59 protein-coding genes and 1 riboswitch (1 of these 60 cut by a window edge) are annotated in these 57,296 nt (G+C 45.2%); of the genes, 15 read left to right on the forward strand and 44 right to left on the reverse strand.

Going from position 1 to position 57,296, the window contains the following annotated elements; translation table 11 throughout:
• Together gyrA and UCH003_RS12105 are read right to left on the reverse strand one after the other, a co-directional pair.
• Positions 1-312: the start of a DNA gyrase subunit A gene (gene gyrA / locus UCH003_RS12100; protein WP_060826700.1), read on the reverse strand. 2,223 nt of this gene lie to the left of the window's left edge; 312 of the gene's 2,535 nt are visible here — the first part of the coding sequence; its start codon is at positions 310-312; its stop codon lies beyond the left edge, outside the window.
• 78 nt (positions 313-390) lie between these two features.
• Positions 391-1,149, reverse strand: a complete 759-nt coding sequence (locus UCH003_RS12105) for a transposase (protein ID WP_060826701.1) — start codon at positions 1,147-1,149, stop codon at positions 391-393.
• A gap of 83 nt (positions 1,150-1,232) precedes the next feature.
• Here UCH003_RS12105 and UCH003_RS12110 point away from each other — a divergent pair, with 83 nt between their 5' ends.
• Complete coding sequence (locus UCH003_RS12110) at positions 1,233-1,718, forward strand: hypothetical protein (RefSeq protein WP_060826702.1); 486 nt, start codon at positions 1,233-1,235, stop codon at positions 1,716-1,718.
• A 414-nt stretch (positions 1,719-2,132) separates the two neighbouring features.
• Here the strand turns inward: UCH003_RS12110 and UCH003_RS12120 are convergent, their stop codons facing one another.
• Genes UCH003_RS12120 through UCH003_RS12130 form a run of 3 tightly spaced genes read right to left on the reverse strand, consistent with a single transcriptional unit; the run spans position 2,133 to position 5,440 of the window.
• Positions 2,133-2,705 (reverse strand): ComF family protein, encoded by a 573-nt coding sequence (locus tag UCH003_RS12120; RefSeq protein ID WP_060826704.1) that lies wholly within the window; start codon positions 2,703-2,705, stop codon positions 2,133-2,135.
• A gap of 12 nt (positions 2,706-2,717) precedes the next feature.
• Positions 2,718-4,511 carry a translation elongation factor 4 gene (gene lepA / locus UCH003_RS12125; RefSeq protein ID WP_060826705.1) on the reverse strand — a complete coding sequence of 598 codons (1,794 nt, stop codon included), beginning with the start codon at positions 4,509-4,511 and terminating at the stop codon, positions 2,718-2,720.
• Complete coding sequence (locus tag UCH003_RS12130; RefSeq protein ID WP_060826706.1) at positions 4,511-5,440, reverse strand: ribose-phosphate pyrophosphokinase; 930 nt, start codon at positions 5,438-5,440, stop codon at positions 4,511-4,513. The genes lepA and UCH003_RS12130 overlap by 1 nt, the downstream gene beginning before the upstream one ends.
• 168 nt (positions 5,441-5,608) lie before the next feature.
• On the opposite strand from UCH003_RS12130, the gene UCH003_RS12135 reads away from it, so the two are divergent.
• Positions 5,609-6,436: a DUF4405 domain-containing protein gene (locus UCH003_RS12135; RefSeq protein WP_060826707.1), complete on the forward strand. Its 828-nt coding sequence runs from the start codon at positions 5,609-5,611 to the stop codon at positions 6,434-6,436.
• A complete protein-coding gene (locus UCH003_RS12140; protein ID WP_060826708.1) occupies positions 6,433-6,729 on the forward strand; it encodes an EF-hand domain-containing protein in 297 nt (98 codons plus the stop codon). Before UCH003_RS12135 ends, UCH003_RS12140 begins: the two co-directional genes overlap by 4 nt.
• A 27-nt stretch (positions 6,730-6,756) precedes the next feature.
• Here the strand turns inward: UCH003_RS12140 and UCH003_RS12145 are convergent, their stop codons facing one another.
• The 15 genes from UCH003_RS12145 to aroQ are packed head-to-tail and all read right to left on the reverse strand — an operon-like array spanning position 6,757 to position 19,449.
• Positions 6,757-7,119, reverse strand: coding sequence for an EamA family transporter (locus tag UCH003_RS12145; RefSeq protein WP_041962986.1), 363 nt, complete (start codon positions 7,117-7,119; stop codon positions 6,757-6,759).
• The gene (rffA, locus tag UCH003_RS12150; RefSeq protein WP_060826709.1) at positions 7,119-8,252 is read right to left on the reverse strand and encodes a dTDP-4-amino-4,6-dideoxygalactose transaminase; all 1,134 of its coding nucleotides are present in this window, start codon (positions 8,250-8,252) and stop codon (positions 7,119-7,121) included. Before rffA ends, UCH003_RS12145 begins: the two co-directional genes overlap by 1 nt.
• A complete protein-coding gene (locus UCH003_RS12155) occupies positions 8,249-8,941 on the reverse strand; it encodes a WbqC family protein (protein ID WP_060826710.1) in 693 nt (230 codons plus the stop codon). Before UCH003_RS12155 ends, rffA begins: the two co-directional genes overlap by 4 nt.
• Positions 8,938-9,867, reverse strand: coding sequence for a glycosyltransferase family 2 protein (locus tag UCH003_RS12160; protein ID WP_060826711.1), 930 nt, complete (start codon positions 9,865-9,867; stop codon positions 8,938-8,940). Before UCH003_RS12160 ends, UCH003_RS12155 begins: the two co-directional genes overlap by 4 nt.
• Before the next feature lie 21 nt (positions 9,868-9,888).
• Positions 9,889-11,580 carry a hypothetical protein gene (locus UCH003_RS12165; protein WP_060826712.1) on the reverse strand — a complete coding sequence of 564 codons (1,692 nt, stop codon included), beginning with the start codon at positions 11,578-11,580 and terminating at the stop codon, positions 9,889-9,891.
• A 2-nt stretch (positions 11,581-11,582) separates the two neighbouring features.
• Positions 11,583-12,320 (reverse strand): TIGR00730 family Rossman fold protein, encoded by a 738-nt coding sequence (locus UCH003_RS12170; protein ID WP_231964780.1) that lies wholly within the window; start codon positions 12,318-12,320, stop codon positions 11,583-11,585.
• Between the two features lie 7 nt (positions 12,321-12,327).
• Positions 12,328-13,200 (reverse strand): flagellar motor switch protein FliY, encoded by an 873-nt coding sequence (gene fliY, locus UCH003_RS12175; RefSeq protein ID WP_060826713.1) that lies wholly within the window; start codon positions 13,198-13,200, stop codon positions 12,328-12,330.
• A gap of 15 nt (positions 13,201-13,215) precedes the next feature.
• Positions 13,216-14,271, reverse strand: a complete 1,056-nt coding sequence (fliM, locus tag UCH003_RS12180; protein ID WP_039672056.1) for a flagellar motor switch protein FliM — start codon at positions 14,269-14,271, stop codon at positions 13,216-13,218.
• Positions 14,264-14,977, reverse strand: a complete 714-nt coding sequence (locus UCH003_RS12185; protein ID WP_060826714.1) for an RNA polymerase sigma factor FliA — start codon at positions 14,975-14,977, stop codon at positions 14,264-14,266. The genes fliM and UCH003_RS12185 overlap by 8 nt, the downstream gene beginning before the upstream one ends.
• Complete coding sequence (locus tag UCH003_RS12190; protein ID WP_039672054.1) at positions 14,949-15,317, reverse strand: hypothetical protein; 369 nt, start codon at positions 15,315-15,317, stop codon at positions 14,949-14,951. Before UCH003_RS12190 ends, UCH003_RS12185 begins: the two co-directional genes overlap by 29 nt.
• Before the next feature lie 22 nt (positions 15,318-15,339).
• Positions 15,340-16,215, reverse strand: a complete 876-nt coding sequence (locus tag UCH003_RS12195; protein WP_041963572.1) for a MinD/ParA family protein — start codon at positions 16,213-16,215, stop codon at positions 15,340-15,342.
• Positions 16,196-17,473 (reverse strand): flagellar biosynthesis protein FlhF, encoded by a 1,278-nt coding sequence (gene flhF, locus UCH003_RS12200; RefSeq protein WP_060826715.1) that lies wholly within the window; start codon positions 17,471-17,473, stop codon positions 16,196-16,198. Before flhF ends, UCH003_RS12195 begins: the two co-directional genes overlap by 20 nt.
• Positions 17,474-17,476: 3 nt before the next feature.
• Positions 17,477-17,944, reverse strand: a complete 468-nt coding sequence (folK, locus tag UCH003_RS12205; protein WP_144441015.1) for a 2-amino-4-hydroxy-6-hydroxymethyldihydropteridine diphosphokinase — start codon at positions 17,942-17,944, stop codon at positions 17,477-17,479.
• The gene (locus UCH003_RS12210) at positions 17,941-18,966 is read right to left on the reverse strand and encodes an aminopeptidase P family protein (protein ID WP_060826716.1); all 1,026 of its coding nucleotides are present in this window, start codon (positions 18,964-18,966) and stop codon (positions 17,941-17,943) included. The genes folK and UCH003_RS12210 overlap by 4 nt, the downstream gene beginning before the upstream one ends.
• Entirely contained in the window at positions 18,967-19,449 is a 483-nt protein-coding gene (gene aroQ / locus UCH003_RS12215) for a type II 3-dehydroquinate dehydratase (protein WP_060826717.1), read from the reverse strand.
• A gap of 250 nt (positions 19,450-19,699) precedes the next feature.
• On the opposite strand from aroQ, the gene mqnF reads away from it, so the two are divergent.
• From mqnF to UCH003_RS12230, 3 genes are read left to right on the forward strand one after another with little or no spacing between them, the layout of a single operon-like run.
• Positions 19,700-20,926 (forward strand): aminofutalosine deaminase family hydrolase, encoded by a 1,227-nt coding sequence (gene mqnF, locus UCH003_RS12220; RefSeq protein WP_060826718.1) that lies wholly within the window; start codon positions 19,700-19,702, stop codon positions 20,924-20,926.
• Positions 20,920-21,780, forward strand: coding sequence for a signal peptide peptidase SppA (gene sppA / locus UCH003_RS12225; RefSeq protein ID WP_039672047.1), 861 nt, complete (start codon positions 20,920-20,922; stop codon positions 21,778-21,780). The genes mqnF and sppA overlap by 7 nt, the downstream gene beginning before the upstream one ends.
• Complete coding sequence (locus UCH003_RS12230; RefSeq protein WP_060826719.1) at positions 21,777-22,628, forward strand: YitT family protein; 852 nt, start codon at positions 21,777-21,779, stop codon at positions 22,626-22,628. The genes sppA and UCH003_RS12230 overlap by 4 nt, the downstream gene beginning before the upstream one ends.
• 4 nt (positions 22,629-22,632) lie before the next feature.
• Here the strand turns inward: UCH003_RS12230 and UCH003_RS12235 are convergent, their stop codons facing one another.
• Positions 22,633-23,658 (reverse strand): YeiH family protein, encoded by a 1,026-nt coding sequence (locus UCH003_RS12235; RefSeq protein ID WP_060826720.1) that lies wholly within the window; start codon positions 23,656-23,658, stop codon positions 22,633-22,635.
• A gap of 196 nt (positions 23,659-23,854) precedes the next feature.
• On the opposite strand from UCH003_RS12235, the gene UCH003_RS12240 reads away from it, so the two are divergent.
• Positions 23,855-24,736: a LysR family transcriptional regulator gene (locus tag UCH003_RS12240; protein WP_060826721.1), complete on the forward strand. Its 882-nt coding sequence runs from the start codon at positions 23,855-23,857 to the stop codon at positions 24,734-24,736.
• A gap of 1 nt (position 24,737) precedes the next feature.
• Here UCH003_RS12240 and ribB read toward each other — a convergent pair whose 3' ends face one another.
• Together ribB and UCH003_RS12250 are read right to left on the reverse strand one after the other, a co-directional pair.
• Entirely contained in the window at positions 24,738-25,373 is a 636-nt protein-coding gene (ribB, locus tag UCH003_RS12245) for a 3,4-dihydroxy-2-butanone-4-phosphate synthase (protein WP_060826722.1), read from the reverse strand.
• A gap of 95 nt (positions 25,374-25,468) precedes the next feature.
• A riboswitch (FMN riboswitch) is annotated at positions 25,469-25,622 on the reverse strand.
• A gap of 32 nt (positions 25,623-25,654) precedes the next feature.
• Positions 25,655-26,539 carry a DMT family transporter gene (locus UCH003_RS12250; protein ID WP_060826723.1) on the reverse strand — a complete coding sequence of 295 codons (885 nt, stop codon included), beginning with the start codon at positions 26,537-26,539 and terminating at the stop codon, positions 25,655-25,657.
• Between the two features lie 73 nt (positions 26,540-26,612).
• On the opposite strand from UCH003_RS12250, the gene UCH003_RS12255 reads away from it, so the two are divergent.
• Both UCH003_RS12255 and UCH003_RS12260 read left to right on the forward strand, forming a co-directional pair.
• Entirely contained in the window at positions 26,613-27,605 is a 993-nt protein-coding gene (locus UCH003_RS12255; RefSeq protein ID WP_060826724.1) for an adenosine deaminase, read from the forward strand.
• 46 nt (positions 27,606-27,651) lie between these two features.
• Positions 27,652-27,840 (forward strand): CCE_0567 family metalloprotein, encoded by a 189-nt coding sequence (locus tag UCH003_RS12260; protein ID WP_060826725.1) that lies wholly within the window; start codon positions 27,652-27,654, stop codon positions 27,838-27,840.
• A gap of 4 nt (positions 27,841-27,844) precedes the next feature.
• Here UCH003_RS12260 and UCH003_RS12265 read toward each other — a convergent pair whose 3' ends face one another.
• The 9 genes from UCH003_RS12265 to UCH003_RS12305 all read right to left on the reverse strand — a co-directional run bounded on the left by UCH003_RS12265 (position 27,845) and on the right by UCH003_RS12305 (position 35,806).
• Positions 27,845-28,597, reverse strand: coding sequence for an alpha/beta hydrolase (locus UCH003_RS12265; protein ID WP_060826726.1), 753 nt, complete (start codon positions 28,595-28,597; stop codon positions 27,845-27,847).
• A 66-nt stretch (positions 28,598-28,663) separates the two neighbouring features.
• The gene (locus UCH003_RS12270) at positions 28,664-29,491 is read right to left on the reverse strand and encodes a hypothetical protein (RefSeq protein WP_060826727.1); all 828 of its coding nucleotides are present in this window, start codon (positions 29,489-29,491) and stop codon (positions 28,664-28,666) included.
• A gap of 3 nt (positions 29,492-29,494) precedes the next feature.
• The gene (locus UCH003_RS12275) at positions 29,495-30,112 is read right to left on the reverse strand and encodes a penicillin-binding protein activator LpoB (protein WP_039672037.1); all 618 of its coding nucleotides are present in this window, start codon (positions 30,110-30,112) and stop codon (positions 29,495-29,497) included.
• Between the two features lie 11 nt (positions 30,113-30,123).
• A complete protein-coding gene (locus tag UCH003_RS12280) occupies positions 30,124-30,531 on the reverse strand; it encodes a DUF1425 domain-containing protein (RefSeq protein ID WP_039672036.1) in 408 nt (135 codons plus the stop codon).
• A complete protein-coding gene (locus tag UCH003_RS12285) occupies positions 30,518-31,864 on the reverse strand; it encodes a COG3014 family protein (protein WP_060826728.1) in 1,347 nt (448 codons plus the stop codon). The genes UCH003_RS12280 and UCH003_RS12285 overlap by 14 nt, the downstream gene beginning before the upstream one ends.
• Positions 31,865-32,071: 207 nt before the next feature.
• A complete protein-coding gene (xseA, locus tag UCH003_RS12290; RefSeq protein ID WP_060826729.1) occupies positions 32,072-33,331 on the reverse strand; it encodes an exodeoxyribonuclease VII large subunit in 1,260 nt (419 codons plus the stop codon).
• Positions 33,328-34,047 carry a bifunctional demethylmenaquinone methyltransferase/2-methoxy-6-polyprenyl-1,4-benzoquinol methylase UbiE gene (gene ubiE / locus UCH003_RS12295; protein WP_082709204.1) on the reverse strand — a complete coding sequence of 240 codons (720 nt, stop codon included), beginning with the start codon at positions 34,045-34,047 and terminating at the stop codon, positions 33,328-33,330. The genes xseA and ubiE overlap by 4 nt, the downstream gene beginning before the upstream one ends.
• 62 nt (positions 34,048-34,109) lie before the next feature.
• A complete protein-coding gene (locus tag UCH003_RS12300; RefSeq protein WP_060826730.1) occupies positions 34,110-34,877 on the reverse strand; it encodes a hypothetical protein in 768 nt (255 codons plus the stop codon).
• Between the two features lie 11 nt (positions 34,878-34,888).
• Positions 34,889-35,806, reverse strand: coding sequence for a manganese-dependent inorganic pyrophosphatase (locus UCH003_RS12305; protein WP_060826731.1), 918 nt, complete (start codon positions 35,804-35,806; stop codon positions 34,889-34,891).
• Between the two features lie 152 nt (positions 35,807-35,958).
• Between UCH003_RS12305 and UCH003_RS12310 the strand changes: the two genes are divergently transcribed.
• From UCH003_RS12310 to UCH003_RS12330, 5 genes are read left to right on the forward strand one after another with little or no spacing between them, the layout of a single operon-like run.
• On the forward strand, positions 35,959-38,061 hold the full coding sequence (locus tag UCH003_RS12310) for a TonB-dependent receptor (protein WP_060826732.1): 2,103 nt from the start codon (positions 35,959-35,961) through the stop codon (positions 38,059-38,061).
• Between the two features lie 9 nt (positions 38,062-38,070).
• On the forward strand, positions 38,071-39,891 hold the full coding sequence (locus UCH003_RS12315; protein WP_082709205.1) for a nitrous oxide reductase accessory protein NosL: 1,821 nt from the start codon (positions 38,071-38,073) through the stop codon (positions 39,889-39,891).
• Positions 39,888-40,331 carry a TonB-system energizer ExbB gene (gene exbB, locus UCH003_RS12320; RefSeq protein WP_041963553.1) on the forward strand — a complete coding sequence of 148 codons (444 nt, stop codon included), beginning with the start codon at positions 39,888-39,890 and terminating at the stop codon, positions 40,329-40,331. The genes UCH003_RS12315 and exbB overlap by 4 nt, the downstream gene beginning before the upstream one ends.
• Complete coding sequence (locus tag UCH003_RS12325) at positions 40,328-40,705, forward strand: ExbD/TolR family protein (protein WP_041963552.1); 378 nt, start codon at positions 40,328-40,330, stop codon at positions 40,703-40,705. Before exbB ends, UCH003_RS12325 begins: the two co-directional genes overlap by 4 nt.
• The gene (locus UCH003_RS12330) at positions 40,702-41,370 is read left to right on the forward strand and encodes an energy transducer TonB (protein ID WP_041963551.1); all 669 of its coding nucleotides are present in this window, start codon (positions 40,702-40,704) and stop codon (positions 41,368-41,370) included. Before UCH003_RS12325 ends, UCH003_RS12330 begins: the two co-directional genes overlap by 4 nt.
• On the opposite strand, the gene UCH003_RS12335 is transcribed toward UCH003_RS12330, so the two are convergent.
• Complete coding sequence (locus UCH003_RS12335) at positions 41,367-41,810, reverse strand: hypothetical protein (protein WP_041963550.1); 444 nt, start codon at positions 41,808-41,810, stop codon at positions 41,367-41,369. The genes UCH003_RS12330 and UCH003_RS12335 overlap by 4 nt on opposite strands.
• 13 nt (positions 41,811-41,823) lie before the next feature.
• On the reverse strand, positions 41,824-42,441 hold the full coding sequence (locus UCH003_RS12340) for a hypothetical protein (protein ID WP_060826733.1): 618 nt from the start codon (positions 42,439-42,441) through the stop codon (positions 41,824-41,826).
• Positions 42,442-42,630: 189 nt separating this feature from the next.
• On the opposite strand from UCH003_RS12340, the gene UCH003_RS12345 reads away from it, so the two are divergent.
• On the forward strand, positions 42,631-43,896 hold the full coding sequence (locus UCH003_RS12345) for a coproporphyrinogen III oxidase family protein (RefSeq protein ID WP_060826734.1): 1,266 nt from the start codon (positions 42,631-42,633) through the stop codon (positions 43,894-43,896).
• Here the strand turns inward: UCH003_RS12345 and UCH003_RS12350 are convergent.
• The 10 genes from UCH003_RS12350 to phsA (UCH003_RS12395) all read right to left on the reverse strand — a co-directional run bounded on the left by UCH003_RS12350 (position 43,886) and on the right by phsA (UCH003_RS12395) (position 57,206).
• Positions 43,886-44,737: a cache domain-containing protein gene (locus UCH003_RS12350; protein ID WP_231964781.1), complete on the reverse strand. Its 852-nt coding sequence runs from the start codon at positions 44,735-44,737 to the stop codon at positions 43,886-43,888. The two genes, UCH003_RS12345 and UCH003_RS12350, sit on opposite strands and share 11 nt — an antisense overlap.
• Positions 44,734-45,915, reverse strand: coding sequence for a sensor histidine kinase (locus UCH003_RS12355; RefSeq protein WP_060826735.1), 1,182 nt, complete (start codon positions 45,913-45,915; stop codon positions 44,734-44,736). The genes UCH003_RS12350 and UCH003_RS12355 overlap by 4 nt, the downstream gene beginning before the upstream one ends.
• On the reverse strand, positions 45,902-46,570 hold the full coding sequence (locus UCH003_RS12360; RefSeq protein WP_041963547.1) for a response regulator transcription factor: 669 nt from the start codon (positions 46,568-46,570) through the stop codon (positions 45,902-45,904). The genes UCH003_RS12355 and UCH003_RS12360 overlap by 14 nt, the downstream gene beginning before the upstream one ends.
• An 8-nt stretch (positions 46,571-46,578) precedes the next feature.
• The gene (nrfD, locus tag UCH003_RS12365) at positions 46,579-47,547 is read right to left on the reverse strand and encodes an NrfD/PsrC family molybdoenzyme membrane anchor subunit (protein ID WP_060826736.1); all 969 of its coding nucleotides are present in this window, start codon (positions 47,545-47,547) and stop codon (positions 46,579-46,581) included.
• The gene (locus tag UCH003_RS12370) at positions 47,544-48,110 is read right to left on the reverse strand and encodes a 4Fe-4S dicluster domain-containing protein (protein WP_060826737.1); all 567 of its coding nucleotides are present in this window, start codon (positions 48,108-48,110) and stop codon (positions 47,544-47,546) included. Before UCH003_RS12370 ends, nrfD (UCH003_RS12365) begins: the two co-directional genes overlap by 4 nt.
• A 2-nt stretch (positions 48,111-48,112) precedes the next feature.
• Positions 48,113-50,377 (reverse strand): thiosulfate reductase PhsA, encoded by a 2,265-nt coding sequence (gene phsA, locus UCH003_RS12375; RefSeq protein ID WP_144441016.1) that lies wholly within the window; start codon positions 50,375-50,377, stop codon positions 48,113-48,115.
• A 74-nt stretch (positions 50,378-50,451) separates the two neighbouring features.
• Positions 50,452-53,253 (reverse strand): EAL domain-containing protein, encoded by a 2,802-nt coding sequence (locus tag UCH003_RS12380; protein WP_060827000.1) that lies wholly within the window; start codon positions 53,251-53,253, stop codon positions 50,452-50,454.
• A gap of 123 nt (positions 53,254-53,376) precedes the next feature.
• Entirely contained in the window at positions 53,377-54,330 is a 954-nt protein-coding gene (nrfD, locus tag UCH003_RS12385; protein WP_060826738.1) for an NrfD/PsrC family molybdoenzyme membrane anchor subunit, read from the reverse strand.
• Complete coding sequence (locus UCH003_RS12390; protein ID WP_060826739.1) at positions 54,327-54,899, reverse strand: 4Fe-4S dicluster domain-containing protein; 573 nt, start codon at positions 54,897-54,899, stop codon at positions 54,327-54,329. Before UCH003_RS12390 ends, nrfD (UCH003_RS12385) begins: the two co-directional genes overlap by 4 nt.
• A gap of 15 nt (positions 54,900-54,914) precedes the next feature.
• A complete protein-coding gene (phsA, locus tag UCH003_RS12395) occupies positions 54,915-57,206 on the reverse strand; it encodes a thiosulfate reductase PhsA (RefSeq protein WP_060826740.1) in 2,292 nt (763 codons plus the stop codon).
• Between the last annotated feature and the right edge of the window lie 90 nt (positions 57,207-57,296).

Consider the following 57,296-nt stretch of genomic DNA (forward strand, 5'->3'; position numbering starts at 1 on the left):
CGGAATACGCATCGAAAAGGGTTGCGCCATACGAACCAGCGCATCGTAAACCGCCGTATCGCCGTGCGGGTGATACTTACCGATAACGTCGCCCACGATACGCGCCGACTTTTTATACGGACTTCGAGACGATACCGCCAAATCGTTCATCGCGTATAAAATACGTCGGTGAACCGGTTTGAGACCGTCTCTGGCATCGGGAAGCGCACGCCCGATAATAACGCTCATCGAGTAATCGAGGTAACTCGTTTTAATCGACTCTTCGATGTTAATCGTTTTAATATCTTGGTTGGCATCAAAAATAGTATCCATTCATTAACCTTACAATATAAATTAATTTGATTATACTTTACTTTTCTTTTGTTTTCCATAGGGGTCAGGGCTAAACTTTTAACTTTTGAGGATTTTGCTCACTCCTGCAACGCTTAAAAGCAAATACCGCGCAATTTCACTTTTACTGTAACCGTCCGCATAAGCTTTTTTGATAGCATCGTTACGTTCTGTTTTATGAACCGCATAGGCAAAATGGGTCGTAAGCTCTTTGACATGTAAAGCGACAATCGCATCGTCTTCTTTTTTGTACCGCGTACGATGAAACCGTTCGATCGAAGAACGCTCGTTATCGCTTAAAGGAATTGCCAATAAGTTAAATAACTCCCCTGTAGGATAGTCCCTTAAAACAAAGGAATTTTGCAAAAACGCAGGAATCGCATCTTTTAAAATCGCATAAGTGGCGCAATAAGGATAAAGACCTATTTTAGAACTTATTCCGGCTTTAACGGGATTGTTTTCGATGTATTTGAACAACGTCAAAAGATAGTTTTCATCCAAGACGTACCACGACTTGAAGCGATCTTGCCATAGATGTCCTACGCGATTATGCCGCTTGTTAAAATACGAAGCGTACTGTGAATTGAGCTGACGCATCGCCGAGGAGAGATTTTCACGCTTGTTTTCAACCAAAAGGTGGTAATGATTGTCCATCAGACAAAACGCATGAATGTTGAGTTTGAACTCACGCGCGATACTTGCCATCAGCTCAATAAACTTCACTTTATCGTTTTCGTCTTCAAAAACATTGCTTTTGGCAACGCCTCGGTTGTACACATGATGGTAGCCTAAATTCTCAATACGTAATCTTCGCGGCATAATGACTCTTTTTTTGCTAAAATTATAACACGAAACGCTAAAAAGTAAAAAGTTTAGCCCTGACCCCTTTTGAAAGAAAACCGATGAATGAAACCGTTTTAAAAGTCGTGGTTATTATAGCGATCTTAATGATGTTTGTGCTTCTTTACGTCACGGGCATTGCCTTTGTATTGAACCACTCGACGACCGGCACGCTTTTTGGGCACAAACTTGCCGCATTGATTATTCTTATTCTCTTGGGCATTCACGCGTATTTGCGACGTTGTACGATTCGAAGGCTTTTACAAGAGTGTATCGCTATCGCGCGTAACAAGCACATTCGCCATGAAGATAATGTCGAATTTTTAATCCGTAATACTAAAAATCAATCGTTTCAAGAGCTCTGTACGTGGTTTGGTTGCGATGCTTCTTTGCTGCGGCAAAAGCTCTTAGAAAATCACGTTCTCATCCAACGTACGGAAGATTCTCTCAAAACCATTGCCAAAGAGAACGATAAAGATTTGTATGAAATTTTTTTGCTGATGATAAAGCTACATGTAGAGCAAAAAAACGCCCCTTGTGAAGATTGACTCGCTTTTAAGCAGATTATTACTATGATTAAAAATAAAATTAAAGGACATGTATAATGAAAAAGTTAATACCGATACTATTATTAAACTCAATGATGTTTGGATGGGATTGTAGTTACGTCACCAACTCAGCCAAAGTATCGGACGATCTAATATGCCGAAGAGCCGCTTATCTTGAGACATCGATCCATACGGACAACTACCGAGATAACACAAGTTTTAGCGTCTCTCAATTAAAAAATGAAAAACATAGCGAAGTTGTACAACTTTTAATGCAAGAAGCCGAAACATGTTTCACTTCGTGTATGAAAGCATTAAAATCACGAAAATAAAAGCTCTTTCAAGACGATTGGGTGCGTACGCCTCCGGTCGTCTTTTTCTATCAACGCACGCTTTCAACTCCAAACTCCGTATTTACCCCTCTTTGGCATCTGCCAACACCAGCGCAAACAAAACATTGATACCGTGCTTTTTGAGTGTCTCATGCGCCTCTTCCAACGTACTTCCCGTGGTCACAATATCGTCGATCAAAATAGCGTCTATTGCATCTTTACATGTAACACTAAAATCGCGTTTATGCGCTTGTCTGAAAGCTCTGCTTTTGCCCGAATAACTCTCATAATTTTGCGCTCGTAAACTTCCGTACAACGGTGTTAAAAAAGGGTGGGTTGCTTTGGCTAAGATCGCGCTGTGCGAATAGCCGTGCCTCACATGATCATCGACGGGAACGGCACAAATGCCGTTTGGAAGTTCAAAGGTTTTTAAAAACTCAAAAAACGTATGCTTCCCCAGTTGTGCGAAAATCTTTGCGCCGATGTAGGTATGTTTGGTATGAAGCAGTGGAGCAATATCAGAATAGTTGTAAAAAGAGTAGACCTTAAGTCCGCTCGGTAAAATTCGAAAAGCAGGCATTGGGGCTAAAAGGGTTTGCAGACATGTTTTACAAATCGGTTGCCAACTGAGTTTTAAACAAAGATGGCAACGCATGACATGTAAGGATCAATCGATTTTAAGAATGGTCAAAAACGCTTCTTGCGGGAGTTGGACTTTCCCGATCGATTTCATACGCTTTTTGCCCTCTTTTTGTTTTTCCAATAACTTTCGTTTTCGGGTAATATCGCCTCCGTAACATTTTGCCGTGACGTTTTTTCCCATGGATTTGACGGTCTCTCTGGCAATAACTTTGTTTCCGATGCTCGCTTGAATCGCCACTTCGAAAAGTTGGCGTGGCACGATCTCTTTCATTGCTTTGACAAAGTCACGTCCTCTACTTTGCGCGCTGATGCGAGGCACGATAATCGAAAGGGCATCCACGACTTCGCCCGCCACCAAGACGTCGAGTTTGACAAGATCGCCCGCTTGATAGCCGATCGGCTCGTAATCAAAACTCGCGTATCCTTTGCTGACCGACTTGAGCTTATCGTAAAAATCCATCACGATTTCATTGAGCGGAATCTCATACTCCAGAAGCACGCGCTCGGGACTCAAATAGTCCATCTTTTTTTGAAGCCCGCGTTTGTTGTTCATCAAAATGATAATATTGCCTAAAAATTCACTCGGCGTTAAAACGGTTGCTTTGACGTAAGGCTCTTGAATCTCTTCGATCTCGTTAACCGGCGGTAATTCGCTGGGATTTTGAATATCCAAGCTCGTACCTTTGGTTGTAACGACTTTATAGGTAACGGTCGGTGCGGTGGCAATCAAATCAAGATCGAACTCCCTCTCCAAACGCTCTTTGATGACTTCCATGTGCAGTAAGCCCAAAAAGCCGACGCGAAAGCCAAAGCCAAGGGCGGCAGAGGTTTCAGGCTCGTATGAGATGCTTGAGTCATTGAGTTTGAGTTTATCAAGCGCGTCTCTGAGTTCTTCAAATCTATCGGTTTCAATCGGATAAAGTCCGGCAAAAACGAACTGTTTGACTTGTTTAAAGCCGCCGACCGCTTCGGCAGTTTTGCGTTTGGCATCGGTAATCGTATCACCGACTTGGACGTCACCGACGTTTTTCAGACCCAAAACGACGATACCCACTTCACCCGTTTTAATTTCGTTCGTTTTTTGCATCGCCAAAGGGTGCGGATACATCAGGTTCAACACTTCGTGTTTTTTACCCGTTCCCATAACGTAAACTTCCTGTCCCTTGACGATCGTCCCGTCGTAAACGCGTACCAAAGCCAACGCTCCCAAATAGTTGTCAAACCAGCTATCGTAGATCAGTGCTTTGGTCGGGGCATTTTCATCGCCCGTAGGTGCGGGAATACGATCGACGATACGATCTAAAAGTTCACGAATACCGATGCCGCTTTTAGCACTCACATTCAAAGATTCGGAACAATCCAGTCCGATCGTATGCTCGATCTCGTCTTTCACGCGTTCCGGATCGGCGGCGGGAAGATCGATTTTATTAATGACGGGAATAATTTCTAAATTATGTTCGATTGCGATGTAAACGTTGGCAATCGTTTGCGCCTCGACACCTTGGCTTGCATCGACCACTAAAAGGGCACCGTCGCTCGATGCCAAGGAACGGCTGACTTCATACGAAAAATCCACGTGACCCGGAGTGTCGATCAGATTTAGGATATAAGGCTGTCCGTCTTTGACGTAAGTCAGACGCACGCTTTGCGCTTTGATAGTAATACCGCGTTCTTTTTCGATATCCATCGTGTCCATCATTTGCGAGCTCATTTCGCGTTCGCTGACCGCACCGCATTCTTGAATCAGACGATCGGCTAAAGTACTCTTACCGTGATCGATATGGGCAATGATTGAAAAGTTTCGAATACGACTCTGCATTAAATAAACAATCCGTTAACGCTTTCGTTATGGTACACGCGACGAATCACTTCGGCAAAAACCGGAGCAACGCTGAGCACTTTAATTTTTTCGTTTGCTTCTTTGAGAGGAATCGTATCGGTAACGATCAGTTCGTCCAACTCGCCTTTAGTGATTCGCTCATACGCAGGACCGCTCAAAACCGCATGCGTACAACATGCCATCACGCTTGTAGCACCCCTTTTTTTGAGCACTTCCGCCGCTTTGACGATCGTTCCCGCCGTATCAATCATATCGTCGACTAAAATGACGTCTTTACCGTTCACGTCGCCGATAATATTCATCACTTCCGATTCGTTAGCGCGTTCTCGACGTTTATCAACGATGACCATATCGACGCCTAAGAGTTTAGCAAAACTACGCGCTCGCGCAACGCCGCCGATGTCGGGACTTGCAATAATAGGGCTTTTAAGGTTTTTCGCTTTAACGTAGTCGTTGAAGACAATAGAGCCGTAAAGGTTATCGACGGGAATATCGAAGAAACCTTGGATTTGTCCGGCATGAAGATCGATCGTGACAACGCGGTCGATTCCCGCCGTTTGCATCATATTGGCAACGAGTTTTGCCGTAATCGGAACACGCGGTGCGGCTTTTCTGTCTTGTCTGGCATAACCGAAATAAGGAACGACCGCCGTAATACTGTTCGCAGAACTACGTCGTAACGCATCCGTCAAAATCAATAACTCCATTAAATTCACATTGGCCGGAGCACATGTAGGTTGAATGATAAAAACATCTTTCCCGCGAACGCTTTCGCTGATCTGTACGCTAATCTCACCGTCACTAAAACGTTTGATTTCAGCCGCCGACAAAGGGAGAGAAAGGTGTTTGGCAACGCGTTTAGCGAACTCGGGATTCGCCGTTCCGGCAAAGACTTTGTAGCCTCTCATAGTTGTGTATCCTTTAGCATCAAAAAAGTGTTTTATTCTATCTCAAAGGGACTTAAGAAAGCGTTAAGATTAAATTTTGCCGCATTAACATTTGCTTAACACTTTCATGCCATACTTTCAAAAGAGTTGTTGTAAAACTTTCTCTAATTATCCTGATCGGAGTTATTTATGATTCGTTTACGCCGTTTGACCTCTTTATGTGTCGCTTTTTCGTTCTTAGCGATGAGTTATACAGGAATTTTGCTTTTTATCGCACCCAAAGGTCGTGTCGCTTACTGGACGGATTGGCATCTTTTAGGCTTGGATAAAACGCAATACACGAACTTACATGTCAGCTTTATGATTCTTTTTTTAATAGGCTCGGTCGTACATATCTACTTGAACGTACCGGCGTTACTGAGTTACCTTAAAACGAAAGCATCGACATTTTCGTTTTTCAATAAAGAGTTGCTACTGGCATTGGCGTTCAATCTTTTCTTTTGGGTCGGAACACTCTATTTTTGGCAACCTTTCGATGCCTTTTTGGACTTTTCCGATCAGCTTAAGAACTCTTGGGAGCAAAAAGCGGATTCAAAAGCACCTTACGGTCATGCCGAACTTTCAAGCTTAGAAGAGTTTGCGATGCGTACTAGCACACCGCTTTCTCAGCTGGTGCAAACCTTAACCGACGCACAGCTTAAAGCCGTCGATCCTTCCAAACGTATTATCGATATCGCACAATCAAACGGCTACTCGCCCGCACAAATGTTCGGCTTGATGGCAAAACAAAAACCTGCTTCGTCATCGTTACAAGAAGGCGGCGGATACGGTCGATTAAGCCTTGCAGAGGCTTCCAAACGCCAAGGATTTTCGCTACCGCGTGCTCTTGTTTTTCTTCGCGAAAAAGGATTTGACGCACGTGAGACATCGACACTCAAAGAGATTTCGGACGCACTCAATACTAAACCTATGATGCTCTTAGAGCAACTTAAAACGCTAGAAAAGGATTCCCAATGAAACGTTTTTTATGGCTATGCGCCTTTGCCTCTTTACTCTTAGCCGCCGATACGACGCGAGGACCGATGAGTTTTGACGATTTCGATACTAACAAAGACGGAACACTTACGCAAGAAGAATTTGATGCGGCAAAAGCGCAACGTATGAGTGCAAGAGCCCAAGCGGGCGGAGGCATGAAAAATGCGGCGGATGCTCCCGATTTTGCTTATTTTGATATCAATCACGACGGAAAAGTAACCAAAGACGAGTTCCGTCAAAAGCAGTTGGAACGGCTTAAAAACAGACGTAATTAACGCAAGAGGCGTCTTTACGCCTCTTGTTTACCCTCGACTGGAAATAAAAATTCCCAGCACGATCAAAGCAAGCCCCAAAATTTTATACAGCGTAACGCTTTCGCTAAAGAGAAAAACCGATGAGACAAACACCACGACAAAGGTGAGTCCCATAAACGGATAGGCGTAGCTCAGCTCAAACTTAGTCATCGCCGCCATCCAGCACAAAGAGGCGACAAACGCTGAGATAAAGCCACTTAAAATAAACGGATCTAAAAAAAGTTTCAATAAAAAAATCAACTTTTCAGCAGACGCATCGGGCAAATGCCCGTGAAAAGGAATGCGCCATTTGATAACAAGCTGTCCGTAAACGGTGAAAAATATTGTCCCAAAGATGTATAAATGCGCCATTAGCATGCACTCCATTGTTTTAAGACATCGCATACCGTTTCGATCTCTTCGTTGGTAATGCCATAATAAAGGGGTAAACGAACCAATCGCTCGCTCTCTTTGGTCGTGTAAAGATCTTCACCAAACATACGACCGTATTTAACGCCCGCAGGTGCGCTGTGCAATGGAATATAGTGAAAAACAGCGCCAATGTTGCGCGCTTTAAACTGCTCGAGTAAAATCGTACGTGTTTCCAAATCTTTCACTTTAAAGTAGAACATATGCGCGTTATGCACACATCCTTCAGGAATAAACGGAAGCTCGATTAGCCCTTTTTTCGCCAATGGCTCTAGCATTGTGTAATACGCTTTCCATGCATTCAAACGGTGGTTTTGAATCACATTCACCTCTTCTAAATTGCCCCAAAGGTACGCGGCTTGAAGTTCACTAGGAAGGTAACTGCTGCCGATATCCATCCAGCCGTATTTATCGACCATACCTCTGAAAAATTGGCTACGGTTCGTTCCTTTTTCACGGATAATCTCAGCACGGTGGGAAAAACGCTCATCGTTAATGAGTAAAAGTCCACCTTCGCCGCCACTGGTGACGTTTTTGGTTTCATGAAAACTAAACGCACCCAAATGTCCAATGGTTCCAAGAGGCTTTCCTTTGTAGGTAGCTTCAAACCCTTGCGCCGCATCTTCAACAACAAACAGATTGTGACGCTTTGCAATATCCATGATCACATCCATATTGCATCCCACACCCGCGTAATGCACGGGCACGATCACTTTGGTTTTAGGCGTAATCGCCGCTTCAATCAAACGCTCATCGATGTTCATCGTCTCAGGTCTGACATCGACAAAAATGATCTTAGCCCCTCTTAGAGCAAACGCATCGGCGGTGCTCACAAAGGTGTAACTGGGCATAATGACCTCATCGCCCTCTTTGATCTCTAAAAGCAACGCCGCCATTTCAAGGGCGTGTGTACACGAAGGAGTTAACAGCGTTTTAGCACATTTGTAACGCTCTTCAAACCATTGTTGTGTGCGTTTGCCAAAAGGACCATCGCCCGAAATTTTAAGGCTGTTCATCGCCTCTAACACATATTTATCTTCATTGCCTGTTCGTGGAGGTTTATTGAAATGGATCATTTTTGACTACTTTTAAGAAAATTTTTGGCGTTTTCGCCTTCGTTGAAGATGAGATCGATCACACTCACACCATGCTCAAACGGAGGGAATAGTTGATGGTATTCGCTATACCCACTGTAATCCATCCATTCAACCTTTATGCCTGCTTCGACAAAGATGGATTCATCTAAGTAATCTTTTGCCGCAGGACCACTCAGATACGTTGTGGCACCTAACTCTTGACACAACGCCAAAAGCCGCTCGCTTTTTCCTTCAGCCAAGACAAACTCTCTAGAATCACGTATTACCGTTTTGATCTCTAGCATTGCGCAGATCGCATCGATAAAATGACGATTGATCTCGCTAATCGTCTCCATTGTCGCACCCATATACAATGCTTCAAAGGACTCTTTGTACGCTTTAAAATGAGGCGCTTTGGCATAGCTTTGCGCGATGCTTCGCCAATGGTTCACGTTCCATTTTGCATCAGTAATTTTGGTCTCATTGATTTTTTGATGCAAACTCTCTTGACGTACGGGAATACTGAGCCACTGAAGCCCATTTTGCGTCTTGATTTTATTGCGGTTGCGCCAGTCGTTTTTAGTGTATTGCATATCATCATAAAGCACGAACTCATCGACGCTTCCAATGATGTCAAAATACCCTTTCCACGGAATATAATTGGATTGTAAAATTGCTATTTTTTTCATAAATTGATTGTCTCTTGAATCACGTAAAGAGGTCGTCGTTTGACCTCATCAAAGATCTTTCCGATGTACAGCCCCGTAATACCAATAATGGCGAACAGAAGTCCAAACATAAAAAACATCGACACCATCAAACTCGTCCAACCTTCAGCTGGCGTGTGGTAGAAGAAGTAGCGAATGACCAACCACCCTGCATAAAGCAAACTGGCAAAAGCAATCAAAAATCCTAGTTGAATCGAAAGCCTTAACGGTTTGTTGGAATGCGAAATAATCGAATCGATCGCAAGATGAATCAATTTTTTGAGGTTATACGATGATTTTCCGTAAGCACGTGCCGCATGATCGATGTCGATCTCGGTTTTTTTAAATCCGACCATTTGGGCAAAAAGTAAAAAGTCGCGGCTGTGTTCGCGATAACGATTGATCGTTTCAACCACTTTTCTCGCATAAATACCGAAATTAGCGATGCTGTTATCGTGCTTCGTATCGGTGAAATACTCTAACATGCGGTTAAATGCGTATGAGCCGAAACGCTTAAACCAGCCGTCTTTACGCTCCGTGCGTTTGGCAAAAACAATATCGTACCCTTCGACGACTTTGTTGTAAAGCTTGCTAATCTCTTCGGGGCGATCTTGTAAATCGCAATCCATCACGACAACCCATTCGCCTTTAGCATGATCGAGTCCGGCTGTAATTGCGTAATGCTGTCCGAAGTTGCGTGAAAGATTAATGCCCTTAACGCGTTCGTCCCTAGCGCATAACATCACGATACGCTCCCACGAACCTTGAGGACAGGCATCGTTGACAAAGATAATTTCAAAATTGTCGCTGATAGGACTTAAGGTCTTTACCAAGCGATCGTATAACTCGAATAAACACTCTTTACATCCGTAAATAGGGGAAACAACGCTGATTTTTACAGACTCCACATGTAACCTTTATAGCAGGGATTAAGGAGCCGTCATTATACGCTTTTTCTTCCTAGCTTCCGCTTTAGTTCGTTTCACGTAAAGCGGATTTTTTTCGAAAACAAAAAAGGTATATTTGCCCAGCGTAAATTGTTCCAGCGGATCGGGCATATTAAAATCGCGTATCGCTCGGTACATGTCGTCTATATCGTCGGGTACTACCATAAAAAAGACTTTACCGTCGGTCGTATCTTTTTGGTACCATCTGTCGCTTGAGAGCCATTTAACCAGTTTCATGCCCTCTTTTTCGTCAAAGTCTATCGGACGAATATCGACCTCGCCGTCGCTAAAAACGGTATAAATATGTGAATCCCAATACTCGGCGTAGCCAAAATGCAACCCTCTGCTTTTGAGTTCTTCCACCAAAGCGATGCGCTCATCCACAATGCCGCGCCACTCTTTGGGCGAAACATACTGCCATGAAACGCCCAGAGCAATCGTAAGGCTGACGCTTAAAATCAGTTTCATAAAAAGCGAAAAAAAGCGCCACATAATAACGTTACAAATGAGCACCATCATAATAAAAGGCGAAAGATACCGTATGTTGTTGCGTGCTGCCCATGCGTGTTCATGCAATGCCGTAGTAGAGTAAAGCACCAAAAGCAACGCAAAACCGACGTAAGAAAACAAAACGAAAAGCCGCTCGGTCGAGCTCATTTGGTAAAACGCTTTTTTGATGTGCAATGCCGGAATAACGAGTACGAAAGGGAAAAGCACAAATTTTGCCAAAGAGACGATGCCCTCAAGCGAAGAAGCCCGAATATTCGTTCCCCACTCCGAACCGATAAAATTCCACAACCCTAATAAAGCATGTGCGGCGTGAACCGGCAAATCCTCCAAAGGCACTAAAGGTGCGTTATTTGCGCCTCCAGCAAAATGCAAACTTTCCAAAAGCGTAAAATGGGTAATCGTCGCTCCCGTCATTACGGCACAGGCGAAAATAGAAATTGCGATGCGCTTGATCGAAAGCATACGCAACATCGCTCCTTTAAACGTACGAAGACTGTCGCGTGCAAAATAGACTAAAAGGGCTAATGCACCGAAAAACGGCGTGATGTAATAGACGAAAAAGCGTATCGGATTGGCAAGAACCAATAGATACAGCAAGATCATAAAGGCAATAAACGCTTTAATTTGCGTCCGCTTGCTAATGACATGTGGGCTCAATTTTCGGAAAATAAACATAAACGCGATCATAAAAATAAAATACCACGTATACGCTGCTTCGCCGTAAAGTTCGCGTAAATACATCGGCGAATAGCCGATGCTAACGACCACTCCTCCCATCACGCTGGACGCTCGCGAGAGCATCAGCGAACGCAAAAAGAGGTAAATAAAAACGATCATAAAAACGCTAACTTCAAAAACGGTAAACGCATGGGCAAAATAGCCGTTTTTACCTGCAAGTACCCAAGGAATGACTAAAAGCTGTTTGTAGAAAACCCACAAATCATTATTGACATACCACCAATGGCTTGGGAAAAAGCTCTCGGCCTGAACGATCTCTTCGGCCAAGATATTGGCGATTGCGGCATCGGAATTGAAAAAAGCGCGATAGGTTTTAAAAATATAAAAGCTAATTTCGTAAAGCGTAAAGCCTAAGAGCAACAATGCGCCCAAAAAAGGAAGGTTTTTTTTCAAAAGCGTTTTATAACAGAGTTTGTGTGGAGGCATCGTTATTCTTGGTTCGATAAATGTTCAATCGCTTTTTTGTAATAGCGACTCTCTTCCAAGCCTTCGGCTTTGAGAGCATTCGTATACACGATCAAGCGTTCGTCGATTTGTTTGACGATTTCGTCAAAATCATCGGTTAGCGTAATTAAATTCACGTCTTCCTCTCGAATCACACGGTTTTCGACCATCGTCGTTTTAATAAAATCATACAATTTTTCCCAATAACTTTTGCCGTACAAAAAGATACTGATCTGCGTAATTTTTCCCGTTTGCGTCAACGTCAAAGCTTCAAAAAGCTCATCCAGCGTTCCAAATCCGCCCGGAAAGATAACATACGAAAGTGAATATTTAATTAACATCACTTTCCGCACAAAAAAATAGTCGAAACTTAGATGTTTGGTCGTATACCGATTGCCCGATTGCTCATGCGGAAGATTGATATTGAGCCCGATCGATTGTGCCGATTTAGCATCGAACGCACCTTTGTTCGCCGCTTCCATAATACCGTGCGATCCGCCGGTCACGATCGTGTACCCTTTTTTCCCGAGGCGATGAGCAAGAGCATAAGCTTCTTGGTAGTAATAATGATCGGGATGAAACCGCGCACTGCCGAAAAACGTCACCGAAGGTCCTAAATCCTGCAATTCATCAAAGCCTTTGACAAAATCGGACATAATGCGAAGCACACTCCACTCGTTAGAGTGTTCGGTGTCTTTAATATGGGAAGGTATTTTCATCATGATACGCTTATCGTAATTTTTCCAAGCGTTCGCGCTTCGTACCGATTTCTCCGATTTGAACGCCGAAGTTTCCGTCGACGATCACGACTTCGCCCATAGCAATCAGCTTATCCCCGACCAAAATTTCCAAAGGATCGTTCGCCAATTGATCCAGCTCGATGACCGATCCGATGTCCATGCTTAAGACGTCTTTGAGCAACATCTTTTTCGAGCCGATACGCACGCGAATCGGAAGCTTAACGTCTTTAATCAACTCGATATTGTTGAGCTCTTCTTGCGTCATTCCTCCCGAGGAGCGTTTCATTTCGGGTGCGGGAGCTTCTTCGAATAAGGAGACGCTCGGACTTTCTTTGGGAACGTTGACCGTTTCGCCGATAAGCGGTGCCAACTCGTGCGTGATCGCAAACGAGATGACGTCATGCGAATGGTGAATCGCCAAGTGGTAAATAAACAATTTATCAAACGCTTTAAAATCGACTTCTCCCGTGGCATCGATATACTCGACGCTATCGATTTCGAACTCGATTTTAGGCATATTTTTTTGACTGCCTAACGAGCGTGAGAACGCACTTAAAATATTCGAGACGATCTCTTTAATCGCATCGAGGTCTTCCGCGTCCATCTCCTCTTTTTCGTTTCCCTCTCCACCGAGCATCATATCGCCGATAGCCGTAGCAATCGAAGTCGCAACGGTCACGCGCATCTGTCCGTGAACTTGACCGCCGACCGTGACGTCAAGCTTTGCCAAAGGCGGGCTCAATTTTAATTTGCTTTCGCCGTTTTCTTCTTTATTGAGTTCAACCGTAGGGGCAACGCCGGTAAGTCCTTCGATCGTCGAGACGATCTCTTGCTCCAATAACTGTACGAATGTTGTATTCACGTTTTTCCCCTATGCCTATATTTGCGTTTCAAACGACGATATTTTTGATTTGCGGATCTGTTCCAACTCTTCAAGCGCGCTTTTAATTTCATCTTTGTCGGTACGAACCAACTCTTCGATTTTAATCGATTTGCGGAAACGGTGCAAACCGATTTCGGCTAAGAAAAGCTCTTTTTTATCGATCATAACGATCGCCTTATCGTCTGCGGCGCGATCGAGACGGATAATATCGCCTTTTTTAAGATCCAAAAGTTCTCCAACGCTTAATTCCGCTCTGCCGATAATCGCCTCGTTAAAGACTTCCGCACGCGAAATCAAGGTATTGAGCTCTTTGTTGCGGCTCTTTTTGGCACTCGTTTCGCCAAGCATAATATCGCGGTTTGCCAAACGCGATAAAATCGGTTCAAGGTAAATAACGGGATAACAAAGGTTGATCATACCGCTGGAGTTACCGATGATAATTTCCATAACGACCATAATGACGATTTCGTTTTGCGAAACGATCTGTACGACGTTGGGACTGGACTCTTTGGTCTCGACGGTCGGGTACATATCGGTAATCGGAGCCCAACCCTCTTTCAAACGTTGCATGATAATGCGCAAAATCGCGTCCAAAAGATTGAGTTCGATATCGGTAAGCTCTCTGGTCGCTTCATACGCTTCGCCCATGCCTCCGAGCAATCGATCGATCATCGGAAACGCAATGGAGGGATTAATCTCGATAATACAGTTACCGTCAAGCGGTTTAATCGAAAAAACGTTAAAACTCGTCGGACTCGGGAGCGACATCAAGAATTCACCGTACGTCATCTGATCTACCGAGTGGAGTTGGATTTCGACGATACTTCGCATAATGGACGAAATCTGCGATGCCAAATTTCGTGCCATTTTGTCGTGAATACCCTTTACCGCGCGCAATTGTTCTTTTGAAACGCGGTTTGGACGTTTAAAGTCGTAAAGAATGACTTGCTTCGTCTCGCCGGTATCGCCTTCGCTAATCAGCGAATCGCCGTCTTCTTCGACAACTTCTAAAAGGGCGTCGATCTCTTCTTGACTTAAAATATCAGCCATGGTATAGTCCCAACCGTTCTTTAATCTTCGCTAAAAGCTTCTTATGAATCTGAGAAATTCTCGACTCGCTGATCTCCAATATTTCGCTAATCTCTTTTAAATTGAGTTCTTCAAAATAGTACAGTTGAATAATCATCTGTTCTCGTTCGCCAAACGTTGCTAAGATAGCGTGAACCATCTCTAAAAGCTGGTCTTTTTCAACTTTTTGCGCCGTATCTTCACCGGAAAGTACCGTGATTTGTTCATTCAGCGACATGACCGAAACAATCATCGCGCTGTTGCGCGCTTCGGCGATTTTTTCGATGTCTTCGTTTAAAATCTTTGCCAAATAAGCATCGTCGGGTTCTTCGCCGTGCTCGCCTAAATAAGCGGTAATTTCTTGATCGACCAGTTTAATCAAACGTCGGTTAGAACGGCTCATCGTATCCAAAGAGCGTAAAAAATCGAGCATCGCTCCGTAGACGCGTTTTTTTCCGTAGCCCCAAAAGGAGTCGTTTTGCTCTTTATCGTAACGACGCGAAAGTTTAATCATCTCTTCGGTGCCGATCGAAATCAAATCGTTCACGTCCACTGAAGAAGGCAGGCGTTCCCTTAAGCGATACGCCATCGCTCTGACCGCGGGAAGGTACTGCAAAACAAGCTCGTCTTGCTCTTTTTTTAAATTTTGACTGTACGGGTTAGGCTGCTTTTTTAACGTAGGATTCATGACTCTCCGTTGAGCCTTTCACGAGCTTTTCATACTGTTGGTTCATCAAATCGATACCGCTTAATAAATTATCCATAATTTTTTCCCTGTCCTCAAGCTCATGGATAAAATAATCCCCGATCTCTTCATGATCTTTTTTATTAAAAATATAGGTGCTCAATCGATCAAAATCAAAGAAATTCATAATGGCAACATGAATAATCAAATAAAACGTCAGCGTAATCTCCAAGGTGTAAAAGAGCATCTCCTCGGGTTCGCTAAAATTTAAAATTGAAAACGCCAAACCGATAAAAAACCCGCACACGGTAAAAAAATAGATAAAATTGTCTGATTTGACCATGCCCAACCTTTGTGAAATGTATCTAAAATTGCTCTATAATACGCTTAAAGAAGCTTCCGAAGCTCTTATTCGTATCACTTTGAAGCACTTTTCGTTCCAATTTATACACCAGATTATTGACGATACGCTTCATGTCCAAAGACGCCAACGAATTGGGCGCGTCGTTGGTAAAAAGCGTGCGTTGTTTAATGCTCTTTGAGACGATTTTATCTTCGGGGAGTTTTCCGATCAGATTTAGTTTTAATCCGTTGCCGATATTGGCTTGGGCGACTTTATTAATCTTGTCAAAAACGAGTTGCGCCTCTTTTTCGCTCTTGACCATATTTAAAATCAAGTGAATATACGATTGGGTTTTACTCGTAATTTTAATCGTCGCATACGCGTCGGTAATTGCGGCGGGATCGGGGACGGTTACGACGATGACTTCGTCGGCGGCTTCAAGAAAAAGCTGAATATGCTCTCCGATACCCGCTCCCGTGTCGATAATCATAAAATCCAAATCATCAAGCACTTTCGTTTCTTCCAAAAAACGTTCAAATAAAAACTGTTCGGAATACTTCAAAATCTCGTCACCGCTTTCTCCGGGAATCAAGATAAGATTCTTTTTAATCGGAACGATGACGTCGTTTAAAGAGCATTCGCCTTTGAGTACATGTAAGATATTTCTATCGATACGCACGTTTAAAATAACGTCCAAATTCGCAAGACCGATGTCGGCGTCGAACAGTCCGACTTTATACCCGTTATTGGCTAAAATGTTTGCCATATTGGCGCTGATAGTACTTTTACCTACGCCTCCTTTACCGCTCGTGATCGCGATAAATTTCGTGCGGCTTGCCGCTTCGCCGCTTGATGCCGCACCGACGAGCTCTTGAAGTTTATTTGCTTGCGTTTGCATGTTCACCTCTTTTTTTCTCAAAACCGTCTAAAATACACTCGACTAAAAAATCGCTGGAGGCGGGAACGATATCGTCCGGAACCTCTTGCCCGATCGAAAAGTAACTCACGGGCTTGTCGATATCGTAAATCAAAGAAAAAATCGTTCCAAAAACTTTGGTTTCGTCGAATTTGGTAAAAATAAGCGTGTCGATCGTTAAAAAGGAGAAGTTATGATAAATCTCTTTGAGATCTTCGAGCTTGCTTCCCGCGGAAAGCACTAAATTGACGTCTATTTGAAGATCGCTTTTTTGAAGAAACGTGTTGAGCTTCAGTAATTTTTCTTTATCGTACTGCGAACTTCCGACCGTATCGATCAAAATGACGTCGCAATGGCTTAAGGAGGAGAGTGCTTGGTTAAAATCGTTCGGTTCTACCACGTCTTCGATCGGCAAGCGCATCATTTTAGCGTATTGAAAAAGCTGTTCCACCGCTCCGATTCGATAGGTATCAAGCGTTATGATGCCGACTTTGGCACGTTTTTCTTGAATGTACGAATAGCGCGCTGCCAACTTGGCGATCGTTGTCGTCTTTCCCACGCCCGTAGGTCCGACGAACATCATAATGCGCTTACCCCCTTTGGGAAGTTCGGTTTCCATACGCACGGGAATCAATTTGCGAAGCAAAACCTGAAAATAGCGTTTAATCGTCTCGGAGCTGTTTTTCATACGACTGGGCATATGTTCCAACGTCAAATTCATAATATTTTCAAGATGGTCTTCGCCCATGCCGCTGGTTTTGGCAAGTTTATAAATTTCGGCAAACTCGGAGGGAATCGCCAAATGATTGCGATGGTGCGCTTTTTCTTCCCAAAACATCTCTTGAATCAATTTGATTTTATCAGCAAGTTTAGTAATCTCACTTTTAATTTCGCCGATGCTTTCGATATTTTGAGCTTTATCGACGGCTTTGGAAGCACTACCGAAACTTCCCGTGTCACCCGTTGCTTGGGCGATTTGGGAAATCTGTTTCGCCGCTTCGGAGAGACTCAATAACACGTCCTCGCCGCTTTTGTATTTTGACTCGGTCTTAGGTTCCGGCTTTTGCACGGGAAGCTGTTCTTCATCCACCGCGACGACCACTTCGTAAAGTGCGCTCGTGCTAATCGTCTTTTTGCGCAGTTGTTTGGTGCTGATGACTAAAGCATTCTCGCCGCACTCACGTTGAGCGAGTTTGAGTGCTTCTGCCGGTGTTTCACCGCTAAACGTATGAAATTTCACCCATTATCCTTTGAAACGTTTTAGCATAAAAAGCGGAACGACGACCGATAAACGTTCGCTCCATCGAGGATGCGGGAGCGTCAACCGTGAATCGTTGCGTCGAAGACGATCGAAAAATATTATATCCAAATCAAGCGTTCTTGGTCCATTTTTAAAGCGTCTCACGCGTTTAAATCGCTTCTCTACATGTAAAAGCATCGTAAGCAACGCTTTGACATGTAAAGAAGTCTCTATGACCACTACCGCATTGTGAAAATCGTTTTGTTCGTAATAGCCAAAAGGCGGATTTTGCAAAACGGGCGAACTCTCTTGGATACGCAAGCGCGGATCATTTAGAAAAAATCGATAGAGGTTGCGAAAACGTTTTTTAACGTCTCCCTCGTTGCCTCCGATACCGATCAGTGCTTCGTATTTGAACCGTTTGGTCAAAGACGAACGCATCGGAAAAAAACGGATTTTCTCTAATTTCACCCCAGAACCTCGGCACCGTTTGCTCGCACGACGATCGTATCTTCGATACGCACGCCAAACTCTCCGGGCAAATAAATCCCCGGCTCGATCGTAAAGACCATATTCTCTTCGATGATCGCGGAGGAACGTGCTCCGATTACGGGCAGTTCGTGAATGTCCAATCCCACGCCGTGCCCCGTAGAATGCACGAAATACGCTCCAAAGCCCGCTTTGTCGATGACGTCGCGCGCGGCTTTGTCGATCTCTTTGGCTTGAATGCCCGCACGCACCGCCTTAAGCGCAGCTTCTTGGGCAAACAAGACGGTATCGTACACTTTTTGTCGGCGTGCATCATTAAAGTGTTGCTCTTTTTCAAAGCCGAAACGTTCGTTAAAATAGCTCGTACGCGTACGATCAGAACAGTAGCGTCGGTATTTTACACCCGCATCGAGCAACACGAGTTCGCCGTATTCTAAACGCTTACCGGTAGGAAGCGCATGCGGTTTGGCGGCATTTTCGCCGAATGCAACGATCGGATCGAAACTCAACCCCAATGCACCTTCGTTTTTAAAGATCGCTTCGGCTTCGAAAAAAGCACGCCTTTCGTCGACTCCTTCATGCGCTTTTAAAAACTCCCCAAAGCGCGCAAACGCCTCTTTACCGTACCGTGCCGCTTGTTTTAAAAGCGTCAACTCGGCTTCGCTTTTCACGATACGTTTTTCTTGCGAGAAATTGACTTTTCGTTGAAAATGGACATTCAATGTAGCACTAAGACGCTCATAAGCGTCCACGCTCCACTCGCTTGGATTGTAAACCAAACGTGAAATGCCGCTTTTTCGTACCAACAGACGAACCGTTTTCAACAAATCGCGTCTGTCGCCTAAAACAACCTCGGCATTGTGGATCGTCTCCTTTGCTTCGGTCGTATAACGCGCATCGGTAATAAAAAACGCTTCACTGCCGAGTTTCAGAAAAATCGCATTATCGCACGAAAAGCCGCATTCAAAATACTGCGCGTTTTCGTCTTTGAGGATATAATTCATTTACGCTTTGGCTTGTTGCTGTGCGGCTTGCGCTTTGCGAAGCGCGTCAAGTTCGCCTAACATTTGCATCATCGAGATCATGGCAAGGTGATAGCCAAAAGGTCCAAAACCGCTGATTTGTCCCGTACAAACCGCTGCGGTCATACTTTTTTGACGAAACTCTTCTCTACGGTAGATATTGCTAATATGCACTTCGATCGCGGGAAGCGAAACTGCACTGATCGCGTCGCGAATCGCGATAGAGGTGTGCGTATACGCCGCCGGATTGATGATGATACCGTCGGCATCGCCTAAACACTCTTGGATTTTATCGACGATTTCGCCTTCCAAGTTGGATTGAAAAAACTCGATCTCAAAATGGTTTTGTTTGGCAACCGTTTCCATTTGCGTATGGATTTCTTCCAATTTCATCGCACCGTAAACGTTTGGTTCGCGGTAACCGAGCATATTGAGATTAGGACCTTGAATCACGACTATTTTCATGAATAACCTTTATTAAAAATTTGTTCTTATTATATCAGCGGTTAGTTTAGGATACAATTACGCGATTTTATTCGCGTTTCAATCAACGCAAAAGAACGCAGAACACGCCTTTAGAGCTAAGCTCTAAAAGCTACGTTAACACTGGGTTTTGCCAGACGCAATGCCCGCGCACCCTTCGGTGCTTTTTCTTACGAAAAGGTATTTTGTAGGAAGTTGAATACTCTTCTTTGGAAGAACATAAAGGAAAAACGTGAAGTTATTGATTGCCGATTTCGTCCTAACATGTAACGCGACGTTTGAGATCATCGAAAAAGGCGGCGTCGTTTTCGACGAAACGATTATCGACATAGGACAAAGCGATGCGCTTCAAGCGCGTTATCCGGACGCTACGCTGATTCAAACGCCGCCTCATAGCATTATTTTGCCGGGTTTGATTAACGCCCATGTGCATTTAGAGTTTAGTGCCAACCGTACGATGCTTCGTTACGGCGACTTTATTCCGTGGCTTCAATCCGTCATTCAACACCGCGAAGAGCTCAGCGCACTCGCAACGCACGAACACATCGCCGCCGCGCTTCGCGAAATGCTTCAAAGCGGAACGACGACCTTAGGTGCCATCAGCAGTTTCGGAGCCGATCTGGACGCTTGCGTACAAACGCCCCAACGCGTCGTTTATTTCAATGAAGTTTTAGGCTCCGCTCCTAGTGCGGTCGATGCGATGTACGCAGACTTTGCGAGTCGCTTTGAAGATTCGAAAGCCCATGCGGGCAATCGTTTTATTCCGGCTATTTCGGTTCATTCGCCCTATTCGACGCATCCGATTTTGGCGAAAAAAGCCTTGCAAAAAGCACGCGAAGAGGGGTGCGTCGTTTCGACGCATTTTATGGAAAGCCTTGCCGAGCGTGCTTGGCTCGATAACGCCGAGGGGGATTTTCAACCCTTTTTAAGCGCGTTTAATCCCCACGCAAAACCGATGTGCGATGCCTTAGAATACCTTGCCCTGTTTGAAAACGTTCCGACGCTCTTTACCCATGCGGTTTATGCCGATACCGAAGAGCTGCACGCTCTTTCCGATCAAAAAGCAACGCTCACGCATTGCCCCGTTTCCAATCGTCTTTTGGGCGCAGGCAAACTTGACGTCGCCAAAGTGCTTGCCGCAAAAATAAACCTTACCTTAGGCACAGACGGTCTCAGTTCCAACACCTCGCTCAGCCTTTGGGACGAGATGCGAAGTGCTTTGATGATGCATTACGAGCGCGATCTTACGACCTTGGCAAAACTGCTCTTGCAAAGCGTGACATGTAACGCGGCAAACGCCTTAAAACTTCCGTGCGGATCGCTTGAAAAAGACCGCTATGCCGACCTTATCGTCGCAACGCTTCCGCAAGCGTGCGACCGAGAAACGCTGATCGTACAAACGCTCTTACACACCCGTCGCATGGAAGCGATTTATATTCACGGAGAAGCCTTATGTTAAACCTACTCAAAAAACCTTTTATCGTCTTAGGTGCGATTTTAAACTACGTTCAAACCCACTTTAAAACCGTCGTCTTACTCTTAATCGTCGCATGGATCGTCGTCTCGCAAGAGGAGATCAAAGAGCCGAACCTTGCGATCGTCAAAATCGAAGGCGAAATCTTAAACATCGACGAAATTTTGGATACGATCGAAAAAGCCGAAGAAAACGACCAAATCAAAGGCGTACTCTTACATGTCGACTCTCCCGGCGGCGCACTTGCTCCTTCCATCGAACTCTCGTTAGCGGTTAAGCGATTGGCGGAGAAAAAACCCGTCGTCGCGTACGCGGCGGGAAGCATGACCAGCGGCAGCTATTACGCTTCGATTTGGTCGAACACCATTATCGCCAATCCGGGTGCCTTTATCGGCTCGATCGGCGTACTTTTCCAAGCACCCAACGTCGCCGAATTGGCTAAAAAACTAGGTATTTCGGAGCAGATTATTACCGCCGGCGAATACAAACAAATGGGAACGTTTACCAGAGAGTGGACGCCTAAAGAGAAAGAAGCACTCAAAGGTCTGATCGGCGATGCATACGACCTTTTCGTCAAAGACGTAGCAACCGCGCGCGGGCTGAACCTTGCGAAACCCGACGAATTTGCGAACGCACAGGTTTTTATCGCCTCTAAAGCCTTAAACGTTCACCTCATCGACGAAATAGGTTCAGCACAAGAGGCGAAAAAGAGGGTTGAAGCTTTGGCGAACGTCGCGCATCCCGTTTGGGAAAAACCCGACCCGATGGACAAGTGGATGAAAAAACTCGAAAGCTCGACCAAGCTTCCGCTTCTCAATTTAACCGGGTATCTTAAATGACAAAAGCCTTATTGTCGACGCAACTTCTCCAAACGGCGTACGTCTTTTTAGGCGCATTATCGATGGCGTTTGGCGTCGTATGCTTTCTCTCCCCTAACGGTGTGATTACCGGAGGGGGCATCGGTATTGCTTTGATTTTGCACTTTTTCATCACGCAACTCACGTTAGGAACGCTGATCGTATGCGTGAGCATTCCTTTTATCGTTTTAGGGTACGTCTATTTCGGCAAACTCTATTTTCTAAAAACCTTGGTCGCGCTTTTTGCAACCTCTTTTTTTACCGATCTTTTTCGCGAAGCCTTACACCTCAAACCGCTGAGCGACGATTTATTGCTTGCGGCGGTATTTGGGGGTATTTTTATCGGTCTTGGCGTAGGCTTGATTATCAAAGGACGTTCTTCGACCGGAAGCACCTCCGTTGTGGGAGAAATCGTCGCGCAAAAGACGAAGTTCAAAGCTGCCGAAGTGCTTTTGAGCATCGATCTTTCGATTATGATCGTCTATATTTTTGCCTACGGCGATATTTCAAGAGCCCTTTACAGTATGTTCGGCGTTTACGTCACGACCAAAGTAATCGATACGATCATTACGGGTCGCCCGTCTAAAAAAGTCGTCAAAATCATCTCTAACAACGTTGAAATCCTCACCGAGCAGATTCGCGATCGCATCGAAGAACACGGTACGATCTTTACGGGAACGGGGTTGCATCATGAAAAGCAGATTAAAACGATGATTTTACTTTCCGTCGAAGCCTCGAAAATCCAACTCTTAAAAGATATTATCCGTAAATACGATCCCGAAGCGTTTCTGATCATTTCCGAGGCAAGCGAATTTTTAGGTAGAGACTAACGCGCTACAACGTCAAAGAAAATTTAACGATGGCAAAGCCTCCGAAAATCAACCATACAAATAAAATCGTCGCTAAATAGACCGGCTTCATACCCACGTTTTTAAACTTGCTCGCATTGGTTTCCATGCCCAAAGCACTCATCGCCATGGTCAACAAAAACGTGTCCAAGGCGTTGATCGTATCGACGACATGTAAGGGCAGAAGATGCAGCGAATTAAACCCCGCAACGACGATAAACAAAACCGCAAACCACGGTATCGTAATCTTAGTTTTGGTTTTGTAAATCGACTTGGAGGCACGTGTTAACCAAAGTCCCAAAAGAATCAAAAACGGCGCCAACAACATAACGCGTATCATCTTAACGATCACGGCACTTTGCGACGTTTCATCGCCGATAGCATTTCCGGCGGCAACGACGTGCGCGACTTCATGCAAGGTTCCTCCGACGTAAATACCCATTTCGGAGGGACTCAAAGGCACACATCCCGCACGGTACAAAAAGGGGTACAAAAACATCGCTATCGTTCCAAACACGACGACCGTGGAAACGGCGATCGTGCTTTTATACGCTTCGGCTTTGACGACGGGCTCGGTTGCCAGCACCGCCGCCGCTCCGCAAATAGAACTGCCCGCCGCGGTCAAAATCGTCGTCTCCTTATCGAGTTTTAGCAGTTTCGTCCCGACCAGATAACCGATGATAAACGTCAACGAAACGACCAATACGCTCGTAACGACGCCCGCCAAACCGACTTCGAGGATATTTTGAAACGTCAAACGAAAACCGTAAAAAACGATCCCCGTACGTAAAATCGTTTTAGTCGAAAATAAAATACCCGCAACCCACTCCTGCGGCAATTTCGAACGCAAAGTGTTGGCATAGAGCATTCCGAGTACAATGCCCACGATTAACGGGCTTAAGCCCAAATGTTTAAACAGCTCAAACTCGCTCAAGTACGTAGCACTCGTCGCAAAAAGCGCGACAAACAAGATACCGCTTAGGGTATGAGACCGATTTTCTTTACGAAACATTCCGCTTCCTTCTAAAAATTTCAACCATTATAGGAGCTTTTTATTCATAAACAAAATAAATTAAATTTGCTATAATCATTAATATTTTAAATCAATTTCGTGTAAAAACGATTCGGTAAGCCCTACGACCTCGCGTTAACACATCATTCCTAACGCGTAATAAGCGTTTGACGCTAATTTTGATGAAAGAAAGAAAATGACGCTCAAAGAACTCTCTTTTTTTTACCGTTTATGCGAAGAGCCCCATTTTTCCAAGACGGCGCAAAAGTTAAACATCACGCAATCGGCACTCTCCTTAGCGATCAAATCGCTTGAGCACGACATCGGCGAACCTCTCTTCGATCGCATCGGGAAGAAGTTGGTTTTAAGCGAAACGGGAAGGCTCTTTAAAGAGCTAACCTATCCTGCTTTCACGACGCTTTTAGAGGCTCAGAGTTTGTTTAGCGGCAATGCGCTTTTGGGTATTTTAAAAATCGCTTCGAGCAAAACTATCGGCGATTATTTGACGCCCCGCATCGTGTTTGATTTTCTACTGCACCATGAAAACGTACGCATTCATAAAGAGATTCATAATTCGGCGACGATCATTCAGATGGTTAAAAACGGCACCATCGACGTAGGATTTATCGAATCGGCATGCGATGAACGCGAAATCGTCAAAGAGACGATCGGCTATGACGAACTCATCGTCGTAACCGGCGATAGCGCATTGGCAAATCAGTGCGTCTACATCGACGAATTATTCGAAAAAAAGTGGATTTTACGGGAAAAAGGATCGGGTACGCGCGAAGTTTTTTTGGAAGCGTTGGGGGAGATTGCCCGTTCTTTACCCGTCTTCACGGAATTTAGCGAATTTGAAGAGGCGAAAACCCTTCTGTTGCACTCTGCGGATATTATGACCTGCGTCTCGCGCGTCGTCGTCGAAAAAGAGCTTCAACGTCGCGAACTCTTTGAAGTTCAGCTCAAAAACGTCTCGATTCGCCGTCCGTTTTACCTGATTTACCACAAAGACAAGTACCAAAGTAAACTTTTGAGTACGTTTAAAACGCATGTTTTAAACGTACTCCGGCCTTCTTAAATTAACACGCGTTTTGGCGACGATAGTCGATAATCTCTTCGATAGAGACTATCGGGAAACCGCTTTTGCGCGCAAAAGCGCGTACGTCTTCTCCTTTGGTCATCGTGCCGTCCGGATTGGTCAGCTCGCACAACACCGCATAAGGCGAAAGCCCCGCTAAACGCATCAAATCCACCGAAGCTTCGGTATGACCGTCCCGTTCCAGCACGCCGCCTTCTTTGGCGCGAAGCGGAAAAACATGCCCCGGAGAGACGATTTTGGTTTTACCGTTTGGATGAATCGCTGCTTGAATCGTTCTCAGACGATCTTTAGCGCTCACGCCCGTGCTGACGTCTTCTTTGGCTTCGATGGAGACGGTAAAACCGGTGTGAAATTTGGATTGGTTGTGTGCGACCATCATCGGCAGTTCCAACGCGTCCACTTTTTCGGGAGGCAAACACAAACAGACGATTCCGCTGCATTCGCGAATCAGCAACGCCGTTTGTTCCAACGTTAGCGTTTCGGCATGAAAGATAACGTCGGCTTCGTCTTCACGATCGTTTCGGTCGGTAACGATAACGCCGCTACGGTTGCGTAACGCTTCCAAAGCGTTCGAGAGGGAGGTAGGCGCGACAAAACGCGCGCAAGGTTGATTCATGGGTTACTCCTAAGAAAATGAGTAAACTTACCAGAATCAGGGCATGTTTAATACTTAGAGACACGACCTTGTCATACAACAATGGCAATAAAGGACTCTATTCTCTCTCATCCGGACTTTAACCGTTGGTTTTGGAGTTGCACCAAATCTGCTTGACCCTTCACATTCTTACATGTAAAGGCGCTCGCGGACTCTCTTACATGTAAGATTACCGCCAGTAGGGAATCGCACCCTGCCCTGAGAAATAAGTTTCGTTGAAATCATACAACCGATTGGCTTAATTAAAAACGCTTTTTAAGACTGTTCACGATACCGGAGCTTATCACCAACGCCAATCCGATAAAATAAACGGGTAAAATCGGCTCGTCAAATACCGCGATGAGAAAACTTGCCGACAAAACGGGCGTGATAAAAATAAAAGGAGCGACAAACGATGCATCGGCGTTTTGCAAGGCTTTAATCCAAAAGAGATACGAAATGCCGTTTAAAAAAACACCGTTTACGGCGATAAAGAGCCACTCTTGAGCCGTAGGAAACGCAAAGCTAGAAAACGTCTCCATCGAAATAAACGAATACACCACCGCCGTAAAAAAGTAGACGCTCACGGCATTGGTTAGATTGATGCTCACTTTTTTACTGAGCACCGAAAAGAGCGCGAACGAAAAAGCACCGATGAGAACGGTGATAATGACGCCGATATTTCCAAAATCGACTTGCGCCAAATCGCCTTTGGTAATGACGATCGCCACGCCCGCAAACCCCAAAATCAACGAAACGATCTTAGCCAATCCGAGACGTTCTTTCAAAATAAAGAGCGACAAAAGTACGATAAAAATCGGCCACGTGTATTGCATGACCAAGACTTCCAAACCGTTGGCTCTTTCGTAACCGAAATAGAGCAACAAATAAAACAAGAAGTCTAAAAAACCAAGACCCAATAGCGCAAGATACGTTTTAGCCGAATATTTGAGCAATTCATGCGTTCTTCGGCGATACGTCGCCACCGCCAAAAGCGATAAAAACGACACGACGCTGGAGTAAAAAAGGTACTGATGATGATCGAGTCTAGATTGAGAAAGTTTGGCAAACGTCGGAATCATCGACCATAAAAAAATACAAAGTGCTACATAAAAGATGCCCTGCGCTTTTTTGGAAAGCGGTTTCATTCACGTCCTTTTTGAAAAATTTTATTATAACGTGTTCTTTCAAAATTGCTATAATTACGTAAAAAGAGCCATAATGAACGATCTTATCGCCAAACTCCCCAAAGCCGAACTTCACCTTCACATCGAAGGCACCTTAGAGCCCGAACTCCTGTTTACGTTGGCTCAAAAAAACAACGTCGTTATCCCTTACCCCAGTGTTGAAGCGGTGAAAAAAGCTTACCGTTTTACCTCGTTGCAGTCGTTTTTGGACATCTATTACGCGGGAGCGGCGGTACTTATCGGCGAGTCTGATTTTTTTGAGCTGACGTGGGCGTACCTTCTTAAATGCCAAGAGCAAAACGTCTTACATGTAGAGATTTTTTTCGATCCGCAAACACACACCGCCCGCGGTATCGCGTTTGAAACCGTCATAAGAGGCATTACCCGTGCGTTAGAGCGCGCCGAAGCGGAGTTGGGTATCAGCGCGTATCTCATCATGTGCTTTTTACGCCATTTAAGCGAAGAATCGGCGTTTGAAACGCTTCAAGCATCCCTTCCGTTCAAAGAGAAGATTATCGGCGTAGGACTCGATTCCAGCGAAGTGGGACACCCGCCTTCCAAATTTAAGCGTCTCTTTGAAGCCTGCGCCAAAGAGGGTTACGTCGTCGTCGCGCACGCCGGCGAAGAGGGAGATAGTTCGTACATCTGGGAAGCGATTCGATTATTACATGTGAGCCGTATCGATCACGGGATTCGCTGCGACGAAGACGACTCGTTGGTTGCTTACCTTAGGGCGCATCGCATTCCCTTGACCGTTTGCCCGCTTTCCAACGTCAAACTCCGTGCGGTCAACGATATGAAGAACCATAACATTCTCAAACTTCTGCATCAAGGGCTTTTAGTGACGGTCAATTCAGACGATCCGGCGTATTTTGGCGGCTATGTCAACGAAAACTACGAAGCACTGATTCAAAACTTACATGTCAGTCCCGAAGAGCTCAAAATTTTGGCGAAAAATTCGTTTGAAGCCTCGTTTTTACCGCAAGAACGCAAAGAGTATTTTTACCGATACATCGACGCGCTTTGAGGAATACTCCTTGCACTCTTCTTGCATGACATGTAAGGAGTTAACGATGGACGAAAAAGAGCTTAAAAAAGAGTTGGCGCGTCTGAAGCGCATTGCGGTAGAAATTGCCGGAGAGATTCACGACATCGTCGAAGATACTTTATGGGTCAAGTACGAAGAACTACCGATTCTCTCGGCTAAGGTCGTCGAAGCGGTTAAAGAAGCCGAAGCGTTCAAAGTACGCAACCATCTTTAATGCTTTAATGCGCGATAATCCAATCGGCAATCTTGCTAAGCGTTTCCGATTCAACGCCGTTAAACCCGTGATAAGCATACGCCATGCACGGATCGCCTTGCGATTTTCCGCCTTGAATCATGATGAGCTCCGCTAAGGGCAATTTTTTCATTAAGGTGTCGATTAGCGAAGGCGAACAATGTACGCATCCGTCATTTGCATGATGCACGACTAAAACCGGCATCGATATTTTTTCAAGCGGCATTTGAGGCACCGCATCGCTTTTTGGATCGCTTAATATCGTCGACGTCAAAACGAAACCCGCAACACCCTGAATACCGTGGGTTGCCGCATAAGCAACCGATTGCGTCCCACGGCTCGTTCCCACAAGCCAAATCGGTACGTTTGTTTTGGTTTTCACCCAATCGATGACGTTTTGGATGTCTTGTACATGTTCTTTGCTTTGACGAAACCCGTTTAAATAAGGCTCACGCTGGCGATCACTCGGAGCATCGACGATTACGACCGTTAGATGCGCATCGACAAAAAGTTCTCGCGTACGCATAAGAAAATTACCTTCTCCCCAACCGAATGTCCCGTCTTGCTTGAGTTGTATCCCGCCGTGTCCTCCGGCAAATAAGATGACCGCAGCCTTCGCAGTAGGCGATTCACGAAACATTATACGTTCACTAACGCCGTCTCGGGTTGGAATATCTAGGATGTGAGCGTGAAGAAAACTCATAAACAATAGAAGTATCGAAAGAGAGTATTTTGCCATCATCGCTCTTGAAAGGATATCGCAACGGGGCGACGACGATCTGTTTTTCGCCGTCGCCCCGTGCTATTACTCTACCAGACGCTTGCCCGGAGAGTCTTGGTATTCCGCATCCGATTCGCTCGGATTGGGGATACGTTTGCCTAAAACGGCCGCCGTAATCTGCATTGCAACCTCTTCGACCGCCATATCGACGACTTCATCGGCAGGAATGTAATCTCGTGCATCAAACGTTTTGGATCCTTTGCCCGTAAAGGTTCGAGCGAATACCGACGTTCCGTCGCTTGCACGCGTAATCTTGATATTGATCTTACATGTAGCGTTAATTGCATAGCGTCGATGCGTACCGTCGGGAACTTTACGAATACCGTTCAATTGCATTTTCACAATATCGCCGGTTAAGACATAATCTCCCGCGCGTTTAGCAATCGCCTTTTTAGCCGCTTCTTCCGATGTTTTGGCACTCATATATTCGGGATTGCGCATGCCCAGTTTCACACCGCCTTCGCTCAAAGCCGATTCAATCATACCGGTCAATTTTTCCGAGTCGAAACTCTTCTCGACGATCACTTTATCGGTGCTCGCGTGAAATTCGCTCTCGTCTTTGGACTTAAGATCGTATTTGCCGTCAAAACTCCCTTTGGATTGGGCACTTGCGCTTCCGCTGTAATAGCCCTCGCGATAATTTGCATCGTAGGAAGCGGAGCCTTTTTCATGAGCATAACCTTTGAGCGACGACTCGGCTCTTGCGTATTCGTCGTAAAACTCGCGCGTCACTTGATACGTATAGCGCAAAGGCATTACCACGACGCTTTTGTCAAACGGAACCACCTGAGCACACGCTAAGCATTCCGCCAGCAAAAGAGCTACCACTATTTTTAGGCTAAATCGTTTCATACGTTACCAACCTAAAGAGGGTTTTTTGCTAACCTTACGAATCTCTTTTTCGTCTTCCCACAAAATCTCGCTGCTTTGAGGGTCAACCAACTGCAACATAATACTGTAGTAATTGTCTTGGACGTTGGCGTTGGCTTTTTTAATCGAGCGAACGGTTCCCGTAATCACATAATCAAAATCCGTCATTGCTTTGACGTTCTTTTTCTTCGTCGAAGTCTCTAAGAAATCTCGTGCCTCGTTGACTTGTCCTAAGTTCGCGCTGTCCGCAACAAAGCGAACCGAACCGGATTTAAGAAGTTTCGATCGAATTTTTTCGGTAATCGCACGCGTATCGATATGCTCGTAACTTTGGTTTTTGACTTCCATCAAACGTACTTTCGGAGGTTGTTGCGCTTTCGCGATGTAGCGAACTTCCAAAAGCGATTGCGCCATCATTTCGGCCGTTGCTTGAAGATCGGTCGAACCGAAATCTGCCGTGACCGTTTCAACCGCTTTGGCATCGCCGTACGCAACGTTGCTATCGCCGCCGTCTACTTTTCCTGCTCCTCCGGTCGTGGCACATCCGGAAAATAATAATGCGGCTACCGCCGCGCTACCGATAATTTTTGAAATAGAACCCATAGGCGTACTCCTTATTTTTTGGTTGAAATAATTAATTTATAATCAACGATAGAAGGTATTGTAGCAGCTTCTACCACTTTAATCTTTTGATTTCCGATGACGGTTTTCGGTCTCCAGCTGGTCGTCTCTTTGAGTTGACCGTACTGATCGTACCATTCGACTTGGTACACGAAATCGCGTTTTTCACCGTTATCCGCATTGATAAACTCTGCCATCAATTTCAAAAAACCGTTCTCTTTAAACAACTTAATATCGCTTACGAGTACGTCCATATCGTCAACGTAATTGACTTTATCGACGCTAAGTGCTTTATTGCGTTCCATCACGGCATCGCGTTGCATTTGCGAATTTTGATTGGCGCATCCGCCGAGCATTAAAAGAGCGATCGCACTCAAAGCCAACGATTTAATATTCAACATGATCGACCTCCACGTTTTGACTAGAAAGATACGAAACAAGAATCAAAGAGCCGCGTTTTGTCTCCTGAGGGACTTGAACGCCAAACTCTTGACCTCCCAATTTCACGATGACAGTATCGCCTTTTTTCGCTGAAACTTTCGATAAGTATCCGGAGTTAGGAAGCATCTCCCAGTTTCGATAACTTTGCTCCATCGCGCTTGACGTAACGTCCATCAAAATCGACGCCGCCAAACCGCCGAGCAAACCGCCGTGATCGGACGCTTGTTTAGCGACAACGCCTTTGGTCGTCGCACGAACGACCGATTTCATAATTTCCAAAGGAAGCTCGTCTTTGAGCGTTTTATACGCCATTTTGTCCGTTTTTAAAAGTCTAGGAGAAGCACTCTCGCCCATCAACGGCGAATAGATATTGACGTAAGAAATATCGTCTTTGGGGTGTTTGAGCGAAGGAAGATCCAGTACCGTATAATAATTTAAACTCGGTAGAGGAAAGCGAATCTTGTCGATACTTTGCACCGGCGCTTGTCCCGTAAACGTTACGACGTAAACATCTACCGTATCGGGTGTTGCTTTTTGTTTGGAAGGTGCAAACACTATAGACGCTTCCGGAGAGAGTGCTACCGCTCTTTTTTGGCTGATTTCAGAGTATTGCGTGTCGTTGGAGATGCGACTGACGACGGCACTTAGAGCATACGAAAAAGCATCTTGATAGTTGTTTGCCATCGCTCTCACGTCGGGGTCTTGTAACATTTCGCCCATTGAATAGCCTGCGGGAATTTGATCGGTATTGGGATTGCCCTTAACCTCTTCTTTCTTTTTTTGCGTTTCGGAGAGTTTTTCTTCGGACTCTTTGAGCCAGAATTCTTGACGTTTTTCCATTTTACGCATTTCAACCGTCGCACCCTCAAAATTGCCTAGCATCGCATAGTTAAGCCCGTTTAACGTATGCATCAGCGTTCGCTCGTACCCTTTGCCGTAGTACGTTTCCGCACCTTTAGAGAACAATAACGATCCCATACCTGCTCCGACGTTTCGCATGCTTACTTCCGCGCGCGCTTCGTACTCGTCTAAAATCGCCTCTGCTTTACCGAAAGCTTCGATCGATTTTTCATATTGTTTATTGCTTTGGTACAAGCGTCCCAAGTTCAACCAATGCCACATTTCGCTTTGTGCCGAGGTATCTTTTTCCATCTGTTCGATGGTTTTAGCGACCGTCTCTTTTTGATTTGCCCCCGCTTGTAACTGTTGCGTCGACACCGCCGGCGTACATCCCGTTAAGAAGAAAAATGCGACAACACTACTGATGATACCCAATGCCCCAAAACGATTCATAGCAATCCTTTTTATGGAAGATAAATAACCTGTCAAACATCAAACCTTTACATCGTAAAAATTTGCCTATCATAGGCAAAAAATATTTAAATTTTTATTATTATGGTAAGAAAAGAATCAAACGATATACGACCGCATTGTAACCTACTATCGTTACGTCTTGCGTTATAAAAAAGGTACCGATCTGCTTGCCGATCGCAAAGAAGGTTACAGGTCTAAAGGTCGTTTGCTTAAAGCTTGGGCTAGAAGGATTGTCGAGGGGGTTTGAAGTTCAAATACTTCGTCGATTTCGATGGTTTCGAGTGCTACTTTTTTACCCTTTCGGACGATTTGCGCATAACACTCTTTTTGCTCTCGTTTGGGCTCTTTTGCGCTCAACGCATTGCGATACGTCAAAAGACGTTGTTCGTGCGTGCTCAAATTTTGGCGCGTTTGAAAGACAAGGCGTTCGAGTAGACCTTGACGCGCATACGCTTTTTCGCGCAATAAACGTTCGAAACGTTCGTTTAATTGCCCTTGCAATAAAGCGATCTCGCTTTTCCATAATGCCATTTTACGATCGATAGAGTGTTGATGAAACAACTCTTGAAGCCGCGTTAACGCAAGAACTTTCGTATGCAATAAACGTTCGACCAAACGTTCGTAGTGTTGCGCCGTGTCGTCTAAGCGTTGGAGCATTTCGATTTGATCGGGAAGCAACATCTCCATCGCCGCAGAAGGCGTGGGAGCGCGAACGTCCGCTACAAAATCGCTAATTACATAGTCGATTTCATGCCCGACCGCGGAGACGATCGGCGTTTGACATGTAAAGATAGCATCGGCGACGATCTCTTCGTTAAACGCCCACAAATCTTCGATACTACCGCCGCCGCGCGCGATGATAATCACGTCTACGTTTAAGCGATCGGCCTTGGCGATATTCTCCGCAATGCTAAACTTGGCATTTTCGCCTTGCACCAAGGTATCCAAAAGCGTTATCTTTACAAGCGGCCAGCGTTTTTGAGCGACTTTGAGCATATCTTGGAGTGCAGCTCCCGTCGCCGACGTTACTAATGCGACATGTTCGACGAATTTGGGAAGCCTCTTTTTTCGCTCCGCATCAAAATAGCCTTTGGCGGAAAGTTTTGCTTTGAGTTGTTCGTATGCTTTGGCAAGCGCACCGCTACCGGCGGGCTCCATGCTAAGGCAATTGATTTGGTACGTTCCTCTGGGAGAAAAAACCGATAATGCGCCGTGAACGATCACCGCCATACCCTCTTCGAGCTGAAATTTGAGGGCTTTGGCGTTGCCTTTGAACATCACGCAGGCAATCGCGGAATCGGCGTCTTTAAGCGTAAAGTAAAGATGCCCCGAGCTGTGGTACGTTGCCCTTGAAATTTCGCCCTCGACACTGACATGTAAGAACGTCGCTTCTAAAAGCGACTTGATCTGGTTGTTGAGGCTTGAGACGCTTTGCGTTTGACTCATCGTTTTCGAGCAATAACCAAAGTCGAAATATCCATCGAAAAACTTTTGCAAAATTCGGTTTCAAATCCCGCATCGTCCAGCTCTTTTTGGAGCATGCTTGCGGTTAAAAAACCTTCGATGGAGTTAGGAAGGTATTCGTACGCCGCTTTATTTTTGGAGATAAGTCCGCCTAAAATCGGCAAAATTTTCGTGAGGTAAAAATCTTTAATCGTAAAAAACAAGCCTTTTTTATCGTCTTTCGTAAACTCCAAAATCACAACGTAGCCGCCTTGTTTGAGCACTCTCGCGAACTCTCTAAAAGCTTCTTGACGTTTCATCACGTTGCGAATGCCGTAACTGATGCTTACAATATCCGCGCTTTCGCTCGTCAAAGGTAATGCCGTCGCTTCGGAGATAAAAAACTCGAATTCCGGAAACTTTTGCTTCCCGACGTCACTCATCCCCACAGAAGGATCGACGCCCACGATTTTGCCGATCTTACGGTCTGCTTTAGTCGCTTGTTTTGACCAATAGCCCATCATATCGCCCGTTCCGCATGCGACGTCGACGATAAGTTCGATAGGTTTGTTATAGCGTTTAAACGTTTCGTTGCACGCTTTTTTGCGCCACTGAATATCGATCCCCATGCTTAAAACACGGTTTGCCCTGTCGTACGTACCTGCGATCTCATCGAACATTTGAACGATTTTTTGCTGTTTAGTGTCGGTATTTTCCAAAAATGAATCCTCTTAAGGCGAACATAAAAAGAATATTGTAGCGAATGAAGTTTTAGATAGCCTTAGCGTATCGCTTTTTTGAGGCGTTTTACCAGTGCATTGGGCTCTTTTTTGACCATTTTTTTGATGAAAAAGAGTAAAGGTTGATTGCCTTTTTTTTGGAGAAAAAAGTCGCTTTTTTCCGTTAAAAGTGTCTGTATATCCCATAAAAAAGCTTGATAAGCAGAGCTTTGCATACGATCTAACAGTGCCGTACGCTCTTTACATGTCAAAACACCCAAGGCGTTTTGCAAACGATCGATCATCGCCGTATCGAATAAAAAGCGGGAAATTTTAAGTAGCATCGCGATACGTTTAAGTTGCCGATAGGTTTTTCTAAGCGCGTCGCCTTCATCCTCGAGCAAAGCTTGCACCGCATGTTTTAAACGTAAAGTCTCATGGTAAAGAAGCACTTTAAACACTTTTTGGGCACTCATGCCGCCCATAAACGTAAAGTCAATCGAAACGTCCGCCAATCTATCGCATTTGGTAAAAACCGTCTGTTCGTCAAAATCATACTCCTCGGGAAAGCCGAAAAGCTTCACAAAGCGGTTTTTATAGCGCCGATCGTTCGTGACGTCGCGCAGGATATGCAAAGCGGCGTCTTCGCTCAATACCGCAAGCGTCGCTTCGTCGTCATAACGTACGCCTAAAACACCGAATGTCGCATACGTGTCGCAATAAAATTGATCGATATTTTTTTTATATGGAGTCGAAGTGCTCTGCAAATAGCCAAGCACTTCATGGGGGTGTTCAATCAGGTATTTTTTTTTCCAAAACGACTTTTTCACAAAGTACGCTTTTAAAACTGTTTTTCCATGACGGGAATGACCTGTTTTTTACGACTTAAAACGCCCTCAACCCACATTTCGTGGTTCACAAGTTTGGTGTTAAACGCGTTTTCGATTTTGTTTTCGTCGTCGCTGACAACTAAAAATTGAGAGCCTTCGATCATGATATCGGTTAAAAGGAGCATTACGGTATGGCGATGGCCCTCTTCTTTATAGGTTTTCATATCGGCAAAAAGTGCCTCTTTCATCTCGTCGAATACGGTTAAATCCACGACTTCAAGTTGACCGATGCCGATTTTATGACCGCCCATATCAAAATCTTTAAAATCACGCAATAAGAGCGTACGAGGACTTGCCCCTTTGACCGCGGATTTGACTAAAAACATCTCCATTCCAAGTTTTTTGAAATCTTCCACGCCCGCAATATGCGCCAACTCTTTTACTGCTTTGGTGTCCGCTTTGGTACATGTGGGCGACTTAAACAAAACCGTATCGCTCAAAATTGCCAGCATCATAGCACCCGCAATATTTTTCGGGATGTCGATTTTATAATGATCGAACATCTCTTTGACGATCGTATTCGTACAACCCACCGGGCGAATCCAACACTCAAGCGGCGTTGAAGTCGTAATGTCGCCGAGTTTATGATGATCGACAATGCCTAAAATATTCGTCTCTTTGAGATTGTGCGGTGCTTGCGCAAGATCGGAATAGTCGGTAATGTAAAGGTTGTCGCCTGAAAAATCGTTCTTTAAAAGAGGTTTTTCAAGTCCGAACGTTTTTAAAATAAACTCCGTCTCGGGGCTGATTTCGCCTTGGCGTGCCGGCGTACAAGCTTCGCCGAGTTCTGTTTTAAGGTATGAGAGTGAAATCGCCGATACGATCGAATCGGAATCGGGATTGATGTGTCCGCATGCATAGGTTTGCATCAAAATATCCTTTAGTGTTTTTCGTGTAATTATAGCCGATTGTTTCTATTTTTTGAAATCCAATCGCATTATCTCGTAAAGTCCGTTTTGCTTAACACATATTTAACACTGGTGTGTGACAATTTATCTTCAGACTACTACAAGGAATATGCATGATTGATAAGAAACGCCTTTACGCGTCCCTCACGCTTTTGCCTCTTCTCGCCCACGCTGAAACACTTCAGCTTGACACCGTGAGTGTCACCGCCACCAAAGTTGAAACCGAAACGAAAGAGGTTTCCCAATCCATTGCCGTCGTTAACGCTCAGACCATTGAAGATAAAAACGTCCTTGATGTGAGCAGTGCATTGGAAAACATCCCCGGTGTCAACGTAGAAAGCTCCAGTAACTCTCCAAGTCCAAGACTTATTATCCGAGGTGCGGGACTTAAAGCAAATTACGGCGTACGAGAGATTATGGTCATCAAAGACGGCGTTCCGATGACCGACCCCGATTCGTTCACGCGCTTTGATTATATCGACATGCAAGACGTTCAAAGCATCGAGGTACAAAAAGGTCCCGGTTCTATCAGTGCCGTTAACGCCACGGGCGGCGTTATTCAGCTCATTACCAAGTCTGTTTTCGAAGAAGACGATAATAGCATCAAAATCGGCGTAGGAAACGAGGGGCAACGCAATCTCAATCTCAAATTGCGTGAAAAAATCGACGATAACGATTTTGTGTCGATGAATTTTTCCAGACAGTCAAAAGACAATCACTGGCGCGATAACAACGAATTCGACTCAACGCAAATCAGCCTCAAATACGGTCATATTTTCGACGACGATTCAACTTTGCAGGGTGAAATCGCCTATACCGAATCCAACTTACAGCTTCCCGCTTCCATGACCAAAAACGAATTTGAAGCCTTTAAGAAAACGGGCGAACAACACGATACTTCAAGTCCGTGGCAATACACCGCGCGTAATTCCAAAATTCTCTCGCTCAATACCCAGTACCAAAAGGAAGTCGGAGATTTAACGTATAAACCTCGCTTTTACGTCAATCGCTGGGAACATTTTCATCCCGTCACCGGTATTATCAACGATGCTGACGAGAACTACGTCTACGGTACAGATTTGGAAGCCGATTACGCCCATCAACTCTTCAATAAGAATGCCACCTTGGTTTTCGGTGTGACCGCCAAACAAGATCGAAGCGACGATGCCAAAAAATACCAATACGCCGATATCGTCACACAAAATGTAATCCTCTACGGTAGACCCGTCACGCAAGTCGTTCAAACACTTTCCAATAGGGAAGGTAGTTTAGCCAATGTCGAAGACAGTCTTGCAACGTTATACGGTATCTATGCCATGGAAACATTTAGTCCATTCGATCGTACTACCGTAGACATTAGTAGCCGTGTCGATCGACTAGGATTTGATATTAGCGGCAATGAAATATCGTATTTTGATTATTCAACATCAAGCTATAAAACAGGTGCAGGCGACTATGCTATTAATAAAAGCTACACGCTGATGTCCTCCAAACTCGGTGTGACGTATGCGCTCACCGATACGACCAATATTTACAGTTCTATCGCGTTTGCCAATCAAGCACCGACGACCAGTGAACTTGGCGATAACGAGGGACTGGATAAAACGCAAAGCGTCAACTATGAAATCGGTTTGAAAACACGAACGGAACAGTTTAGTTACGACGTTGCGCTTTACCAAAACGACGTGAAAGACGAGATTATTCAAATTAAAGATGCGGGCGGCAATACCATCTACGACAATGCGGGACAGACCCAAAAACGCGGTTTTGAGTTTTTAGGAATGTATCACGTCAACACGGCGCTTAGTTTTGGTCTCTCTTATGCCTACAGCGATTTTAAATACGTGAGTTTCCAAGAAAAAGTGGGCGCAACGTTTGTCAATCGAGACGGCAATTATTTACCCTACATCCCCAAACACCAATACGGTTTGGAAGCCAACTACAAAATGGAAAACGGCTTTAAAACGCGTATTCAAACCAAATCGTGGGGAAGCTATTACCTCGATAGTGCCAACAGCGACAAATACGAAGGTTACGATTTCGTGACCGACGTGATGTTCGGGTATGAGAAAAAAGCACATTTGATTCAACTCAACGTCAACAATATCTTCGATAAACATTACGCGATGCAAGCCGAAAAGAGCGTTTACGGCGTAGAAAGCTATAAAGCGGCCGCACCTCGAAACTTTATGGTCAGCTATCGCTATAAATTTTAAGGACGAATGATGGTGACGCAACAAAAAAGAGATGCCGACGACCTTTTTTCCTATAAGACCACGGCATTTTTCTTTAAAAACACGTATTTTTTGAAAGCTCTTCGTATCGTCGTTCTCGCATTGTTCGTCTATGCGATTTTTTTAGGCTATGTCCAACCGGACAAAGCGCAAAACACCTTCACGACGACGCTCTTTTGGTCGTTGTTTTGGCCGCTTTTTATGGTCGTGACGCTTTCGACGTTCGGCAGACTCTTTTGCGGTATCTGCCCGCATGCGTTTGTGGGTAAATACCTCACAAAAATCGGTCTTAAAAAAACACCGCCCAAATGGCTTAAAAAGCCGCTTATCGGCGTATTGCTTCTTTTTTTGGGATGGTGGAGCGTTTATTATATCTATCCCAGCGCCTACAAGACGCCATTGAGCAGTGCCCTCTTTTTTACGGTTCTGAGCGTTTTGGCGTTGAGTTTCTTTTTTATCTTCAAAGAGATGAGTTACTGTAAATACATTTGTCCTATCGGAACCATGACACGCACGTTTTCAAAAATCTCGTTTACGTGGCTTGGCACTTATGCGCAAAGCTGTCAATCGTGCAAAACGTTTGATTGCACCAAGGCGTGTTCGTACAATCTCAAGCCTTTTAGCTTCACCGCCAAAGCATCGATGAGTGATTGTACGTTGTGTATGGATTGTGCGCAGACGTGCGAATCGGTTCATTTTAAACTTCAAAAGCCTTCTTCGTCTCTTTTTAAAAAATTTCAAACGTCCCGTGCCGAAGTCTGGGCGATTTTACTGATTACTGCCGCCATTACGATTACGATGAGTTTTCATCACGCACTTTCCCAAGTCGCGATTAGCGATGCTTATTTTTGGGTGCGCGCGGGCAAATGGCTTCAAAATACCGTCGGTATCGAAGGTATCGATTACATCGGCATGAGTGCGTTGATATCGGCGCTTATAAGCACCCTAGGCTTTGCCGCAGGCGGTATTTTCGTGGCGTCAAAAATCTTACATGTAAGATTTTCATCTGCTTTTGATACGTTGTGTTATGCGTTTATTCCTATCTTTATCATCGGCGGATTGTCGCATACCTACGAATTTTTCTTTGTACACCATTACAGCACTATTCTTAACGGTTTCATCCAAGGATTTCATCTGCCTTTCGAAGCCGTCAAGCCGCTCGCAACCAAAAAAGATGCATGGTTAAAAATCTTCGGTATTTTAAACTATGTCGCCGTTTTATGGGCACTTCTCATTATGGCAAAACGCGTCAGTTTCTTTAACGCATCGCGTGCCGCTCGTATTGCCGCGTTCGCGTTTGCGTCGCTTTTGATTTTTTTCTATTTGGGACTCAATCTCTACCGTTCTTACGCGTTTGCGACGTACGGTATTAAACAAGGCGGACATGCGCACAACGGCGCTGCCAAAACGCTCTTTGCCAGCGTACCCAAAGACAAAGCGCTCTTGCTTCAAGGAAGTAACGAGGGCGTGGTTTGCGGAATGCCTTTGGACAAACACTTCAAAACCAACCACAGTGCCACCTTGGAGGGAAACGTCAGACAGTACTGCTCCTTGCACTGCCTTACCGAAGATTTGATGATTAAGAAGCTACCGCTTCAAAATATTCACGTCGTCGATGTGAGCACACTTTCGTTTATTGACGCGCACAATGCCTTTTACGTGGTAGGAAGCCGCGTCAAAGGAACGATGAGCGAAACCAGTCAATATGCTTTTGCCAAAGAAGAGGATGCCCAAGCGTTCCGCACTAAAAACGGCGGAGAAATCATGTCGTTTGAGCACGCGCTCAAGATTGCTATGAAGGATTTTGAATGATATCTATCGAACTCATGCAACATTTGGTCGACTACGGCGTAATCGGGCTTTTGGGCGTGATGAGCTTTTTAACGCTCTTTTTTTGGATTGAACGGTTGTTGTTTTTTAGAACTTTACATGTAAGAAATTACGCTTGTAAGGAAAAACTAGAGATGGATGTGAGCAATCACATCCATATTCTCTCCACCTTTGGCTCAAACGCTCCTTACATCGGGCTTTTAGGAACGGTATGCGGCATTATCATTACGTTTTACGCCATGGGCCAAAGCGGACAAATCGACGTCAAAACGATTATGAGCTCCTTAGCCCTAGCGCTTAAAGCTACCGCCATGGGACTCGTGGTTGCCATCCCCGCCATCTTTTTTTACAACCATCTGATCCGTAAAATCGAAAAGATTCTTTTGGCGTGGGACATCGAGCAGAAAAAAGAGACCGTATGAAGCTACGCCGTTTCGAGTCGATTAACGTTGTACCGTTTATCGATATTATGCTGGTTTTATTGGTCATCGTCCTCACCACCGCGACCTTTGTCGCAAGAGGGATGATTCCCGTCGATTTGGCGCAAGCCTCCTCATCCAATGCCCTACAACCGCAAAAAGAGTTAGTGATTACCGTACAAAAAGACGGGAGTTATTTTTTTGACGATCAACCCGTCGATACGACGCAAATCGATGCGCGTTTAGCATCCTACCCGTCGCAAACAAACGTGCTGATTAACGCTGATAAACAAAGTCTTTTCGAACCGTTTGTTTTTTTGATGGATCGTCTCAAAGAGCATGGGTTTGACCATATAGGAATTGTGACAAAACGATGAAACGCTATTTAAATGCTTTGAGTATCACTCTGCTCATTTATACGTGTATCGGTTATGTTTTACTGTATCAGCGCACCCTCCAACCACTGAGCGCTCCTGTGTCAGAAACGACGTATATAAGCGTCTTTATTCAAAAAACGCCCCCAAAACAAGAAGCGCCCAGCGTCGCTCCGACGCCTCCAGAACCTATAAAACAGGACGTTCCAAAACCAAAAACAATTGCCAAAGCGACAACGCCCAAAATCAAGCAACCAACGGCGATTCCGTTACCAAAAGAACCCTCTATCGACGAAACAGTCGCAAAAAACGACCTCAAAGAAGTACCGCAAAAAGAATCAATCCAAAACGAAACAGCCGTATCTTCTCCGCCGAAAGGAAAAAATGATGCGATGCAAGCGTACATCAAACGCGTGGTGGCACGCATCAACGAGCATAAAATTTATCCGAAAATTGCGCAAAAAAGTCATATTGAAGGAAACGTTATCGTCGAATTTACGATTTCGCCTACGGGAGAGTTGCTCTCACTGACCATTATCGAAGGAAAGAAAATTTTCTATAAAGCGACGGAAGAAGCCTTTTATAAAAGCTTCCCCTGTCCGCTTGAAGAGCGATGGCTCACGAGCGACACGACGTTTCGCATCGCTCTGAATTATACGCTACTTTAATGCCCTTTTTTTCCGTGCTCTTTATCTTTGGATTTTTTACCGTAATCGTCGTCATCGTCAAAACGCATATCGTGGCCGCCTTTAAGCGCTTTAAATTCGGAAGACCCCGGTTTAATACCGAGACTTTGCGCCATAGCTCCCCAGCCTTGTTTGTGATGCTTGTGATACTCTTGCAACACGTAGTCGGGCGATCTGCCGCTAAGTTCTGCCAAGCGCAGCACCATATATGCGTCCGCCGGTGCTCCGACGCTTTTTAAAATAACACCCAGTTGCGCTTCGGGCATTCTAAAACGCGACAACAAATCGGAGCGGTATCGGACAGGATCGGAATCGGATCGAAGATTGAGATTCATCATCCAATCAAAATCGGCCGCAACCAGCGAGGATACCCCTAGTAAAGCAATCACCGTCATACGTATCAAAGATCGTTTTAACTGCATTTTTTCTCCTTTATTAACGTCTATCGTATCTATCGTCGTCTTTTCTATCTCGGTCGTGTCGTGGGTCATGCGACTCTCTTCGAGGCTGTTCTACACGCCCTTGATCGTGTCGTTGAGGCTCGACGTGCTCACGACGCGGTTCGTATTCTCGATGCGGCTGTTCGATATACACGCGCGTCGGCGGAACATACCGTCGAGGCTCGCTGTAATGGTATTCTTCGTAACGAACATGCGGGCGTTCACGATAGATAATATCGTGACCGTGGCGCAACGACGTAAACATCGGTGCGTAAACGGGGATGCCTAGAAAAAGTGCAAAATCATCCCAATGGGCAAATCGACGTTCGCGATAAATGCGCAACACGTATTCAGGCGGTCGATTGGAAAGTTCCGCCAATCGAAAAATCATATAGGCGTCTGCGGGTTCATAAACGTTGTCCATGATGGAAATAACCTCTACTTCATTGTAATGAAATCGGTCCATCAAGCCGTAACGGTATGCATACGGGTCGGAATGCGAACGTAAATTCAAACTGACCATCCAATCAAAATCGGCCGCTTTAAGCGTTGATGCCGAAGGTATTGCCAACAAAAGTGTCGCAATAAAAACCAAATTCGGTGCTATTTTCATATAAAGTCTCCCTTTTTTATTGCAATTAAAGCATTATTCTCTATAAAAGTGAATTTATCGTGAATCTTACTCCCCCTCTTTTTCTCACGTTTGAGCGTTATAATCTTGCGTATGAATTAAAAATTTACATAAAAATTACTTTTGTTACTTATAATAGCGGCAAAAGACGGGCTTTAGAAAGGAAATTTGATGTTACGCCATCCCTCAAAAATCATTACGAGTGCAACCAGTTATTTTATGCACCAATACACCAAACACTATTTAAACGTCGACAACCCTTCCAAAGGATTGCCGTTGCCTCCTGAAAACAAACCTTATTTGCTCTACGTTCACGTACCGTTTTGTTCGATGTTTTGCCCTTATTGCTCGTTCAACAAATTTACCTATACGAAAGAAGCGGCAAGCGTTTACTTTCAACACTTGCGTCAAGAGATTTTACATGTCAAATCGTTAGGGTACGATTTTGATTATTTGGTGATCGGCGGAGGTACGCCGCTTATCGATGAAGATGAACTGATCAAAACGATCGAACTGATTAAAACGCAGTTCAATATTCAACACGTCTCGTGCGAAAGCGATCCTAACCATATCAAGCCGAAAACCGTTTTACGCTTAGACGGACTCATCGATCGCCTCTCTATCGGCGTACAAACCTTTGACGACACGCTTCTGAAAAAACTCGGTCGTTTTGAAAAATTCGGTTCCGGCGAAGAGGTGTACCGTAAAATCGAATCGATGCTCGGCATTTTACCGATCACGAGCGTCGATTTGATCTTTAATTTCCCAGAGCAAAGCGAAGCCGGACTTATTCGAGATTTGGAACTTCTTAAAAAACTCTCTCCGGAACAAACGAGCGTTTATCCGTTAATGACCTCATCGTTGGTCAAAAACAGCGTGCGTAAAAGCCTCGGGGAATTTAGTATGGCGCATGAAATGGCTTTCTTTAAAACGATTAAAAAACAGCTCAAAACCGCCTATCCTTCACGTCACGGTTGGTCGTTTTCCAAAGAACAAGACACGATCATCGACGAATACATCATCGATCACGAAGAGTACGTCGGCGTTGGTTCGGGTTCGTTTAGCTTTTTAAAAGATACGCTTTACTTAAACGAGTTTGCGCTCGACCAATACTCCGCACATATTCAAAACCGCAACAGTGCCGTCATTAAAGAAAAAACTTTTCCTCAAAATTCGCAAATGTATTACCGCCTTATGGTCGATCTTTTCAACGGCAAACTTTCCAAGAGAAAATTTCACCGTATGTTCGGCGTCGAAATCGAAGAGGCGTTGGGCAAAGAGCTGATGTTGCTCCGTTTGGCAAAAACCGTCGTCGAAGACGAACATACGATCAAAACGACGGAATTCGGCGACTATCTCTTTTTGGTCTTAATGAAAGAGTTTTACATGGGTATGGATCGTATCCGCAACAATGCGCGAAAGCACCTTAGCCTTTAAATGACGCCAAGGAGAGGCTTTCACTCCACGTTAAGACGAAAAAGCCGACATATTCACCGTTAATATCGACTATCGGGGTGTAAAGCACGTAACTGTCTCCCATTTTCATATAGCCCGTGCCTTGAAAATTGGCACTTTTGATAAAATGAAGCCCGTTGGTCGATTGATTGACGATCGTGTAATTATCAAGCCTAAGATTTGGAGCATACTCCGAAGCATTGGCGATGTCGGCGTATTCGTTTTTCATCAAAACGTACAGCTCCACGCCGTCTTTTTTGAAATAACGACTCATATCTTTAAAATCCACAACCGTTTCGATTGTCCCGACATACTCCTCTTGGTTAAATACCGGAGCAATCGCACGCATAAACATCCCGTTACGCCCGATCTCAATCCCTTTGATGGAGTGTTTGGTTGCTTTCACTTTTTCTAGCGCATGGCGAAAAGCACTTAAATCGTCGTTACTTTCATTGCGATAGTCCCATAAGCGCATAAAACTTTTGAACTCTTTGGTGTGCAAGTGTAAGCGTGCGTTTTCAAACACGCCCGAGAGAGCCATCGTATTTTTAATGTCGAGCAAATAATCCAAACACTGCGTTCGATCTTGGTTTTGAAGGCAACCGATCACGTGAGGGCTTTTGGCTAAAATAACCGAGCTCGCCAATGAGACGTGCGTCGTCTCTTCGATCTTGTTGTGTAACGTCAAAAGCAGCGCGTCCATCTGTTTTTTAAGGGTTTCGTCCTCTTCAAACGAAATCGATTTGTTGTATAAAAAAAGCAAGCAAAGCCCAAAAAAGAGCATTACTAATGCGCTGAGGAAAAAGCGTTTTTCTTTCATCATGTCAAAGCCTTTTGTTCGTTTTCAACTTTATCGAGCCATTTTTGGTGATCGAGCTTAAAAACGTACGTAAAGCGCGATCCTTGGTTCTCGTACGATTCAATGTCGATATCGACGTCGTTTTTATTGCATATATTTTGAACGATATTGAGTCCTAAGCCAAAGCCGCCTTGCACGCCGTCTTCCCTTTCAAAACGCTCAAAGACTTTATAGAGGTCTTTAATGCCTTGCCCGTGATCGATAAAGCTCAAAATACAACTGCTTTCGTCTTTACGGTGAAGGTATATTTCGACAATGCCTTGAAAAAACGAATACTTAATCGCATTGGAGAGCGTATTATCAAGAATGCGTTGCAGTTCGACCTTACTGATAAAAATCATCATCGCCTCTTCGATCTCGTACTTTAAAACGATGGATTTCGAGCGTGCAATATCTTCGAAAAACGCGATGCGTAACCCGAGGTATTCCGAAAGGTTGATCGGCTCTTTCGCATACACCACTTTTTTGTGTTTAATATAATATTCCACGTCTTCGTATGTCATTTGCATCTGTTTCGTTGCCGCTTTAATGCGTTGGAGGTGTTTGGAAGAGGTTACGTAATTGGAGAGCAACTCGACGTTAATGTTAATGACGCCCAAAGGCGTTTTGAGCTCATGCATCGAATCGTTAAAAAAGTCGTTCATATAGCGTTGCATTCGCTGATACGGATAGATGCTCGAATGCACGAAGACGTTGCTTAGAAGGTAAATCAAAAACAAAACGATAAAAAAAAGCATCGTCGTCACGAAAATAATCTTGGCATAATTGAGCTTGGTTTGAACCACTACGAAAAAAAGCCCTCTATCGTCGGTTTGTACCGCTTTTTGATAGTACAAAAACGGATACACCACGCGTATCTTAAATTGCACGTCCTCTAACGTCGCTTCGATGCCTCGGTACAAAAGCGTATGCGTCTCGTCGTAAATATTGAGGTGAAACCGTACGCTACGCGGAATATCAAACTCTTCTTTGGCAAAAATGCTTTTTTCGTGCGTTGAGACCCATTCGAAAAGCTCTTGCGAAGCTTTGTATTTTTCTTCCGTCACGGTACTTTGAATCGCAAAAAAACTCGGAACGCTAAAAAGTGCCATGACGATCAGCGTATAAAGCCAAACCGAACGAAACGGATTAAGCGTCAACATCGATTTTATACCCCAAACCGCGCGAGGATTTGATGAATGCTTCGACGCCTACTTTGAGTCTGATCTTGCGAATGTACATTCGAATGTCGGCATAACTGATCTCTTTGCCTTCCCAAACGTTTTCGCGCAGGGTCTCGATATCGCAGAACGTATTTTTACGTCGAATTAAAAAACGCACCAACTCTTGTTCTTTGGAACTTAAAATAATCGTTTGATCGTCTTTCTTGATTTCGCCCGTTTCGAAATTGAAACAAAGACCGCATGCCAGCTTAAATACCCCTTCGTTTCCGGTTTGATAGTGCTTTTTAATCAGCTCTTTAACACGAAGCTCTAACTCTTTGAGCTCAAAAGGTTTTTTGAGATAATCGTTACAGCCAAGCTCATAGCCGATTGCGATATTGTCGATATCGACCAAAGAGGTAATGATAATAATCGGCGTGGTAATCTTGGCTTCTTTGATGTATTTGATCAGTTCGTGACCGTTGAGCTTAGGAACTTTCACGTCCAACAAAAACAGATAATAGGTTTTTTGCATAATCGCGTCCAAAGCACTCTCTCCGTCGAAAAAGGCATCGACTTCATAGCCCAAAAACTCCAAATACTCTTTAATGCTTTCGTTGTAATTGTAGTCGTCTTCGAGCAATAAAAGTTTCATGATCGTCCTTATCCAAGATAGATTTGTCCGGCGTAAATAATGTAATAACGTAGCAATAAAACACCTAAAAGCACCGCCGTTGCGTTGGTTAAAATATACCTGACCCGATAGACGTGGCTTCGTAACGCCAAAATAACCGTCGCAAGCGGCAATAACAACCCGATGCCGATGACTCCGAGCCAAAAGACCAACGCCAATCCGCCGTGGCTCAGTGCCGCTTTCGCCACCGACGAAACTTCGCCGCCGCCGTAAAAAAGACCGACGAAAAAGATACCCAAAAGCGGCAATTCGGTCATAATAACCCGCAAATCCAGCACCAAAAGGTACTTGATGCTCTCCGTGTTGATCGTACTTTTAAAAAACACCAATCCGATCAAAATATTCACCGCAATCCCCGAAGAGATGCTCGAAGTCAAAAAAACGATCGGCAAAACAGGACTGTTCCACAGCGGAATCGCATACAACGCCGAGAGTAAAAAGCCCGTATAAGAGCCTACGCACAATGCCGCCGCCATTAAAAAATACTCGATCGTTTTTGCATACGAGTGCAAACTCTTGACCCATTCGATAAAGCTTCCCAAAGGCAAAAGCCATGTGTATTTCACAATCGTCCGTTCAAACACCAAAAGCGTAAAAACCAACACGATCGGCGTGTAAATCAGTAAAAAAAGAACGCCCAAGCTCATAACCGAGAGAGGATTAAAACGAATCAAAAGCCAATAAAACGACAACGGACGCCCTAAATCCGCGACCAATAAAAAAAGTCCCGCTAAAATCGATACGGGAGCGACCAAAGTTCCAGACTTAATCATCGCGTCCCAAATCGAAGAGTTACTACGTTCGTGTCGATTCCATTTGACCAGCAGCGCAACGATAATCGAACCAGCGCTGATACCGGCTAAAAAGAGATAAACGGCAATCGCCCACGACCAGTGAATCACTTCGTACTGCGCGGTACTTCCCCACATCGGGCTCATACTTTAACTCCTTTGCGTGCGGGGATAAAGCAGACTTTCGGTTTCGTTCCCAAATGCGCTTTGGGAAATAATAGGGTCTCTTTGCGTGAAAGCATCGCAACCGCCGAATTTTCTTGACTCACATCCCCAAAACGTAACGCTTCGGTCGTACAAACGCTGACGCATGCGGGATCTAGCGCTTTTGAAAGCCGGCTATCAAAACAAAACGTACATTTTTCGACCACGTTTTTGAGTGGATTGATAAAGCGTGCATGGTAAGGACACGCCAAAATACAATACTTACATGTAATGCATTGCGACTCGTGAATATGCACCAAACCGTCTTTGCTCTGAAACGACGCTCCCGTAGGGCATACACTCACGCACGGAGGCTCGTCGCACATCACGCACGAGCGTCTTTCAAAGTGCATTCCAAGGTGTGGAAAAACGCCTTGCGTCGTGACATGGACTTGCAAACGATAAACTCCCTCAGGCACGTCGTTCTCCAAACGGCACGCCACGTTACAGGCTTGACATCCGATGCAAAGATTTTCGTCGAAAATCAGTCGATACGCTTTTGCCATCGCTATGCCCTCACGATACGAACGCCGGTATTGGTAATCATCGCACCGCAAACAGGCGCGGTTTTTAACGAAAGCAGTTTGGAAGCACTCGATCCTTTACGATCAATCTTAGGCAGTAAAGGCGTTTGCCGTCCAAATCCCATATACAAAAAGAGTGTATCGGGGCGAATGCCTTCGGTAAGAAATACTTTCACCTTCTCTTTGCCGATCTCGTTTTCGATGTAACATGTATCGTTTTGACGCAAACCGTGAGCTTTTGCCGTACTCGGATGCATCCAAAGCGGGTTATCGGGCATGAGGGCGTGAAGGTACGGTACGTTTTGCGTATGTCCGTTGGTATGAATCGCGCTCTTGCCCGAAATCAGCGTGTACGGATAGTTTTGTTGCACGTCCATATCGACCGCGCAAGGTACGCCGTATCCCTCAAACGCTTTTTCGATATGCGCGCAAAAGAGCTCGATTTTGCCTGAGGGCGTTTTGCGTCGGCGTTCGAACATCTCTAAGACATGTCTAAGCTCAACGTGTGCATAACGTTCGCAAAAAGCACGGACACTCGCCTCTTCTCGTAAAAAAAGATGCGGTATCGTCGCTTGAACGTAGCCTCGTTTCACAAGACTTTCCAACAATGCGCTATTGCCTTTGGCTTGGTACGCGCGAAGCTCTTGCATCGTTTTCCACGAATAGGCATGCGAAAAACCCAACGCATCGGCTAAGCTTCGAACGATCTCGTGCAAGCTTCGAGTGCGGTGCAGGGGCGTTAGGGCACGGTTGCGCATCGTATAGGAGGGAACAAGCCCGTGGTGTAAATGAATGCTTTCATCCCGCTCTAAATAGGTTGCTTCGGGTAAAACCACGTCCGCCATCATCGCCGTATCGCTCATGTAAATGTCGTTCACGACGATCAGATCCAACGACGCCATCGCCGTTCTCATTTTTTGCGGATCGGCAACGGTTACCAACGGATTGTGGCGCGTTAAAAACCATCCTTTGATCGCGTAGGGTTGTTGCGTTAAAATCGCGTCCGCAATCGCATTGAGTACGCCGTGCTTTTTCGGAACGAACCGATACGCGCTTCCCTCTTCACCCGCACCGTCGATACGCGCAATGCCGACTTCCGGAGTCGGATAGGGCGATTGAAGCAAAGGAAAAAGCGGCTCTTGAATTAATGCGTTGAGCATTTCGGGCGTTTTTGCAAAGTAGATACCGCCTTTTTTCTCCACGTTTCCCATCAAAACGTTGGCGATTAAAATCGCGCGGGTACGCTGAAACTCCGCCGGAGACGTCGTCGCTTTGTGTCCCCAATCAAGTATGCAACGCGGCGCGGCGCGGTAAATTTCGTCCGCCAAACGCTCGATCGTTTTCGCATCGATTCCGGTGTAACGCTCTTGCCATTGCGGAGTCGTCTCTTTCAAAGAGGCTTTTAAAGCGTCCAATCCAATGCAATAACGCCGGACAAACGCGTGGTCGTATTTAGCGTCTCTGAGCCATACATGTAAAAGGCTTAAGACAAACGCAAGGTCTTGCCCTGCCTTAATCGGATACCACTCGTCCGCCTTGCCCGCCATGATCGAAAACCTCGGGTCTAGCACGATCAATTTTTTGGAAGGGTTTGCCGCAAAACGCGCCATGGCTTTGCTTAAAGGAATGTCTAGCCCTTCAAAGAGGTTGTGCCCGAAATTGACGATATAATCGGCATGCTCGAAATCCCGATACGCCCGTTCGCCGAACGTCTGCTCCAAGGCACTCTCAATCGCGATCGGACAAGAACTCCAATGTGAAAACGTATTGGGAGAGCCGTAGTTGGCGGCAAAAGAGGATAAAAGATCGAACGATTCGCCCGTTTTGGACGAAAACAGCATACTCTGCGCACCGTAGTTTTGTTTCAAACGCTGCATCGACGAAGCGACAAACGCCAAAGCTTCGTCCCAAGATGCTTCTCTCCAACGGTTCTCCCCGCGTTGCCCGACGCGCATTAACGGCGTCCTCAGGCGGTCTTGATCGTATAACTGCGAAACGCCCGAAAGCCCTCTGGCGCAAATACTCGAGTGCATACGCGTATCAAACGCGTTTCCTTGAAGCCACACGGGTTTTTGATCCACCACGCGTACTTCGATAGCGCAACGACTGCTGCATATTTCACATACGCTTCGCACCCATTTGTCTTCCCCTTTGAGTATGCTTGGTTCCAAAGCGCGGAGACTTCCTTGCATGCTAAGGGCGGCGGTTGAAAATTGAAGGAATCGTCGTCGGGCATAAGACTCTATCACGTATGGCTCGCTTAAAGATTTTTCTCTTACGCAAAGGATGTAAGAATTCTGTCTTATTGTAAGGTATTTTCGCTTTAAAGCTCTATAACCCGATGCGGTTTGCTAAAAAGATAGCCTTGAGAAAAGTCGACGTTTAAGCGTTCCAGCTTGGCTTGCACCGTTTCTTTATCCACAAATTCGGCGACGATTTTATAACCCATTTTATGCGCGAACGAGACAATCGTCTCGACCGTCATCTCTTTGGTCGGATCGGTATCGATCTCTTGGATTAACGAGCCGTCAATCTTAATATAATCGATTTTGAGTCGCGCCAAATAGGAAAAATTGGAGTATCCCGTACCAAAATCATCGATAGCGATACGGCATCCTAGTGCTTTTGCTTCTTGAATAAAAAAGCTCATCTCTTCAAAATTGTCGATACCCTCACTCTCGACGATTTCCAAAATGACCCGATCCCCGCAATCGTACGTGCGAATCGCGTCGTACAAACACTCTTTAACCGACACGGAGAGAATATCGCGGACATTGAGGTTCAGCGAAAAAGCAACGCCTTTGTCGTGAAGGTAGGCAAAGGATTTTTGAATCATGATTTTCGTCAGCTTTTCGTAAAGCCGCGTTTTTTTGGCTTGTTCCAAGAAATGGTACGGACTTAAGTAACTCCCGTCCTCTTCTTCCAAGCGCATCAGCACTTCGTACTTGGTAATTTTTTTTTGCACGTTGTCGTAAATGCCTTGATAAAACGGTACGATGCGATCGTTTTCGACGGCATGTTGAATTTTATGAATGATTTGAATATTGTGTTTTGTTTTATCTTTGAGCGTTTCGTTGAGGTTGTACGTCACAATCACCTCATCGCGTTTTTTAGCCTCTTTGAGCGCAATATGCGACTGCATGTAGATATGCTCGTCGCATCCAGAAGCGATGCCGACATTCAGGCGCACAACGATTTCATAGCCTTGAATGAGAAAAATATGCTTTTCCAGATAATGAATCATTCGGTAGAGTTTATCACTGTTTTTATGCTGCCATACGTGATCGTTTTCTTTAATCAACAATGCAAATTCATCTCCGTTGATGCGAAAAACGACGCGGTGTTTTTCCGCAAAGCGTTGATCGAGCAACGCTCCGATCTCTTTGAGCAATGCGTCGCCCACGTCGTATCCTAGATAATCGTTGATCTCCGAAAAGCCGATCAGGTTGATGAGCATCAACATCTTTTCGTTCGTATCGCTGCGTATTTCGTTAAAAAGAGCCTGACGGTTGCCAAGTCCCGTCAATTCGTCGATGAGCTGTTCTTGAATGATGCGGTCTTTAACGATTTGCTCCGTAATATCCGTGCTACTCGTGATATACTCCATCGTTTGCCCGTGTTCGTTGACGACGGGAACCAAGGTACTTTTGATGTAAAACGTTTCGCCTTGTCGGTTGAGGCATTTTAAAACGCCTTGCCAAATCCGTTGCGATTGAATCGTTTCCCATAGCGTGTCATACGAAGACTCATCGTGTTCGGGATGGCGAAAACGGCTGTGTTTCGTACCGATAATTTCATCTCGCGTATATCCCGTAGCCGCGCAAAACGCGTCGTTGACGTAGGTGATGTAGCCTTGTGCATCCATTTTCGAAAAAATAGCACTGTGGTCTAAAACGGTTTTATATTGGCGTAAAAAGTTGACGCTTTCGTCCAATTCGCATTGCGTCGTATTGACCAAATGCGTCAAAAATTTTAAAATCGAATCCGTGGGGCGAACCATCGTTTTTTTGAGAGGGATTTGGTGAATGGAGGATTCGCTAAGGGCTAGAATCGTTGTTGTAACGTTTAACAGATGATTCGCAGTACGACCGCTGTAAAATTCGCCGTAGGTAAAAAATCCGACCGTAGGAGCGATTTGCTCTAACATTTCCAGCTCGTAATGCAGTTGATCTTTTAAAAAATATTTTCGAACGGCACAGGAGTAAATAAACATCGCTTCAATCGCATTTTCGCAAAGGGTTTGTTGCAGTGTTTCGGCTTTTTCCATAATCTCTTCGATATTGCCGATGGCAAAACGCACGTGATCACCCTCGCAAAACTCTCCGGCAAAACGATACGAACGGTCTTCATTGACACCCACGATTGAGCGGCATACCTCTACGTTCTCGCTTTGGCTCACCAACGGAAAGGCAATGGCACTCGCGGGCAATCCTCGAATCATATCGTTGCCCAAATAGTGCCGATAGACCGCTTCGATCGGTTGATGATCGAGTTCGTACAAATCGTTTCCCTTGCAGCGCGTAACCGTCATCGTTTTACCGATTTGCGTCCATCCGAACGAGTAATCTTGATGGACATGTAAGCTATCGCCTTCCAAAATCGCCAAAACGACGCCGTGGTCTTCGATGCGGTCGGCATGAAACAGATACGTTTGCGCAAACGCAAAACTATCGGCGGCGTTTCCTCCGGCGACGACGACATGTGCGGCGGCTTCGCCCAAGGCTTGAATAAACGCCTCGTTCTCCTTGCTTTTCAAAGGTTCGGTAAAAGCGATGCAGACTTTCGTCGAAGGCGTTATCGCGCGCGATGCGATTTCATACGCGCTTTTTCGATCGGCAACGTCAAGGTAGTATACGCCGGCGCGTGAGGTTTCCAAAAGGCAAAATGAAAGAACGATCGTTTCTTGGGACATTTGGGCTCGGTGGATTTCTCCGGCACTCGTCGCTCCGATGACCACACTTTGCGGTAAACGGGTATGAAGGTAATCTAAAATATTTTGAAGAACGACGCAATCGCCGCTTCCGCTAAAAAGTTGTATGAAAAGATGCTGATCGGGTTGGAAGCGCGCCTCGACGAAGTTTTGCAAGGTCTTTAAATCATCATAAATAAGAGAGTACAACTTCATGACGATTCCTTTGAAAATAATACGAAAGACGTATTGTATCACAACAAAAGAAAATCTTACGCTAAGATGATGCAAAGGCACGAAAAAACCCTTAGAGCCTTGACTCTAAGGGTGACATGTTCTTTATCCGACGAAGGTTTGTCCGGCATAAAGCATGTAGTAACGCAGTGCTAAAACGCCCACAAGAACGATAAGAGCGTTAAAGATCACAAAGGCGTGGGAGTGTTTGACTCCGTGAGGCAAAGCAAAGTTCAATCCGATAGGTAAAAGCAAGCCAAAACCGATGACGCCCACCCAAAGAAGGGTTGAAAGACCGCCCGTACTAAGTGCCGCCGCTCCCGCATGTGCCGTTGCGCCTCCTTGGTACATCATTCCCACGAAAAGAATGAAGATGAAAAAGAGTTCTGCAAAGATCACTTTGACGTCCAGTCCGTGCAAATAGCTTACGTTGGCGTCTTTCGTTGCATGGGTAAAGAACAATAATCCGACGACAAGGTTTGCCGAAATACCCGCAGATACGCCCGAAGCCAAAAAGAGTGCCGGAAGAACGGGCGTATTTAAAAGCGGATAGCTGTTCATCGCCGAGAGCAAGAAACCGGTATACGCACCTACGCCCACCGCCAATACAAGCGTAATCGCTTCAAGTGCTTTGCCGTAATTGAGTGCCAAATCTGCAATCGGCGCTAAGAATTTAAACGGTCCATCCACGGCTAACTCTTTTTTGAAAACGCCGAGCAAAAACAAAATGGAAACCGGCATATAGGCAAACAAGGCCAAAACACCGATCGTCATGACCGAGCCGAAGTTATAATGAATCAACAATTTCCAAAACATCAACGGTCGGGTAAGATCAAAAATCAAAAGGCATAAACCCGCACCGATCGTAACGGGTGCTAAGATCGCTCCCGCTTTAATAATTCCGTCCCATGGGGAAACATCGTTACCTTTCATCCATTTCACGACGATGGCGGAGATAATCGCACCGGCGGAAAGTCCCGCCAAGAAGAGATAAACCGCGATCGGCCAATGCCATACGACCGTATTGTATTGCTCCACAGAGCCCCAGATTTGATTCATGAGTTGATCCCTCCTTTATGGTTGGGTACGATATACATTTTCGGTTTGGTTCCGAGTCTCTCTTTTTGGCGGTACGTAACGCGTTCGGAGAGCACTTTGTTGATTTTGCTTTTTGGATCATTGAGATCGCCAAAGGTTAACGCTTCGGTTGGGCATACGGTCACACACGCCGGCTCTTCGCCTCGGCTTAAGCGTGATTCGTGGCAGAACGTACACTTATCGGGTGCTTTGGTCACCGGATGGACGTAACGCGCTTGATAAGGACATGCCGCGACGCAGTAAAGACAACCGACGCACAAGTCGTTATCGACTAAAACGATACCGTCTTCGTTGACATGTGAAGCTTTGGTCGGACAAACGCTTACACACGGCGTATTTTCGCAATGCACGCACGATTGTCTGTGGTATTCGTAGCCTAAACTTCCGTTAGGATACTCTTCTTGTTTGACCCATACTTGTAAACGGTAAACGGAATCGGGAATTTTATTTTCGGATCTACACGCAACATTACAGGCTTGACAGCCGATGCATAAATTGTTGTCGTGGACCATTGCATATTTTTTTGCCATTGTTTTCTCCTTACCTTACGCTTTTTTGACTTTGACGCCGACGACGTGAAGGTTCATACCGCTATTGGGCGATACTAACGGCGAATAAAGCGAGTTACTGTTCACGCCTTTGCCGTAAGCTCGTTTTAAATCTTTACTGATATGTCCAAACCCAAAGTACGCAAATACGGTATCTTCACGTACGCCTTTGGTCACGAGCGCTTTGCCTTTTTGCGTGGCATATTTGTTATACACTTCGATCTTGTCGCCGTTTTTAATGCCTAAACGCTCTGCCGTTTTAGGGTGAATCCATACCGCCGCATCGTCTAAAAGATTGTTAAGCCATGCGTTGTTACCGTTGTGACCGTTGGTGCGAACGGCAGATTTACCGTTAATAAAATAGAGCTCGTCGGCTTCTTTGTATTTGTAAGGCTCGTAACTAAGAGCGCCTTTTTTGGAAACGGTTTCGAGTTCCGGACTGAAAAGTTTGATTTTGTGCGGAAGGTCTATCGTTCCTTCTTCATTGACTTTAGAGGCAGCACTCGGGAATTTTTTCACGAACTCCGCAACGCTCTTCTTATCTTGAAGCAAAAGCGGTACGCCGAAACTCGCACTTCCGGTCGCTTTGAGTTTTGCCAAAAGATCAAGATTGTCGCCGACTTGTTGCAAGCGGTAATCTTCGATGTCTTTGTACGGGAAATAAGCACCTAAGCCCATTTTCTCGCCTAATTCTTTTGCCACTCTCCACCCCGGACGACATTCGCCGATCGGTTCGACCACTTTTTGGCGACCTACGCCGTAGCTTGGGTTTTTACTGCCGCTGGCGGTAAACTCTTCATCCCTTTCCAAATACGTCGTATCGGGAAGGACGATGTCGGCAAACCATGCGGTATCGGAAACTTGAATATCAAACACAACCACCAAGTCCATCGCTTTGAGTGCTTTGATGACGTTTTCGGTATTGCTTTGTGTCATGACGGGATTATTACGGGCGATAAACCAGCCGTGCAACTTGTATCCGACACCCGGCAATTCGTTGAGTGCGGCATGCGGAACAAGGGTCACGATACCGTTTCCTTTTTTACAAAGGAAAAATTCGCTGTCTTTCTCGCCGATACGGTCGATTCGAGGTACTTCGACTTTCGGATATGCCGGTGTTTTAGGTTTTTTGAGCACAGGTGCTTTAGGATCGTTTTCGCCTAAGTATTTGTTGTAAAACGCGGCACCTTTGTTGAGGTAATAACCGCCTTCTTGTTCTATCGCACCGACCAATGCGTTACACATCATAATCGCGCGGCGAAGTTCCAACTCTTGCGGCGTGAGGGTAACGCGATGGCAAAAGTCGAAAATGGCTTTGGGAGCCGCTTTGGCAAATTCACGCGCCATTCGTTTAATCGTATCGGCGGGAATATCGCACTCAACCGCCATTTTTTCCGGCGTGTATTCGGCGACGCTGGCCTTGAGTTCTTCAAACCCTTCGCAATACTTCTCGACGAATTTTTTATTGTAAAGATTTTCATTGATCAAAACGTTGATAAACCCTAAAACAAACGGAAGATCGTGTCCCGGTTTGATCGGATGCCATTCGGTAGCTTTTGCCGCCATCGTCGAAAATCTCGGATCGAGTGAAATGACTTTCGCGCCGTGTGCGAGTGCGTCCATGTATTGACGGGCATAAGAGATAACGATACCCTCAAAGACGTTGTGGCTGAGGTTGATAATGTATTTTGCTTTACCGAAGTCACGGCTTATGCCGCCCTCAAACACGTCGTCCATCGCCAAATCGTACGCCAAAGGACAGGTTGCTTCGTGTCCGAAAAGGTTGTGTGAACCGTAGGCTTGTGCTAAATTATGAAACCATGTTTTGTTCCAACCGCTACGTGCGGTAAATGCCACCGTGTGCGCGCCGTATTTTTGTTTGATGTCCTCTAGTTTTTTGGCAATGAAAGTGTATGCTTCGTCCCAACTGACCTCTTTCCACTTTCCTTCACCCCTCTCACCCACACGCATAATCGGCTTGACCAAACGTTGCGGATCGTAGAGCTGGTTAAATCCAGAACTACCTCTTGCACAGACTTTACCGCCTCGGCTCTTATCGGCGGGATTGCCGCGAATAAACATTCCTTTACCGTCCTCGACACGCGCTTCGATGGTACACGAACTCGTACACATCTCGCAAATGCTCGGGGTAAACTTTGTGTTTCCCTTGTATTGCTTTTTGGCCTCTTCCATCGCCCCGAGCGTGCCGGGAATGCTAGAAAGCCCTGCTACCGCCGCAGCAGTTGAAGAAAGCTTGAGAAAACTTCTTCGACTAAGCATTTGAGTCATCTTTCATCCTTTTCATAAGATTTCATAGTGCAATCTTAGAAAAGCTATGTAAATTTTATGTAAATTTTAATGACGACTTTTATCTTTATT

The organism is Sulfurospirillum cavolei (assembly GCF_001548055.1).
GTDB lineage: Bacteria > Campylobacterota > Campylobacteria > Campylobacterales > Sulfurospirillaceae > Sulfurospirillum.

Excerpts from the sequence above, each read along its gene's own strand:
- UCH003_RS12105 (WP_060826701.1), bottom strand. The coding sequence starts at position 1,149 with ATGCCGCGAAGATTACGTATTGAGAATTTAGGCTACCATCATGTGTAC.
- UCH003_RS12110 (WP_060826702.1), top strand. The coding sequence starts at position 1,233 with ATGAATGAAACCGTTTTAAAAGTCGTGGTTATTATAGCGATCTTAATG.
- UCH003_RS12120 (WP_060826704.1), bottom strand. The coding sequence starts at position 2,705 with ATGCGTTGCCATCTTTGTTTAAAACTCAGTTGGCAACCGATTTGTAAA.
- lepA (WP_060826705.1), bottom strand. The coding sequence starts at position 4,511 with ATGCAGAGTCGTATTCGAAACTTTTCAATCATTGCCCATATCGATCAC.
- UCH003_RS12130 (WP_060826706.1), bottom strand. The coding sequence starts at position 5,440 with ATGAGAGGCTACAAAGTCTTTGCCGGAACGGCGAATCCCGAGTTCGCT.
- UCH003_RS12135 (WP_060826707.1), top strand. The coding sequence starts at position 5,609 with ATGATTCGTTTACGCCGTTTGACCTCTTTATGTGTCGCTTTTTCGTTC.
- UCH003_RS12140 (WP_060826708.1), top strand. The coding sequence starts at position 6,433 with ATGAAACGTTTTTTATGGCTATGCGCCTTTGCCTCTTTACTCTTAGCC.
- UCH003_RS12145 (WP_041962986.1), bottom strand. The coding sequence starts at position 7,119 with ATGGCGCATTTATACATCTTTGGGACAATATTTTTCACCGTTTACGGA.
- rffA (WP_060826709.1), bottom strand. The coding sequence starts at position 8,252 with ATGATCCATTTCAATAAACCTCCACGAACAGGCAATGAAGATAAATAT.
- UCH003_RS12155 (WP_060826710.1), bottom strand. The coding sequence starts at position 8,941 with ATGAAAAAAATAGCAATTTTACAATCCAATTATATTCCGTGGAAAGGG.
- UCH003_RS12165 (WP_060826712.1), bottom strand. The coding sequence starts at position 11,580 with ATGCCTCCACACAAACTCTGTTATAAAACGCTTTTGAAAAAAAACCTT.
- UCH003_RS12170 (WP_231964780.1), bottom strand. The coding sequence starts at position 12,320 with ATGATGAAAATACCTTCCCATATTAAAGACACCGAACACTCTAACGAG.
- fliM (WP_039672056.1), bottom strand. The coding sequence starts at position 14,271 with ATGGCTGATATTTTAAGTCAAGAAGAGATCGACGCCCTTTTAGAAGTT.
- UCH003_RS12185 (WP_060826714.1), bottom strand. The coding sequence starts at position 14,977 with ATGAATCCTACGTTAAAAAAGCAGCCTAACCCGTACAGTCAAAATTTA.
- UCH003_RS12190 (WP_039672054.1), bottom strand. The coding sequence starts at position 15,317 with ATGGTCAAATCAGACAATTTTATCTATTTTTTTACCGTGTGCGGGTTT.
- UCH003_RS12195 (WP_041963572.1), bottom strand. The coding sequence starts at position 16,215 with ATGCAAACGCAAGCAAATAAACTTCAAGAGCTCGTCGGTGCGGCATCA.
- UCH003_RS12210 (WP_060826716.1), bottom strand. The coding sequence starts at position 18,966 with ATGAATTATATCCTCAAAGACGAAAACGCGCAGTATTTTGAATGCGGC.
- aroQ (WP_060826717.1), bottom strand. The coding sequence starts at position 19,449 with ATGAAAATAGTCGTGATTCAAGGTCCTAATCTCAATATGCTCGGTTAC.
- sppA (WP_039672047.1), top strand. The coding sequence starts at position 20,920 with ATGTTAAACCTACTCAAAAAACCTTTTATCGTCTTAGGTGCGATTTTA.
- UCH003_RS12230 (WP_060826719.1), top strand. The coding sequence starts at position 21,777 with ATGACAAAAGCCTTATTGTCGACGCAACTTCTCCAAACGGCGTACGTC.
- UCH003_RS12235 (WP_060826720.1), bottom strand. The coding sequence starts at position 23,658 with ATGTTTCGTAAAGAAAATCGGTCTCATACCCTAAGCGGTATCTTGTTT.
- UCH003_RS12240 (WP_060826721.1), top strand. The coding sequence starts at position 23,855 with ATGACGCTCAAAGAACTCTCTTTTTTTTACCGTTTATGCGAAGAGCCC.
- ribB (WP_060826722.1), bottom strand. The coding sequence starts at position 25,373 with ATGAATCAACCTTGCGCGCGTTTTGTCGCGCCTACCTCCCTCTCGAAC.
- UCH003_RS12250 (WP_060826723.1), bottom strand. The coding sequence starts at position 26,539 with ATGAAACCGCTTTCCAAAAAAGCGCAGGGCATCTTTTATGTAGCACTT.
- UCH003_RS12255 (WP_060826724.1), top strand. The coding sequence starts at position 26,613 with ATGAACGATCTTATCGCCAAACTCCCCAAAGCCGAACTTCACCTTCAC.
- UCH003_RS12260 (WP_060826725.1), top strand. The coding sequence starts at position 27,652 with ATGGACGAAAAAGAGCTTAAAAAAGAGTTGGCGCGTCTGAAGCGCATT.
- UCH003_RS12265 (WP_060826726.1), bottom strand. The coding sequence starts at position 28,597 with ATGGCAAAATACTCTCTTTCGATACTTCTATTGTTTATGAGTTTTCTT.
- UCH003_RS12270 (WP_060826727.1), bottom strand. The coding sequence starts at position 29,491 with ATGAAACGATTTAGCCTAAAAATAGTGGTAGCTCTTTTGCTGGCGGAA.
- UCH003_RS12275 (WP_039672037.1), bottom strand. The coding sequence starts at position 30,112 with ATGGGTTCTATTTCAAAAATTATCGGTAGCGCGGCGGTAGCCGCATTA.
- UCH003_RS12280 (WP_039672036.1), bottom strand. The coding sequence starts at position 30,531 with ATGTTGAATATTAAATCGTTGGCTTTGAGTGCGATCGCTCTTTTAATG.
- UCH003_RS12285 (WP_060826728.1), bottom strand. The coding sequence starts at position 31,864 with ATGAATCGTTTTGGGGCATTGGGTATCATCAGTAGTGTTGTCGCATTT.
- xseA (WP_060826729.1), bottom strand. The coding sequence starts at position 33,331 with ATGAGTCAAACGCAAAGCGTCTCAAGCCTCAACAACCAGATCAAGTCG.
- UCH003_RS12305 (WP_060826731.1), bottom strand. The coding sequence starts at position 35,806 with ATGCAAACCTATGCATGCGGACACATCAATCCCGATTCCGATTCGATC.
- UCH003_RS12310 (WP_060826732.1), top strand. The coding sequence starts at position 35,959 with ATGATTGATAAGAAACGCCTTTACGCGTCCCTCACGCTTTTGCCTCTT.
- UCH003_RS12315 (WP_082709205.1), top strand. The coding sequence starts at position 38,071 with ATGGTGACGCAACAAAAAAGAGATGCCGACGACCTTTTTTCCTATAAG.
- exbB (WP_041963553.1), top strand. The coding sequence starts at position 39,888 with ATGATATCTATCGAACTCATGCAACATTTGGTCGACTACGGCGTAATC.
- UCH003_RS12325 (WP_041963552.1), top strand. The coding sequence starts at position 40,328 with ATGAAGCTACGCCGTTTCGAGTCGATTAACGTTGTACCGTTTATCGAT.
- UCH003_RS12330 (WP_041963551.1), top strand. The coding sequence starts at position 40,702 with ATGAAACGCTATTTAAATGCTTTGAGTATCACTCTGCTCATTTATACG.
- UCH003_RS12335 (WP_041963550.1), bottom strand. The coding sequence starts at position 41,810 with ATGCAGTTAAAACGATCTTTGATACGTATGACGGTGATTGCTTTACTA.
- UCH003_RS12340 (WP_060826733.1), bottom strand. The coding sequence starts at position 42,441 with ATGAAAATAGCACCGAATTTGGTTTTTATTGCGACACTTTTGTTGGCA.
- UCH003_RS12345 (WP_060826734.1), top strand. The coding sequence starts at position 42,631 with ATGTTACGCCATCCCTCAAAAATCATTACGAGTGCAACCAGTTATTTT.
- UCH003_RS12350 (WP_231964781.1), bottom strand. The coding sequence starts at position 44,737 with ATGATGAAAGAAAAACGCTTTTTCCTCAGCGCATTAGTAATGCTCTTT.
- UCH003_RS12355 (WP_060826735.1), bottom strand. The coding sequence starts at position 45,915 with ATGTTGACGCTTAATCCGTTTCGTTCGGTTTGGCTTTATACGCTGATC.
- UCH003_RS12360 (WP_041963547.1), bottom strand. The coding sequence starts at position 46,570 with ATGAAACTTTTATTGCTCGAAGACGACTACAATTACAACGAAAGCATT.
- nrfD (WP_060826736.1), bottom strand. The coding sequence starts at position 47,547 with ATGAGCCCGATGTGGGGAAGTACCGCGCAGTACGAAGTGATTCACTGG.
- UCH003_RS12370 (WP_060826737.1), bottom strand. The coding sequence starts at position 48,110 with ATGGCAAAAGCGTATCGACTGATTTTCGACGAAAATCTTTGCATCGGA.
- UCH003_RS12380 (WP_060827000.1), bottom strand. The coding sequence starts at position 53,253 with ATGAAGTTGTACTCTCTTATTTATGATGATTTAAAGACCTTGCAAAAC.
- nrfD (WP_060826738.1), bottom strand. The coding sequence starts at position 54,330 with ATGAATCAAATCTGGGGCTCTGTGGAGCAATACAATACGGTCGTATGG.
- UCH003_RS12390 (WP_060826739.1), bottom strand. The coding sequence starts at position 54,899 with ATGGCAAAAAAATATGCAATGGTCCACGACAACAATTTATGCATCGGC.
- phsA (WP_060826740.1), bottom strand. The coding sequence starts at position 57,206 with ATGACTCAAATGCTTAGTCGAAGAAGTTTTCTCAAGCTTTCTTCAACT.